43 protein-coding genes and 1 pseudogene (2 of these 44 cut by a window edge) are annotated in these 57,671 nt (G+C 47.6%); 14 read left to right on the top strand and 30 right to left on the bottom strand.

What is annotated here, in order from left to right:
* Positions 1 to 916: the 5' portion of a nitrate/nitrite transporter NarU gene (gene narU / locus A1WG_RS01960; RefSeq protein WP_001207879.1), read on the bottom strand. Its footprint begins 473 nt before the window's first position; only the first 916 of its 1,389 coding nucleotides appear in the window; it begins with the start codon at positions 914 to 916; its stop codon lies beyond the left edge, outside the window.
* A 280-nt stretch (positions 917 to 1,196) separates the two neighbouring features.
* Entirely contained in the window at positions 1,197 to 2,078 is an 882-nt protein-coding gene (gene yddG, locus A1WG_RS01965; protein ID WP_000166096.1) for an aromatic amino acid efflux DMT transporter YddG, read from the bottom strand.
* 231 nt (positions 2,079 to 2,309) lie between these two features.
* Here yddG and fdnG point away from each other — a divergent pair, with 231 nt between their 5' ends.
* Genes fdnG through fdnI form a run of 3 tightly spaced genes read left to right on the top strand, consistent with a single transcriptional unit; the run spans position 2,310 to position 6,900 of the window.
* Positions 2,310 to 5,357: a formate dehydrogenase-N subunit alpha gene (gene fdnG, locus A1WG_RS01975; protein WP_077633351.1), complete on the top strand. Its 3,048-nt coding sequence runs from the start codon at positions 2,310 to 2,312 to the stop codon at positions 5,355 to 5,357.
* Positions 5,358 to 5,369: 12 nt separating this feature from the next.
* A complete protein-coding gene (gene fdnH, locus A1WG_RS01980; RefSeq protein WP_001516388.1) occupies positions 5,370 to 6,254 on the top strand; it encodes a formate dehydrogenase N subunit beta in 885 nt (294 codons plus the stop codon).
* Complete coding sequence (gene fdnI / locus A1WG_RS01985; protein ID WP_001516387.1) at positions 6,247 to 6,900, top strand: formate dehydrogenase-N subunit gamma; 654 nt, start codon at positions 6,247 to 6,249, stop codon at positions 6,898 to 6,900. The genes fdnH and fdnI overlap by 8 nt, the downstream gene beginning before the upstream one ends.
* 228 nt (positions 6,901 to 7,128) lie before the next feature.
* Here fdnI and A1WG_RS01990 read toward each other — a convergent pair whose 3' ends face one another.
* The 6 genes from A1WG_RS01990 to bdm form a co-directional block, all read right to left on the bottom strand.
* Entirely contained in the window at positions 7,129 to 7,413 is a 285-nt protein-coding gene (locus tag A1WG_RS01990; protein WP_000781370.1) for a HigA family addiction module antitoxin, read from the bottom strand.
* Complete coding sequence (locus A1WG_RS01995) at positions 7,413 to 7,691, bottom strand: type II toxin-antitoxin system RelE/ParE family toxin (protein ID WP_001516386.1); 279 nt, start codon at positions 7,689 to 7,691, stop codon at positions 7,413 to 7,415. The genes A1WG_RS01990 and A1WG_RS01995 overlap by 1 nt, the downstream gene beginning before the upstream one ends.
* Before the next feature lie 185 nt (positions 7,692 to 7,876).
* The gene (gene adhP / locus A1WG_RS02000) at positions 7,877 to 8,887 is read right to left on the bottom strand and encodes an alcohol dehydrogenase AdhP (RefSeq protein ID WP_001516385.1); all 1,011 of its coding nucleotides are present in this window, start codon (positions 8,885 to 8,887) and stop codon (positions 7,877 to 7,879) included.
* A 133-nt stretch (positions 8,888 to 9,020) separates the two neighbouring features.
* Positions 9,021 to 10,718 (bottom strand): malate dehydrogenase, encoded by a 1,698-nt coding sequence (maeA, locus tag A1WG_RS02005; protein ID WP_001516384.1) that lies wholly within the window; start codon positions 10,716 to 10,718, stop codon positions 9,021 to 9,023.
* A gap of 155 nt (positions 10,719 to 10,873) precedes the next feature.
* Positions 10,874 to 11,011 carry a stationary-phase-induced ribosome-associated protein gene (sra, locus tag A1WG_RS02010; RefSeq protein WP_000841554.1) on the bottom strand — a complete coding sequence of 46 codons (138 nt, stop codon included), beginning with the start codon at positions 11,009 to 11,011 and terminating at the stop codon, positions 10,874 to 10,876.
* Positions 11,012 to 11,101: 90 nt separating this feature from the next.
* Positions 11,102 to 11,317: a biofilm-dependent modulation protein gene (bdm, locus tag A1WG_RS02015; protein WP_000495761.1), complete on the bottom strand. Its 216-nt coding sequence runs from the start codon at positions 11,315 to 11,317 to the stop codon at positions 11,102 to 11,104.
* Between the two features lie 322 nt (positions 11,318 to 11,639).
* Between bdm and osmC the strand changes: the two genes are divergently transcribed.
* The gene (gene osmC, locus A1WG_RS02020) at positions 11,640 to 12,071 is read left to right on the top strand and encodes a peroxiredoxin OsmC (RefSeq protein WP_000152293.1); all 432 of its coding nucleotides are present in this window, start codon (positions 11,640 to 11,642) and stop codon (positions 12,069 to 12,071) included.
* A 320-nt stretch (positions 12,072 to 12,391) separates the two neighbouring features.
* Positions 12,392 to 13,315 carry an omptin family outer membrane protease gene (locus A1WG_RS02025; protein WP_001516383.1) on the top strand — a complete coding sequence of 308 codons (924 nt, stop codon included), beginning with the start codon at positions 12,392 to 12,394 and terminating at the stop codon, positions 13,313 to 13,315.
* 67 nt (positions 13,316 to 13,382) lie between these two features.
* Here the strand turns inward: A1WG_RS02025 and dosP are convergent, their stop codons facing one another.
* From dosP to A1WG_RS02075, 10 genes are all read right to left on the bottom strand, one after another.
* Positions 13,383 to 15,788 carry an oxygen-sensing cyclic-di-GMP phosphodiesterase DosP gene (gene dosP / locus A1WG_RS02030; protein WP_001516382.1) on the bottom strand — a complete coding sequence of 802 codons (2,406 nt, stop codon included), beginning with the start codon at positions 15,786 to 15,788 and terminating at the stop codon, positions 13,383 to 13,385.
* A 24-nt stretch (positions 15,789 to 15,812) separates the two neighbouring features.
* Complete coding sequence (gene dosC, locus A1WG_RS02035; protein ID WP_000426259.1) at positions 15,813 to 17,195, bottom strand: diguanylate cyclase DosC; 1,383 nt, start codon at positions 17,193 to 17,195, stop codon at positions 15,813 to 15,815.
* Between the two features lie 352 nt (positions 17,196 to 17,547).
* The gene (locus A1WG_RS02040; RefSeq protein WP_016242637.1) at positions 17,548 to 18,867 is read right to left on the bottom strand and encodes a family 10 glycosylhydrolase; all 1,320 of its coding nucleotides are present in this window, start codon (positions 18,865 to 18,867) and stop codon (positions 17,548 to 17,550) included.
* 131 nt (positions 18,868 to 18,998) lie between these two features.
* Positions 18,999 to 20,534, bottom strand: coding sequence for an acid resistance gamma-aminobutyrate antiporter GadC (gadC, locus tag A1WG_RS02045; protein ID WP_001516379.1), 1,536 nt, complete (start codon positions 20,532 to 20,534; stop codon positions 18,999 to 19,001).
* A 156-nt stretch (positions 20,535 to 20,690) separates the two neighbouring features.
* On the bottom strand, positions 20,691 to 22,091 hold the full coding sequence (locus A1WG_RS02050; protein ID WP_001516378.1) for a glutamate decarboxylase: 1,401 nt from the start codon (positions 22,089 to 22,091) through the stop codon (positions 20,691 to 20,693).
* A gap of 360 nt (positions 22,092 to 22,451) precedes the next feature.
* On the bottom strand, positions 22,452 to 25,238 hold the full coding sequence (locus tag A1WG_RS02055) for a M16 family metallopeptidase (RefSeq protein WP_001516377.1): 2,787 nt from the start codon (positions 25,236 to 25,238) through the stop codon (positions 22,452 to 22,454).
* 56 nt (positions 25,239 to 25,294) lie between these two features.
* Complete coding sequence (locus tag A1WG_RS02060) at positions 25,295 to 27,679, bottom strand: TonB-dependent receptor plug domain-containing protein (protein ID WP_016242636.1); 2,385 nt, start codon at positions 27,677 to 27,679, stop codon at positions 25,295 to 25,297.
* Between the two features lie 37 nt (positions 27,680 to 27,716).
* Complete coding sequence (locus A1WG_RS02065) at positions 27,717 to 29,402, bottom strand: ABC transporter ATP-binding protein/permease (protein ID WP_024191874.1); 1,686 nt, start codon at positions 29,400 to 29,402, stop codon at positions 27,717 to 27,719.
* Positions 29,403 to 29,678: 276 nt separating this feature from the next.
* Complete coding sequence (locus A1WG_RS02070) at positions 29,679 to 30,839, bottom strand: anaerobic sulfatase maturase (RefSeq protein WP_001516374.1); 1,161 nt, start codon at positions 30,837 to 30,839, stop codon at positions 29,679 to 29,681.
* Positions 30,840 to 30,891: 52 nt separating this feature from the next.
* Positions 30,892 to 32,574: a sulfatase-like hydrolase/transferase gene (locus tag A1WG_RS02075; protein WP_001516373.1), complete on the bottom strand. Its 1,683-nt coding sequence runs from the start codon at positions 32,572 to 32,574 to the stop codon at positions 30,892 to 30,894.
* A 781-nt stretch (positions 32,575 to 33,355) separates the two neighbouring features.
* On the opposite strand from A1WG_RS02075, the gene A1WG_RS02080 reads away from it, so the two are divergent.
* A complete protein-coding gene (locus A1WG_RS02080) occupies positions 33,356 to 38,248 on the top strand; it encodes an invasin domain 3-containing protein (RefSeq protein WP_001516371.1) in 4,893 nt (1,630 codons plus the stop codon).
* 140 nt (positions 38,249 to 38,388) lie between these two features.
* Here the strand turns inward: A1WG_RS02080 and A1WG_RS02085 are convergent, their stop codons facing one another.
* The 4 genes from A1WG_RS02085 to A1WG_RS02100 all read right to left on the bottom strand — a co-directional run bounded on the left by A1WG_RS02085 (position 38,389) and on the right by A1WG_RS02100 (position 42,462).
* On the bottom strand, positions 38,389 to 39,246 hold the full coding sequence (locus A1WG_RS02085) for a helix-turn-helix domain-containing protein (protein ID WP_001516370.1): 858 nt from the start codon (positions 39,244 to 39,246) through the stop codon (positions 38,389 to 38,391).
* A 407-nt stretch (positions 39,247 to 39,653) separates the two neighbouring features.
* Positions 39,654 to 40,976, bottom strand: coding sequence for a type II toxin-antitoxin system serine/threonine protein kinase toxin HipA (gene hipA / locus A1WG_RS02090; protein ID WP_001516369.1), 1,323 nt, complete (start codon positions 40,974 to 40,976; stop codon positions 39,654 to 39,656).
* Positions 40,976 to 41,242, bottom strand: coding sequence for a type II toxin-antitoxin system antitoxin HipB (gene hipB / locus A1WG_RS02095; RefSeq protein WP_001516368.1), 267 nt, complete (start codon positions 41,240 to 41,242; stop codon positions 40,976 to 40,978). The genes hipA and hipB overlap by 1 nt, the downstream gene beginning before the upstream one ends.
* Before the next feature lie 263 nt (positions 41,243 to 41,505).
* Complete coding sequence (locus A1WG_RS02100; RefSeq protein ID WP_000197006.1) at positions 41,506 to 42,462, bottom strand: hypothetical protein; 957 nt, start codon at positions 42,460 to 42,462, stop codon at positions 41,506 to 41,508.
* Between the two features lie 426 nt (positions 42,463 to 42,888).
* On the opposite strand from A1WG_RS02100, the gene tam reads away from it, so the two are divergent.
* Positions 42,889 to 43,647, top strand: a complete 759-nt coding sequence (gene tam, locus A1WG_RS02105; protein WP_001516367.1) for a trans-aconitate 2-methyltransferase — start codon at positions 42,889 to 42,891, stop codon at positions 43,645 to 43,647.
* 3 nt (positions 43,648 to 43,650) lie between these two features.
* Here tam and A1WG_RS02110 read toward each other — a convergent pair whose 3' ends face one another.
* The 6 genes from A1WG_RS02110 to sad all read right to left on the bottom strand — a co-directional run bounded on the left by A1WG_RS02110 (position 43,651) and on the right by sad (position 50,854).
* Positions 43,651 to 44,565: a bestrophin family protein gene (locus A1WG_RS02110; protein ID WP_001516366.1), complete on the bottom strand. Its 915-nt coding sequence runs from the start codon at positions 44,563 to 44,565 to the stop codon at positions 43,651 to 43,653.
* Positions 44,566 to 44,890: 325 nt separating this feature from the next.
* Complete coding sequence (gene uxaB, locus A1WG_RS02115) at positions 44,891 to 46,342, bottom strand: tagaturonate reductase (RefSeq protein ID WP_001516365.1); 1,452 nt, start codon at positions 46,340 to 46,342, stop codon at positions 44,891 to 44,893.
* A gap of 217 nt (positions 46,343 to 46,559) precedes the next feature.
* The gene (locus tag A1WG_RS02120) at positions 46,560 to 47,978 is read right to left on the bottom strand and encodes a sensor domain-containing diguanylate cyclase (RefSeq protein WP_001516364.1); all 1,419 of its coding nucleotides are present in this window, start codon (positions 47,976 to 47,978) and stop codon (positions 46,560 to 46,562) included.
* A 138-nt stretch (positions 47,979 to 48,116) separates the two neighbouring features.
* On the bottom strand, positions 48,117 to 48,476 hold the full coding sequence (locus A1WG_RS02125) for a DUF4186 domain-containing protein (RefSeq protein ID WP_001191034.1): 360 nt from the start codon (positions 48,474 to 48,476) through the stop codon (positions 48,117 to 48,119).
* Positions 48,476 to 49,402, bottom strand: a complete 927-nt coding sequence (gene glsB / locus A1WG_RS02130) for a glutaminase B (RefSeq protein ID WP_000257432.1) — start codon at positions 49,400 to 49,402, stop codon at positions 48,476 to 48,478. The genes A1WG_RS02125 and glsB overlap by 1 nt, the downstream gene beginning before the upstream one ends.
* A 63-nt stretch (positions 49,403 to 49,465) precedes the next feature.
* Entirely contained in the window at positions 49,466 to 50,854 is a 1,389-nt protein-coding gene (gene sad / locus A1WG_RS02135) for a succinate-semialdehyde dehydrogenase (RefSeq protein WP_001516363.1), read from the bottom strand.
* A gap of 100 nt (positions 50,855 to 50,954) precedes the next feature.
* Between sad and ptrR the strand changes: the two genes are divergently transcribed.
* Positions 50,955 to 51,815, top strand: coding sequence for a putrescine utilization regulator PtrR (gene ptrR, locus A1WG_RS02140; RefSeq protein ID WP_001516362.1), 861 nt, complete (start codon positions 50,955 to 50,957; stop codon positions 51,813 to 51,815).
* Between the two features lie 169 nt (positions 51,816 to 51,984).
* A complete protein-coding gene (gene ydeA, locus A1WG_RS02145; RefSeq protein ID WP_000210461.1) occupies positions 51,985 to 53,175 on the top strand; it encodes an L-arabinose MFS transporter in 1,191 nt (396 codons plus the stop codon).
* A gap of 159 nt (positions 53,176 to 53,334) precedes the next feature.
* On the opposite strand, the gene marC is transcribed toward ydeA, so the two are convergent.
* Complete coding sequence (gene marC / locus A1WG_RS02150) at positions 53,335 to 54,000, bottom strand: NAAT family transporter MarC (protein ID WP_000885037.1); 666 nt, start codon at positions 53,998 to 54,000, stop codon at positions 53,335 to 53,337.
* A gap of 211 nt (positions 54,001 to 54,211) precedes the next feature.
* On the opposite strand from marC, the gene marR reads away from it, so the two are divergent.
* The 3 genes from marR to marB are packed head-to-tail and all read left to right on the top strand — an operon-like array spanning position 54,212 to position 55,300.
* On the top strand, positions 54,212 to 54,646 hold the full coding sequence (gene marR / locus A1WG_RS02155; RefSeq protein ID WP_001516361.1) for a multiple antibiotic resistance transcriptional regulator MarR: 435 nt from the start codon (positions 54,212 to 54,214) through the stop codon (positions 54,644 to 54,646).
* Positions 54,647 to 54,666: 20 nt separating this feature from the next.
* A complete protein-coding gene (gene marA / locus A1WG_RS02160) occupies positions 54,667 to 55,050 on the top strand; it encodes an MDR efflux pump AcrAB transcriptional activator MarA (RefSeq protein ID WP_000091195.1) in 384 nt (127 codons plus the stop codon).
* Positions 55,051 to 55,081: 31 nt separating this feature from the next.
* Positions 55,082 to 55,300: a multiple antibiotic resistance protein MarB gene (gene marB / locus A1WG_RS02165; protein WP_000803534.1), complete on the top strand. Its 219-nt coding sequence runs from the start codon at positions 55,082 to 55,084 to the stop codon at positions 55,298 to 55,300.
* A gap of 30 nt (positions 55,301 to 55,330) precedes the next feature.
* On the opposite strand, the gene eamA is transcribed toward marB, so the two are convergent.
* Positions 55,331 to 56,230, bottom strand: coding sequence for an O-acetylserine/cysteine exporter (gene eamA, locus A1WG_RS02170; protein WP_000087186.1), 900 nt, complete (start codon positions 56,228 to 56,230; stop codon positions 55,331 to 55,333).
* A 194-nt stretch (positions 56,231 to 56,424) separates the two neighbouring features.
* Here eamA and ydeE point away from each other — a divergent pair, with 194 nt between their 5' ends.
* Both ydeE and A1WG_RS25435 read left to right on the top strand, forming a co-directional pair.
* Complete coding sequence (gene ydeE, locus A1WG_RS02175; RefSeq protein ID WP_001054142.1) at positions 56,425 to 57,612, top strand: efflux MFS transporter YdeE; 1,188 nt, start codon at positions 56,425 to 56,427, stop codon at positions 57,610 to 57,612.
* A 41-nt stretch (positions 57,613 to 57,653) separates the two neighbouring features.
* A pseudogene (locus tag A1WG_RS25435) lies at positions 57,654 to 57,671 on the top strand (helix-turn-helix domain-containing protein) (its annotated part continues 165 nt past the right edge of the window); the annotation flags it as partial.

Here is a 57,671-nt window from a genome sequence, read left to right as displayed (position 1 = left end):
CAACCGATCGCGCAATGGCACCGATAAACGGGCCAAAAAACGCCAGTTGCAGAATATTCACATCCGGGAACTGCGTTTTTGCCAGCATGGCAAAACCCGCGGAAAAGCCGATGAACGAGCCAAAAGTGGCGAGGTAGAGCAGACTCAACAGCCAGAGATGCAGGCGTTGTAACACAGGTAACTGGTCGGCAATTGATGCACGTGAACTGGCAATATCATTCATCCCTGACCAGGCAGCAATGGTGGCAATGACCAACAATGGCACCCAAATCCAGGCAGCATTAGCCAGTGACATCACAGAGCCATCGGCCTGCGGTACGCCATTAACACCAAGAAAGGCAAATACCGGAACAAAAATCACCAGCGGCGCAACCAGTTGCATCACGCTGACGCCTAAATTACCCAGTCCGCCATTAATGCCAAGTGCGCTACCTTGTTTGGCTTTCGGGAAGAAAAAACTGATATTTCCCATACTTGAAGCAAAGTTTGCGCCCGCAAAACCGCACAGCAGAGCAATTACAATAAATACACCGAAGGGAGTAGCTGTATTTTGCACGGCAAAACCGAGCCAGATGCAGGGAATAATCAGGATAGCGGTACTAAAAACGGTCCAGCGACGTCCACCAAATATTGGCACCATAAAGGAGTAGGGAACACGTAATAATGCGCCCGAAACGGAGGGTAATGCGGTTAATAAAAAAAGTTGATCGGTAGTAAAATTAAAGCCGATTTTGTTGAGATTAACGGCTACAGCGCTAAATAACATCCAGACACAGAACGCAAGAAGTAAACAACTGACTGATATCCAGAGATTTCTTCGTGCTATATGCTTTCCTTTATTTTCCCAGAATGCCGGATTTTCTGGCTTCCAGTCGCGCAAAAGATAACGATTATTTTTCTCATTTTGCAGTGCCATATTCTTCCTCGCATGCACACATTGTTAATGAAAAAAAGAAAAGACAGGACGTTGGGCGCAACCGCCCGTTTTTAGAATTAAGGATGAATAGAGTGAAGTGCTGAATGAAAGAATAGATAAGAAAGCACAGCCGCGCGGTGAGAAAGCGGATTATCTGAAGGCTTATGTGTTACTGAATGTAACAAAAATATATCATTGCCTTCACTAATTTTTAAATCCGCATATCCCTGAACGTGTTTTGTTGCTGTATGAAGCGTTGGCCTCATCTTGTCATCTTTATTTATCGGTGACGTGTCGCCAGCCAGCAGAGCAGAGAACCGCCACAGACCATCAGTGCGCCTTGCCAGAATGAGAGCGACAGCGGTGCGCTGAGCAGCACGGCAGCAAGCGCTGACGAAAGTACGGGGGTAAAATAAGACCCTACTGCCATAATAGTGACATTGCCATGTAAAATACCGACATTCCAGGCGGCATAAGCAAATCCTAAAGTAAAAGCCGCAGAAATGAGTTTGACGATGACAGGGGTGCTAAAAACCATCTCTGGTTGTGGCGACAGAAAATAGTAAACCCATAGGCTTGCACCCGTCAGAAGAACGAAAACGGTAATGCCGTTAAATCCACGGGCATATTTATTGGTTACCGTGCAATAAGCCGCCCAGATAAAGGCACCAATAAACGCCAGAAAATAACTTAATGGGCTGGTAGTGATATTATTGATTATTTCATTATATTTCAGGCCATTCTCACCGCCCAGCACCCAACAAACACCCATCAACGCGAAAAGCAATCCTGGAATAATCAGCCAATTTGTTTTTTGTCCGTTAAAAAGAATGGCAAAAAGAATCGTCAGGCTGGGCCATAGATAGTTCACCATACCGACTTCAATGGCCTGATGGCGGGTGGCCGCGTATCCCAAAGAAAGCGCGAGGCAAATTTCATAGCTGACAAACAATACGCTGCCAGCAAGTAAATAGCCTTTCGGGATCTGCCGAAGACGTGGGAATCCAACAGTGAATATTAATAGTAGTCCGCTTAATGAATAGATCGCCGCCGCTCCTCCTACCGGACCGAGCCCCTCACTGACCCCACGAATCAACCCAACCATCGTGCTCCACAAGATGATCGCAATCAGGCCAATGAGTGTTGCTTTTTGTTTTGTCATATTTGCTCTTTTTTCTCTCTTGCCATTAAAAATCGCGCTGAAATTTATAGCATTTTTTTAACCTGCCTGTCAGGACGTGGTGACTTTTTCTACCGCTATTGAGGTAGGTCAATTTGTAAAGGCGAACTATTTTGTGGCAAACAGGCGTTCTTTTTGATTTGGCGCAAAAAGATTCGGAATTTTACTGTTAGTTTCCTCGCGCAGTTACACCCGTGTAAAAAGAGGAAAGCAATGGACGTCAGTCGCAGACAATTTTTTAAAATCTGCGCGGGCGGTATGGCTGGAACAACAGTAGCAGCATTGGGCTTTGCCCCGAAGCAAGCACTGGCTCAGGCGCGAAACTATAAATTATTACGCGCAAAAGAGATCCGTAACACCTGCACATACTGTTCCGTAGGTTGCGGGCTATTGATGTATAGCCTGGGTGATGGAGCTAAAAACGCCAGAGAAGCGATTTATCACATTGAGGGTGATCCGGATCATCCGGTAAGCCGCGGTGCGCTGTGCCCGAAAGGGGCCGGTTTGCTGGACTACGTGAACAGTGAAAACCGTCTGCGTTACCCGGAATATCGCGCTCCAGGTTCAGATAAATGGCAGCGTATTAGCTGGGATGAAGCATTTTCCCGTATTGCGAAGCTGATGAAAGCTGACCGTGATGCCAACTTTATTGAGAAGAACGAGCAGGGCGTAACGGTTAACCGTTGGCTTTCTACCGGTATGCTGTGTGCTTCCGGTGCCAGCAACGAAACCGGGATGCTGACCCAAAAATTTGCTCGCTCCCTCGGGATGCTGGCGGTAGACAACCAGGCACGCGTCTGACACGGACCAACGGTAGCAAGTCTTGCTCCAACATTTGGTCGCGGTGCGATGACCAACCACTGGGTGGATATCAAAAACGCTAACGTCGTGATGGTGATGGGCGGTAACGCTGCTGAAGCGCATCCCGTCGGTTTCCGCTGGGCGATGGAAGCGAAAAACAACAACGATGCAACCTTGATCGTTGTCGATCCCCGTTTTACGCGTACCGCTTCTGTCGCGGATATCTACGCGCCTATTCGTTCCGGTACGGACATTACGTTCCTGTCTGGCGTTTTGCGCTACCTGATCGAAAACAACAAAATCAACGCTGAATACGTTAAGCATTACACCAACGCCAGCCTGCTGGTGCGTGATGATTTTGCTTTCGAAGACGGCCTGTTCAGCGGCTATGACGCTGAAAAACGCCAGTACGATAAGTCGTCCTGGAACTATCAGTTCGATGAAAATGGCTATGCGAAACGCGATGATACGCTGACTCATCCGCGCTGCGTGTGGAACCTGCTGAAAGAGCACGTTTCCCGCTACACGCCGGATGTTGTAGAAAACATCTGTGGTACGCCAAAAGCCGACTTCCTGAAAGTGTGTGAAGTGCTGGCCTCCACCAGCGCGCCGGATCGCACAACCACCTTCCTGTACGCCCTGGGCTGGACGCAGCACACTGTCGGTGCGCAGAACATTCGTACTATGGCGATGATCCAGTTGCTGCTCGGCAATATGGGTATGGCTGGTGGTGGCGTGAACGCGCTGCGCGGCCACTCCAACATTCAGGGTCTGACCGACTTAGGTCTGCTCTCTACCAGCTTACCGGGTTATCTGACGCTGCCGTCAGAAAAACAGGTTGATCTGCAGTCGTATCTGGAAGCGAATACGCCGAAAGCGACGCTGGCTGATCAGGTGAACTACTGGAGCAATTATCCGAAGTTCTTCGTTAGCCTGATGAAATCTTTCTACGGCGATGCCGCACAGAAAGAAAACAACTGGGGTTACGACTGGCTGCCGAAGTGGGATCAGACCTACGACGTCATCAAGTATTTCAACATGATGGACGAAGGCAAGGTCAGCGGTTATTTCTGCCAGGGCTTTAACCCGGTTGCGTCCTTCCCGGACAAAAACAAAGTGGTTAGCTGCCTGAGTAAGCTGAAATACATGGTGGTTATCGATCCGCTGGTGACTGAAACCTCCACCTTCTGGCAGAACCACGGCGAGTCGAACGATGTCGATCCGGCGTCTATCCAGACCGAGGTATTCCGTCTGCCTTCGACCTGCTTTGCTGAAGAAGATGGCTCTATCGCCAACTCCGGTCGCTGGTTGCAGTGGCACTGGAAAGGTCAGGATGCTCCGGGCGAAGCGCGTAACGACGGTGAAATTCTGGCGGGTATCTACCACCATCTGCGCGAGCTGTATAAAGCCGAAGGTGGTAAAGGCGTAGAACCGCTGATGAAGATGAGCTGGAACTACAAGCAGCCGCACGAGCCGCAATCTGACGAAGTGGCAAAAGAGAACAACGGCTATGCGCTGGAAGATCTCTATGATGCCAATGGCGTGCTGATTGCGAAGAAAGGTCAGTTGCTGAGTAGCTTTGCGCATCTGCGTGATGACGGTACGACTGCATCTTCTTGCTGGATCTACACCGGTAGCTGGACCGAGCAGGGCAACCAGATGGCCAACCGCGATAACTCCGACCCGTCAGGTCTGGGGAATACGCTGGGATGGGCATGGGCGTGGCCGCTCAACCGTCGCGTGCTGTACAACCGTGCTTCAGCGGATATCAACGGTAAACCGTGGGATCCGAAACGGATGCTGATCCAGTGGAACGGCAGCAAGTGGACGGGCAATGATATTCCGGACTTCGGCAATGCCGCACCGGGTACGCCAACCGGGCCGTTTATCATGCAGCCGGAAGGGATGGGACGCTTGTTTGCCATCAACAAAATGGCAGAAGGTCCATTCCCGGAACACTACGAGCCGATTGAAACGCCGCTGGGTACGAACCCGCTGCATCCAAACGTGGTGTCTAACCCGGTCGTGCGTCTGTATGAACAAGATGCGCTGCGGATGGGTAAAAAAGAGCAGTTCCCTTACGTGGGTACGACCTACCGTCTGACCGAGCACTTCCACACCTGGACCAAGCACGCATTGCTCAACGCAATCGCCCAGCCGGAACAGTTTGTGGAAATCAGCGAAACGCTGGCGGCGGCGAAAGGCATTGCCAATGGCGATCGTGTCACTGTCTCCAGTAAGCGTGGCTTTATCCGCGCGGTGGCCGTGGTAACGCGCCGTCTGAAGCCGCTGAACGTTAACGGTCAACAGGTAGAAACGGTGGGTATTCCAATCCACTGGGGCTTTGAGGGTGTCGCGCGTAAAGGCTATATCGCTAACACTCTGACGCCGAATGTCGGTGATGCAAACTCGCAAACGCCGGAATATAAAGCGTTCTTAGTCAACATCGAGAAGGCGTAAGGGGGCGAACAGATGGCTATGGAAACGCAGGACATTATCAAAAGGTCCGCAACTAACTCCATCACGCCGCCTTCGCAGGTGCGTGATTACAAAGCAGAAGTCGCGAAACTTATCGACGTTTCCACCTGTATCGGCTGTAAAGCCTGCCAGGTGGCATGTTCGGAGTGGAACGACATCCGTGATGAAGTGGGGCACTGCGTCGGGGTCTACGATAACCCCGCCGATCTGAGCGCCAAATCCTGGACGGTGATGCGCTTTAGCGAAACCGAACAGAACGGTAAGCTGGAGTGGCTGATCCGTAAAGACGGCTGTATGCACTGTGAAGATCCGGGCTGCCTGAAGGCGTGTCCGTCTGCCGGTGCAATCATTCAGTACGCTAACGGCATTGTCGATTTTCAGTCGGAAAACTGCATCGGCTGTGGTTACTGCATTGCCGGGTGTCCGTTTAATATTCCGCGCCTCAACAAAGAGGATAACCGGGTATATAAATGCACCCTCTGCGTCGATCGCGTCAGCGTCGGCCAGGAACCGGCTTGTGTGAAAACCTGTCCGACCGGGGCGATCCACTTCGGCACCAAGAAGGAGATGCTGGAGCTGGCGGAACAGCGGGTGGCGAAACTGAAAGCGCGTGGCTACGAACATGCTGGCGTCTACAACCCGGAAGGGGTTGGTGGCACGCACGTTATGTATGTGTTGCATCACGCCGATCAGCCGGAGCTGTATCACGGTCTACCGAAGGAGCCGAAGATTGATACTTCGGTGAACTTGTGGAAAGGCGCGTTGAAACCGCTGGCAGCGGCTGGCTTTATCGCCACCTTTGCCGGGTTGATTTTCCACTACATCGGTATTGGCCCGAATAAGGAAGTGGACGATGACGAGGAGGGAAATCATGCGTAAGTCGAAAATGATTGTGCGCACCAAGTTTATTGATCGCGCCTGTCACTGGACCGTGGTGATTTGCTTCTTCCTGGTGGCACTTTCCGGGATTTCGTTCTTCTTCCCGACGCTGCAATGGCTGACGCAAACCTTCGGTACGCCGCAGATGGGACGCATTTTGCACCCATTCTTCGGCATTGCGATTTTTGTCGCGCTGATGTTTATGTTCTTCCGCTTTGTGCATCACAACATCCCGGATAAGAAAGATATTCCGTGGCTGTTGAACATTGTCGAAGTATTGAAAGGCAATGAGCACAAAGTGGCGGATGTCGGTAAGTACAACGCCGGGCAGAAGATGATGTTCTGGTCGATCATGAGCATGATTTTCGTGCTGCTGGTGACCGGGGTGATTATCTGGCGTCCGTACTTTGCGCAGTACTTCCCGATTCAGGTTGTCCGCTACAGTCTGCTGATCCACGCAGCCGCGGGTATCATCCTGATCCACGCCATCCTGATCCATATGTATATGGCATTCTGGGTGAAAGGGTCGATTAAAGGGATGGTCGAAGGAAAGGTGAGCCGTCGTTGGGCGAAGAAACACCATCCGCGCTGGTATCGTGAAATCGAGAAGGCCGAAGCGAAAAAAGAGAGTGAAGAAGGGATATAATCTCTTTTGAGCTTTAAGCTGAAAATGGCGCTGTAAAAGGCGCCATTTTTTATTGTAGTTTGTTCATGCCGGATGCGGCGTGAACGCCTTATCCGGCCTACAAACCGTTCAAATCCAATAGATTGCAGAATAGATTGCAGTGAACGTGTAGGCCTGATAAGCGTAGCGCATCGGGCAATGTTGCGTTTGTCATCAGTTTCAAATGGCGCTTTATAAGGTGCCATTTTTTTATTGCGTAACCAGACGGCGCAGTCGCGACACATCCACCGTTTTTTCAGCCTCTGCCAGGCTCCAGGCGTTTTGCAGATTCAGCCACATTTGCGGCGAACTGCCGATCACCACGGAAAGTTTAATCGCCATTTCTGGTGTCAAAGCTGCTTTTCCGGTCAGCAATCGGCTTGCCGTTGAGGGCGCAATTTCCATTGCTCTGGCAAACTCGCGCAGGCTGACATTAAGTTCGTCCAGTGATTCCTGAATAATGTCCCCCGGGCGGGGATGATTGGCCATTTTCATCAGTGATAGTCCTCGTAATCCAGTATGTATGCATCGCCATTGACGAATTCAAATGTGAGTCGCCAGTTGCCCGAGACAGATATCGTCCAAATTTCATCGCGATCGCCGCTTAACGGGTGTAGTCGGTAACCGGGCATATCGATATCAGCAAGACAGCTTGCTGCATCAATCACAGCGAGTCGGTGGCGTAATCGTTTGACTTGCGTCGGTATAACGCCGGAGGTTTTGCCGAGAAGAAACAAGTCACGCAATCCCTTGTGTCTGAAATTCATTATCATCTCTTCATCCTTGTTCCTTCGAAAGGAACACTATCACTATTGTTCCGTGCAGCGCAACAAATTTCGCTACGTTTTCGCGAATTGTGAGGGGAAAGATCGGGGAGGAAAAGAAGAAGAGTGAAATTGCGGAAAGCGTCTCGCAAAACAGGCTGCGACCCGAACATGGCAGTCGCAGCAAAGGACTCTTAGCGACGGAAATCAATCACCATACGGCCACGGATTTTACCTTCTTCCATCTCGGTAAAGATGGTGTTGATGTCCACTAACGGACGCAGGGCGACTTTTGGCACCACTTTACCTTCGGCGGCAAACTGGAAGGCTTCGGTTAAATCCTGGCGCGTGCCAACCAGCGAACCTACGACTTCAATGCCATCCAGCACCAGCCGTGGAATATCAAGACTCATAGATTCCGGCGGTAGACCTACAGCCACGACACGCCCACCTGCGCGAACGGCGTCGACCGCCGAGTTAAATGCGGCTTTTGCTACCGCCGTCACCACCGCGGCATGAGCGCCACCGGTTTTCTCTTGCACAATTTTGGCAGCATCTTCAGAGCGTGAGTTAATTGCTAAATCAGCGCCCATCTCGGTCGCCAGTTTCAGTTGCTCATCATTGACATCAATGGCGATCACTTTGGCGTTAAAGACATTCTTCGCATATTGCAGGGCGAGGTTGCCCAGACCGCCAAGACCGTAGATAGCAATCCACTGCCCGGGGCGAATTTTTGACAGTTTCACCGCTTTATAGGTGGTGACGCCCGCGCAGGTAATGCTGCTGGCGGCAGCCGAGTCCAGGCCATCCGGCACTTTGACCGCGTAATCAGCGACCACGATGCACTCTTCAGCCATCCCGCCATCAACGCTGTATCCGGCATTTTTAACTGAACGGCAGAGGGTTTCGTTGCCGCTGTTACAGTATTCGCAATGACCGCATCCTTCAAAGAACCATGCTACGCTTGCGCGATCGCCTGGTTTCAATGAAGTTACTCCAGGGCCAACTTCCGCCACCACACCAATGCCTTCGTGCCCCAGAATTACGCCGGTCTTATCACCAAAATCGCCATTCTTAACATGAAGATCGGTATGACATACACCACAACACTCCATTTTTAACAGAGCTTCACCGTGTTTCAGTGAGCGCAGCGTTTTATCCGTAACGTCAACATGATGATCCTTCGTAACAACCGCAGCCTTCATAGTTCCTCCTTTTCGGATGATGTTCTGCATAGCAGGTGAGGCAAATGAGATTTATTCGCCACTACCCAGTATGGATGAGATCTGAAAAAGGGAGAGAAAAATTGCCCGGCAGCGTTCACTACCGGGCAGAGACTTAGATGGAAGTACGACGGTAGTCGCGGTATTCGGCTTGCCAGAAATTATCGTCAATGGCTTGTTGCAAAGCTTCGGCGGAGGTTTTCACCGCCACGCCTTGTTGCTGAGCCATTTTGCCGACCGCAAAAGCTATAGCCCGGGAGACTTTCTGAATATCTTTTAGTTCCGGCAATACCAGACCTTCGCCGTTCAGCACCAGAGGAGAATACTGCGCCAGGGTTTCACTTGCCGACATCAACATCTCATCGGTGATGCGTGACGCGCCGGAAGCAATAACGCCCAGCCCGATCCCCGGGAAGATAAAGGCGTTGTTACACTGGGCGATAGGGTAGATTTTATCTTTCCATACCACGGGATTAAACGGGCTGCCAGTGGCGACCAGCGCATTACCTTCGGTCCAGGCAATAATGTCCTGCGGCGTGGCTTCGACGCGTGATGTCGGGTTAGAGAGAGGCATCACGATTGGGCGTGGGCAATGCTTGTGCATTTCGCGGATGATCTCTTCCGTAAACAGCCCGGCCTGTCCGGAGACGCCAATCAGAATATCCGGTTTGACATTGCGCACCACATCGAGCAGTGACAGCACATCGCTGTCGGTATCCCAGCCGCTGAGATTGTCCCGCTTCTGCACCAGTTTGGTCTGGAAAGGCAGCAGATTTGGCATCTTGTCGGTCAGCAGGCCAAAGCGATCGACCATAAACACTTTCTGCCGCGCCGCTTCCTCGCTTAATCCTTCGCGCTGGGTCTGGGCGATGATCATCTCCGCAATGCCGCATCCCGCAGAGCCAGCGCCGAGGAAGACGATTTTTTTCTCGCTTAACTGACCACCCGCCGCGCGACTGGCTGCTATCAGCGTTCCGACCGTTACCGCGGCGGTCCCCTGAATGTCATCATTAAAGGAACATATTTCATTGCGATAACGGTTCAGCAGCGGCATCGCGTTTTTCTGTGCGAAATCTTCAAACTGCAGCAACACGTCAGGCCAGCGTTGCTTCACGGCCTGGATAAATTCATCAACAAATTCATAGTATTCGTCGTCGGTGATACGCGGGTTCCGCCAGCCCATATACAGCGGGTCGTTAAGCAGTTGCTGATTGTTGGTGCCAACGTCCAATACTACCGGCAGCGTATACGCCGGGCTGATGCCGCCACAGGCGGTATAGAGCGACAGTTTACCGATTGGAATGCCCATCCCGCCGATACCCTGATCACCCAGGCCCAGGATACGTTCGCCATCCGTCACCACAATCACTTTAATGTTGTGATTCGGCACGTTTTGCAGGATGTCGTCCATATTGTGGCGGTTCTGGTAAGAGATAAACACGCCGCGCGAACGACGGTAGATCTCGGAGAAACGTTCACAGGCCGCGCCGACGGTTGGGGTATAAATGACGGGCATCATCTCATCAAGATGATTGTTCACCAGGCGGTAGAAGAGGGTTTCGTTGGTGTCCTGGATGTTACGCAGGTAGATGTGTTTGTCGATTTCGGTTTTGAATCCCTGATACTGGATCCACGCACGTTCCGCTTGTTCTTCGATGGTTTCGACCACTTCCGGCAGTAACCCCAGCAGGTTGAAGTTACGGCGTTCTTCCATGCTGAAGGCACTGCCTTTATTCAACAACGGAAATTCCAGCAGTACAGGGCCAGCGTAAGGAATATAAAGCGAACGCTGTTTTTTTGTTTTTGGTTCCATGTCACTCACTCTTTTTTGAATATCCATCCCTGGGGCGCTTTTATCGTCTTTGCTTTACCGCCAGGGCGTCGGCCCAAGTATAAAGCAGATAAAAACAAAAACACCATTGCGCTGGCAATGGTGTTTAATCGTCATTGAGGACGGATTGTTAAAACTTACTTTTCAGCGGGGCGTTTTCTGCCTGTTGGGTTATTTACCACGCTGGATTTGTCACCTTCGGTAACTATTTTGCGCTGGTTAGATATTTTATGATCCAGTCCAAGAATATGACGGGCCTGACGGTTCGATTTCATTTTAACTCCTCAATCCTGTTACTAGTTTTAAGGACAATTCGCCAAAGCGAAGAAACGTAACCCCTAAGGTTGCGGATCAAGCATAGCAGCTTAAAGTGTAGGGTGCTGGCCACTGACCACATAATTAATAGTTTGCTGGTAGATATCACTGAGGATGTCGTTATCAGAAGCTTCCAGCCATTTGGTCAGCTCCATGAGAATATCATCTTCAGTGACAACACCGTGCTCTGCCCGAAGGCCTTGCTCAATGGCGTTAACCAGAGCGGGTTCTGCTGTGGAATTTGCTGCCTGATAATAAGTAAACATAGTGATCCTCCTTGTCTGTGTATTTATGGTGTCTGCTACGCCTCGCAGATTTATAAAGCACATTCAGCATGGCAAATATTTATTGTCTCGTTACCAGGAATAATCCTGGTTGATGATTTTTATATTTTAAATGCATGATGTTATTGGCTTTTATCTGTTGGGGTATCGTTTTAATCCTATATTTCCAGACATCCGGTGCGGTCATTCCATTTAAATGCGCAGGTGATTTTTTTAGCCGGTTTAATTCGGAATATCCTGCTTATCCTCTTGCTGTTTCTCCCGTAGTCTATAATTTCCTTTTTAAGCCCACAGGAGAGCAACAATGACAATCCATAAGAAAGGTCAGGCACACTGGGAAGGCGATATCAAACGCGGGAAGGGAACAGTATCTACCGAGAGCGGTGTGCTGAACCAACAACCGTATGGGTTTAACACGCGTTTTGAAGGCGCAAAAGGAACCAACCCGGAAGAGCTGATTGGTGCAGCACATGCCGCTTGTTTCTCGATGGCGCTTTCATTAATGCTGGGGGAAGCGGGATTCACACCAACATCGATTGATACCACTGCCGATGTATCACTGGATAAAGTGGATGCTGGTTTTGCGATTACTAAAATTGCACTGAAAAGTGAAGTCGCCGTTCCGGGCATTGATGCTTCCACCTTTGACGGTATTATCCAGAAAGCAAAAGCAGGATGTCCGGTTTCTCAGGTACTGAAAGCGGAAATTACGCTGGATTACCAGTTGAAAGCATAAATTCTCGCCGGATGATGCGTCATCCGGCAAGTTATCTACACAGATACTTTGTCCTTATCCCAATGAGATCTCGTATTTAAACCGCATCTTTATTCTGCTCATTATCCCCTCTGCTCATAAAAAATCATTATTGCATCAGGTTGTGAATTTATACTTCGTTCAGAATATCAGTAAATATTGGGTTATTTATGTTTTCTGTTTGATGGTGCGAATCATATGTGCCATTGTAAGACTTAGTTAATTTTAACCAATTCAAATCTATTTAAATTAATTCATTTCAATTAATTTGCTAATTGATATTGTTCAATAAGGATGAAGCCATGTCGGTGAAAAAGGTCTCTTTTTTTATTGTGTTAATTTATCTAAGCCAGTATGCAAGTGCATCTTCAGAATTTAATTTCTCACCTGACAGTGTTTTTGTTGATGCTTCTCTTTCATTTCTGAATGGTGAGTCAGGTGAGTTTGTCTATAGTAATGGTGGCACACTTAGCCAACTGGACTGGAAAATTCAAAATACGCCCATTGTTAAAATGGGCGTAACCTGGGATGCAGTCTCATGGCTGACTCTTAATGCCAACGGCTGGACGACGCTTGCCTCTGCCGGTGCGCTAATGGATGATTATGACTGGCTGGAACCGGGGCAACAACACTGGAGCGATTGGTCACATCATCCTGCAACACGGTTAAATTTTGCAAATCAGTTTGATCTCAATATGACAGGTTGGTTTTTAAAGGAACAAAACTACCAATTAGGCGCTGTGTTAGGCTATCAGGAGACGCGTTTCAGTTGGTTGGCGAAAGGCGGTTACTATAGTTATGACAACGGTGCCGACATTGGTGATATTCCTCATGGCCAAAAAGTTATTGGTTACCAACAAAAATTCAGCGCTCCCTATTTAGGTCTTTCTGGTAAATATATCTACCATGATTTTGATATTATAACGCAATTTAAATATAGCGCCTGGGGAGAAGGGAAAGGCACAGATCAGCATTACTTGAGCAACATTACATTTAAAGATAAAGTATCTAACCAAAAATATTACTCAGGTCTTATTAACGTGGGGTATAACATTAATCCACAGGCGCGTATTTTTACAGAAATATCATGGAGTAGATTCTCTAATGATGTTGGTAACACAACAATTTATCATAAAGAAAATGGTGAACGTGTAAAAGATAAAGATTCACCTGGGATGCAGAATTATAATTACATTATTGGTGCGGGTATTATGTACAGATTTTAATATAGCGGCGCGCAAATAGCTTAATACGAATACATGAAATCTTGCCCGCCAGTGCGGGCAAGATTTACTAAACGTCGATTTGAAGCGGTAGCGCAGTAGACATCCAGACAGAGATCTCTTCGGCGGGTAAAGGGCGTGAGAAGAAATAGCCCTGAATAACGGGGCAGTGGATCTTGCGTAACATCTCAAACTGTTCTTTTGTTTCTACACCTTCAGCCACTACGGTTAAGTTCAGGCTTTGTCCAATGCCGGTAATAGCTTCTAACAAGGCGCGAATGCGTTTTTCAGTCAGACAACGATCGACAAAACTTTTATCAATTTTGATTTCTGTTACCGGCAGGCTGACTAAGCGTGATAAACCAGAAAAGCCGGTGCCGAAATCATCGACGGATAAACCTACACCCATATCCCGCAGGATCTGGATGCGTTTAAAGATCTCCGTATCGTGTTCCATCATCATGCTTTCGGTGATTTCCACTGTTAGCTGGTGGCCGTCAATCGCCCAGGCTTCCATCGCGTCGGAAACCTGATTGGGTAGTTGATTACTGCGAAAATGCAGCGCAGACAAGTTAACGGATAACGCCGGGATGTGAATATTCTGGCTATGCCATTCTGCTAACTGGCGACAGGCTTCAGCGATGACCCAGCGACCAATGTTTTCAATTTCACCAATCTCTTCCGCGAGGGGAATAAACCGGGAAGGGGGAACATGACCATGCTGCGGATCGTACCAGCGAGCAAGAGCTTCAAGACCGTACAGTTCACCCGTTTCCGCGAAGATCTGCGGCTGGTAAACCAGTTTCAACTGGTTGTTGCTGATCGCTTCTTTCAGCGCCGCACCTAATACCAGCCGCTCTTTAACCATTTCGTTCATTGTCGGACTAAAGAACTGCCAGCCGTTACCGCCATTTTTGCGAATGAAATCCATCGCATTGTGGGCGGTAGAAAGCAGGTAGTCACGGTTTTTGCCAACGTCGTAACTGATACCAATGCTTAAGGTTAAAGGAAAAGGTTGATCGTCAATGATGACCGGCTTTCTAATGATGTTGCGTAGCTCATCAGCGATTTGGGTAATGTTGCTTACTTCATCCTCCAGGCTAATGAGGACAAACTGTGCACCTTCAACGCGGCAGAGATACTGATCGGGTTTGAGTTTTTCGCGAAAACGATTAACGACCTCTAACAATGCCTGATCGGCCCACGCGTAGCCGAGGCTGTCGATCACATCCTGAATATGGTCGACGCCAATAAGATACACCACCGGAGAGACGGCTCTATCGACCAGGTCATCAAGGTAATTGTGCAGATTATTGCGATTTGGCAGACCGGTCATCGGATCAAACTGAATTAGCTGTTCGATGTGCTGGCGGCTTTTCTCCTGTTCCAGCGCCAGTGCGGCCATATGCTGGCTGATATCTGCCACACGTTCGACAAATGCACTGGTTTCTGTTCCTGCCGCGGTCTTGATTTGCAGTATCCCCGCAGGCGCACCATCACGCTGGCGAATGGTGACAGCCCAGCTTTGTGCATTCTTTACATCTGCCTCATGAGAGGACGATGCCCAATGCACTGGCATCCCATTACGCAATGCATACAACGATACGTGTGATTCATGAAGAATGGATTCAATATTACGGCAAATGATTTCACCCATTTCGTGAAACGGTGGGCTACTGCACATGGCAGCGAGGATGTTGCCTTCCAGTTGGCGGATTTGCCGTTCTTCGGTGATATCTGAGAAGGTCATCACCAGGTTTTGTAGATGAGCAAGCACGTCATAGACCGGACTGATAGACGCTTTAATCCAGATATTTTCACCCGTACGCGTCAATAACAGAAATTCATCCTGATCGCGGGAGGTTTTCCACAATAGTTGCTGTAAGCGAATGCGGTTATCTGTCGGGTAATCAGGAATGTTAAGTAGCGTATCGGGTTGCATACCGCTGGCTTCGCTGATGCAGTAGCCAAACATTTCGGTAAATGCGCGATTGCACTGCACGATATGACGCTCAGGATCGAGCACAATCACAGGTCGGTCGAGGTGGTCTACGGCAATGAGCAACTGCCGGGTCTGTTCTTTCTGCGCCATTTCAACGCTGGCATCCCGAACCAGCGCCAGATAATAAATTTTCCCTTCGGCAGTCACTTTTGACAGGGCAAATCGTGTCCATATTTTACTGCCGTCTTTTTTCTCCAGTTGCAATTCCCGGCTCATTCCTTCGACACGCGCTTTACCACCTTCACGGTTATGCCGGATATATTCAGGATGTGCAGGGCGCAAATTATGGGGGATGAGCATATCGATGTTATTGCCAATGACCTCTTCGCGCTTATATCCCCAGAGCTTCTCTGCGGCTGGGTTGAAAAACATCACTTCATCATTTTCGTTAATTAACACCGCCCCCATCATATTTTGTTCAAGGGCGGGAAAAAAAATGCCGTCAGCGGCATTTTCTGCATCGGTTAGCTTCATGATTACCTCTGCATCCGGGCGCATTTAAAGACTGGCTTTCCAGAGTTCAACACGGTTTCTACCTCGTCTTTTAGCGATATACAGAGCTTCGTCGGCTATTTGAATTAAACGTTCATAATCAGGATGCCCATTAAACATGGCGGCACCAATGGACAGAGAGAGGACAATATCTTCGCCGTTTGCAGCTTTTAGTTTGGTTTTTTCTACCCGACTGCGTATACGTTCTGCGGTACGTAAAGTGTCAGTTTCTGAGGCTTCAGTCAGTACAATGATAAATTCATCGCCACCGTAGCGGAAAACATAATCACTGCTGCGAACATTGTCGTAAAACGCCTGCGAGACTTTACGTAAGATCTCGTCACCGGTGTTATGTCCCCATGTGTCGTTGATCTCTTTGAATTTATCAACATCGATGATTAGCACAGACAACGGCGTGCCGGTTCTATTGGCATGGGCAATTTCACGTTTGAAGATAGTCGGCAGGAAACGGCGGTTGAGTAGCTTGGTTAACACATCCATTCCCACTTCATGGCGAGAAACTTCTTCAAACAGTTCTCGTAGTAAAGTGATAATTTGCGATACGGTATTTCGTATCTGTAATAAAAATTTCACTCGCAGGCTTTTGTTACTCAGATTTTTGGCATGGAGTATTGTCTGATTGAAAATTCCGTCGAAATCCTGAACCAGGCGGGAGATATGGCCTACTTCAGCAATACCACTAAAATAATGGCGGCCTTTATGGTTAAACCACAGGCCAAAATCAGCCTGGCTTAACGGTAGGCTACTGCCTAAATCAGAATCCAACAGAACTTTATAAATAATATCTATTTCCCATGAAAGTAATGAGGCTATTTGCCGTTCTTTTTCTTCTTCAGCATTTTCCAGTAATGAGAATATACGATAGTTCTCATCTTCTTTAGCGGCGCTACTGTCGCTAAAGGTAAACGCCCTGGTCATAACTTCCATGGCTATATCGATACTGTTAATCGAAAAATGATAAACCTGAAGTTTTTCCGCAGGCGAATAATCAGAGGAAAATATCACTGGATAGAGGATTTTTTTCAGCACGCGAAACCCCATCTCGACAATTTCCACGGGAATGCCAATACGAGCATGGACTTCAGCCACGGTATGTTGGATTTGTATCAGTCTTTCAACATCGTCCGTTTGCGCAGAGAGTACGTTGATAATCCACTTTTCCATAGCACTTTTGAGCTGTCTTTCAACCTGTTCGTTACTCAAAAACTCTTCGGCGTGCGGGTCAGTGCGTACAATACGATAAAACTCATTGCTCAGGTAATGGGCATGGGTAACGGCAATTTCTGCGGCTTTTGTGCGAATGATGGGAGCGGCCTGGGCAACTAATCCGGTCCACTCATCTTTCATTCTTTTAAAGTACATCTCCATAATTCAGCCCCTTATACGACTGGAAAGGCAAATGAGATCGAAAAAACGAAACGCAACACACTGGACAGGCTTATTGCACCATATTCTCCTGAAATATGAAGATGTAATGAAGAGAAATAAACGAGTTAGACAGTTTTAATCTACGCTACTGTTCTTCTGAAGAGTATAGCCCATCGTGATTATTTTTCGGTGGCGACGAACATCACTTTGTTTTTCATATTAATACTAATTAATCAGGAGATTATGGCCATTTGCTTATACGCAAATAATTTAACATTAAGAGAATGTGACTTTTTTGAAAGGTAACAAGCCGGTGCTTTAATCACCGGCGATGACACAGTAAAAAAGGGGATTAGCTTCCCCAGCGACTTTGCAGATAACTAACGGCTTGCTGGGTCTGTGGTTTATTCAGGTAATCTTCGCGGAACAAAATAGTACCGCTAATTTCTGGAACAGCGTCGTTAAGATCGAGCTGCTTTTTCAGTTCTGGCACGCCGCCGTTAACTGTCCAGTCAGGTTCTATCTTCGAGGGTTCTCCAACTTTATAGAAGGCGACACCGATATAGAGACGAGTTTTGGTCGGTTTGACGACATCTGCCCACCATTTAGCCAATACGTCATAGCGTGCGGCGCTACGAGAGAAAGGCCAGTAAATTTGTGGGGCAATATAATCCAGTAAACCTTGTTCGACCCAACGGCGGGTATCCGCATAGGATTCATCATAGGCAGCAGCTCCACGGGTATCTGAACCGAGTGGATCATGTGAGCGATTACGCCAGACGCCTGCCGGGCTAACACCAAATTCGACCTCAGGCTTCAGGCTTTTTATGGTATGCGATACTTTCGCGATTAACTGCTGGGTATTGTTGCGTCGCCAGTCTGCCTTCGAAGCAAAAGCGCCCCCATATTTGCGGTACGTCTCGTTATCGTTAAGCAGTGAACCTGGTGATTCGGTGTAGAAATAGTCGTCGAACTGCACACCATCAACCGGATAACGGGAAACGACTTCTGCAACTATCGATGTGCTCCAGTCCTGAACTTCAGGGATGCCCGGGTCGAGAACAAAACGGTCGCCCGATGTCCTGATCCAGTCGCGATGCTGCACATAGACGCTGGCAGGTTGCTGCGACAGGGTGTTATTCAATTCCCTGATTGTTCCGGGTTTAGTATTAACCGACACGCGATAGGGGTTAAACCAGGCGTGTACTTTCATCCCACGCTTGTGGGCTTCATCGAGTATAAATTGCAGCGGATCGTAACCGGGGTCTTCACCCATCTTGCCGGTCATAAGATCTGACCACGGCAAAATTTTTGATGGCCAAAGGGCAGTGCCATCGGGCTTTACCTGGAAAAAGACCGTATTTATGCCGAGACGTTGCAGATGATCCAGCTTGTCGATCATCGCCTGTTGTTGCACGCTGGCTCGGGTGGTGGGGTTACTAATGTTAACCGAGGAAACCGGGGGCCAGTCGAGGCGAGACACAGTGGCCAGCCAGATACCACGCATGGGTTGCGACGATTGTTGCGCTGTTGCTGGTGGTTTTAAGCCTGCTGGTGGTGTAACTATTGTGGTTGGCGGTGTTGTCTTACAACTACACAGTAAAAGAGCCAGTGCAACGAGCGCCGCTGGTCTTTTGAGCGCGAATTTCACGTTTCGGGAGCAGATATCCATATATGCTGGTTTCCGGTAAACAGATGTGTTGCTCATTCTCGTACTTATCTGGGGCAAGTCAATACGATAACTGGTACGAAAAAGGGAGCGATTAACTATCGCTCCCTTATACTGTCACCACTCAGATAGGGTTAGTGTTTCTTGTCGTTTATCACAATATAGTGCGGTGAACGTGCACGTGGATGCAGGAAGAAGTGGCCTTTCGGCGCGTTCTGGCTGTTAATTGGCTCCAGTGTTACACCGGTATTCGCTTTGCCTCTACGATCATGGATGGCATAGAGAATAAAGGGCAGGGCGAGTACTACCAGGAAACTCACCACCAGTAATTCAACATACATATCGGTAGAGTCACCCTGGATATTATCCGGCGGCAGGAAGGAGACGATAAACGCCATAATTGAGGTCAGCAGACCGACAATAGCTACCACCAGTTTTACGCCTTTACCGCCAGGGATATTAAATGTGCGTTTTAAATCAGGATGTTTAAGGACTAATACAATGTAGCCAATAAACAGCATGAAATAAGCACACAGATAAATCACCACTGTCAGTGCCAGTGCAATCAGGAAGGACATGTTGTTACCACCACCGGTATTGGTGAGGATAATTAACGCAATTGAAGTGATCACCAATTGGGAAATAACCAGTGTTACCGGCACGCCATTTTTGTTCATTTTGGCGAAGCTGGCGGGCAGCAGGTTTTTCTGTGCAGTGACATACATACCGCGAGAAGGGCCGACAATCCAGGATGCTATTTCTGCCAGTACCCCCAACAGCAGTAGGGCGGAGATCACGCGTACCGTCCACTCAATTTCCGGTGCCACATGGGACATCAGAACGGTAAAGGTTTGCATCACCCCTGCGGAGAGGTTGATTTCATTACCCGGAATGACCATCGCAATGGACAAACCACCAACCGAGCTTAAGCAGATTGCCGCCACCATCAATAGCAGCATGGCTAATGGATAATCGCGCCCTGGATTACTCATTTCATTGACGTGCGTTGCGGATGCTTCCACCCCCATATAACTCAGGATGAAGGCAACAAACACAACCAGCGTGCCAATTTTTGAGAAATCAGGAAAGAAGGTTTTTGCATCCATTTCGATAGCAACCGGCGCACCGGAGTGCAGGTAAATAGCCGCTAATGCGATCAAAATAAATGCAGGCAGCAGGATCCCGGCGAAGAAGCCGACTTTAGCAATTCGCGCCGTATATTTCGTGCCGCCGAACTGCGTTAATGCCAGTGCCCAAAGAATGATGAGTGCTGCAATGGTTTTCGTTACCGGGTCTTCATTCAGTGCAGGCCATTTAAGGATGTAGGAGAGCGCTCCTAACACGAAATAGAGCATTGGAATAAAGCCGATAGCGATTTGCAGATAGCCAAATGAGATAGCTGCAAATCCCCATTTCAACCCCAGGGTATTCGATACCCAGGCGAAAACACCACCTTCCTCCCAGCCGTCCACGGTAGCCATTTCCGCAGCACAGAGGCCCACGGGAATAAACCATAAAATCCCGCCTAATAGCAGGAAGAAGACTAATGAAAAACCAGATGTTGCGAATGTCGGGTATTCATAAACAGCCATTACCATCGACGCCGTAATGGCGAAGAATCCAAGTAATGTTAGCTGCTTAGCTTTACCTGTCTGTACCGATGTAGCCATATTATCCCCCTAAAACGGTATTCCTGTCGGAACCGCACCTGTCTTGTTCTGAAGCGTGTTCAGAGCAATATTTTCCGTTGCTAATGCCAGTGAACAGACTTTGGAATTTGTCCCGAAACAGGAGCGTTCCGGGACAGCATTACCACTTAAACGTTATCAGGTATGTTTAAAGCTGTTCTGCTGGGCAATACCCTGCAGTTTCGGGTGATCGCTGAGGTATTTCAGGGAGGCTTTGTAGTCTTCCAGCAACAGTTCAGCGAAGTCCATTTCGAAGCCACGACGACACATAATACGCATCACCACGATGTCAGTGGCTTCACCGCCAAGGGTGAAGGCTGGAACCTGCCAGCCGCGCAGGCGCAGACGTTCAGAGAGGTCATACAGGGTGTATCCCGGATCTTCCCCGTCTTTCAGTTTGAAGCAAACCGCCGGGATACCTTCGTCCGGGCGACCGGTGCAGATGAACTCATACGGTCCCAGTTTAGCGATTTCATCCGCCAGGTAAGTGGCGACCTGATAAGAGGCGTTCTGCACTTTGGTGTAGCCTTCACGACCGAGGCGCAGGAATTCATAGTACTGGGCAATCACCTGACCCGCCGGACGCGAGAAGTTGATGGCAAAAGTCCCGATTTGCCCGCCGAGATAGTCAACGTTAAACACCAGCTCTTTCGGCAGTGCTTCTTCGTCACGCCAGATAACCCAGCCGCAGCCCAGCGGAGCCAGACCAAATTTATGACCAGAAGCACTGATCGATTTCACGCGTGGCAGGCGGAAGTCCCAGACGATATCCGGGGCGACGAACGGTGCCAGGAAGCCACCGCTGGCAGCGTCGATATGCATATCGATGTCGATACCGGTGTCGGCCTGGAACTTATCCAGCGCATCGTGCAGCGGTTGCGGGAACTCATAGTTACCGGTGTAGGTCACGCCGAAAGTCGGCACCACGCCGATGGTGTTTTCGTCGCAGGCCTCAATCATCCGTTTCGGATCCATAAACAACTGACCGGGGCGCATAGGGATCTCGCGCAATTCCACATCCCAGTAGCGGGCGAATTTATGCCAGCAGATTTGCACCGGACCGCACACCAGGTTTGGTTTATCGGTCGGTTTACCTGCGGCTTCCATACGCTTGCGCCAACGCCATTTCATCGCCATCCCGCCGAGCATACAGGCCTCGGAAGAACCAATGGTGTTGGTGCCAACGGCCTGACCGTTTTTCGGCGCAGGCGCGTGCCACAGATCAGCAACCATGTTTACGCAACGCAGATCAATTGCTGCGGACTGCGGATATTCTTCTTTATCGATCCAGTTTTTATTGATCGACAGATCCATCAGCTTATGAACATTTTCATCGTCCCAGGTCTGACAAAATGTGGCGAGGTTTTGTCGGGCATTGCCATCCAGGTATAATTCATCATTGATAATCTGGAAGGCGATATCATCGCGCATTTCATGCAGCGGAAAACGTTTCGATTCCGCGATAGTGGAAATAGATTTCGCGCCAAAACGTGAATCGAGTAGTTCAGACCTTAAATCCGTTACTTGCTTCTTATCCATTTCAAACTCCTTAAAATGATTGGAACGCATTAAAAAAAGTAGGATTTATTGATAAAGTAAGCAAGCGTAAAGGCCTCGGTTTCAAATAACAAAATCCTAATTTTATTTTGTTGTTTGAAAATGGATTTTTTATTTTGACAAGTAAAAACAATAAGATAGGAAGACAATCAATGATAACATCACTCTTTTTATTGTTATTTTAGTCCGTTCTATTACCCTCCGAAATTATCACATAAAAATTGGCCTTTAAAATATCATTATTAGTTCGCGGTTAATTTTTTGAAAAACTTTCAAAGGTTGTCAAACAAACACGTTAATTATACAGAATACCCCGCCAACAAAGTTGGCGGGGGTAAGTTATTATTTTGGCAGCAATACTCCAGTGTAGGTATTCGCGGGTTTACTCAGATATTCTTTAACTGTAGCATTAACATTTTCCACAGTCATATTCTTTAACACTTTCTCCTGCGTCATCCACACAGCAGGATCATCATATTGAATAATACTATTCACAATAGTGTTCGCTAATTGCTGAACGCTATTTTGCTGAATATCGAGGCTGCGTTGAATATTTTGCTGATATTCGTCCAGCTCTTGCTGACTGATCCCTTTAGTCAGACGTTTAGTCATTACCTTATTCGCCAATGTTAACAGTTCGCTATGACGTTCAGGTTGACAGGTGAAAGCCAGCAAATAGCTGATATCTTTGGCCTTAGGATCAACCGAGAGACGAGAAGAAACGCTGTATGCTCCGGATGCCTGTTCACGAATATTTATCCGCAGATCTTTTGCCAATGCGACGTTGAATGCATCCAGTGCCATGCGTGTCGCCAGGTTAATAGGTGTCCGGGGATCATACCGCGTCCACTGTGAAACTTGTGCTACAGGTTCATTTTGTTCTTTTACAGTAACAGCCGCGTTACCCGTCGCGCGGGTTAATGGTTTACCTGCTGCCAATGCTGAATCAGAACGTTTGATTGATCCTAAGTAACGCGTAATTAACGGCAGGAGTTTGTCTTCTGCCACATTACCGACAATCACAAAAGTGATATCTGCTGGGGAAGAAAACAACTGACGATCGGCAGCCAATGCGTCTGCGGCAGAAAACTGTGCAATCTGTTTTTCTTGCAGTAATTTCGTGCGCTCATCGGCATAGCGTGTTTCGTACATCTGCTGAGCGAATTTCTCTGCCGGGCGTTGATCGAGCGTTCTCAACGCTTGAATTTGAGCATTTTGTAACGATAACCAAATGTTGTCGTTAATTGTGCTGCGGGTGATCCGCTGGTTAATTAACTGAAAACCGGGTTCAGGATTATTAGCCCGTGCGCTAACAGACAGTAGTGTATTCAAGCCACTGACTTTACTGCTCATGGTCACTGAGTTTTCTGCGCTCCAGCGTTTCAGGCTGGAAGAGGAGAGATCGCCAACTCCGCTACCGCTAACGGCTTTATTTGCCAGCGCAATAAGTGATTTTTGTCCCGCAGGGAAACTCAAATCGCCTTTATCAGAGACGGCAATAATTTGCAGCTTTTCTTCTTCGCCCGTAGATTTTGCCAGAATGACGTTTGCGCCATTAGAAAGGGTCAGTGACGTCAGATTTTCAGCCAGTCTTTTTTGGCTGGTTATTTTTGCTTGCGGATCAGCGTTTACCGTTAAAGATAAATTTCTGCCAGGGAAGACATAAGCCGCCAGTTTTTTGTTGGCATATTCATTTTCCAGCGCCGTAATGGCTGCAGGAGATAATGCATTTTGGGCTGCAGTATCATTGTTGACCATTTGTTCCCAAAATGTGTCCTGGTTCTTTCTTAATTGCTGCCATTTTTTCGCCAGGCTTTGCACGGTAATTTGTGGCCACAGGCGTTTAGAAAGCTGGTATGTCTCTTCCGGTGAAAGGAATGGCGTATTATTTAACGAGCTGGATGCCAGGCGGCTGGTCAGCATCCGCAGATCGCGTTCAGCCTGTTGCTCAGCCGCATTTTTCAGCCAGGTCAGACGGGTGGCTTTTACATCATCAAGCTCTGCAACGGAAAAACCATGTTGGTCGATAGTTGCCAGTTCTGCCATTAATGCATTCGCAGCATCCTGCATATTATCGTCCCGTGCATTTACACGGAAAAACAGCGACTGATAATCAGGCGCAATTTTAATACTGCGCGCGGTGCCACCGGAAATAGTCTTCAACTCACCGGACTGGATCCGTTCCAGCAATCGCTGATTAAACAACTGAACCAACATGCTCCATTCTGCCTGTTCGACAAAGCTTTGTTCATCGGTCACCTGAACCATTGGCATGCGATAATAGAGTGCGATACCGTTCACCCGATTTTCTTTATCATTAATGATATTAAAGCGCCGGCGGTTTTCTGCTTCCGTTGGCCATACGCGATTTTCAGCCGCTTTGTTTGCCGGAAGTTTACCTAAATTTTCCTTTATCAACGCCAGCGCTTCTTTACTGTCGATATCACCAACGACGATAAAGGTCATATTATTCGGCTGATACCAGCGTTGATAAAATTGGCGCAGTTGTTCCGGCGCGACCGTTGCGACAATATCCATCAAACCGATCGGTTCACGGTCTAAATTGCGTGTATTTGCCAACAGGAAAGGGCGACGCGCCTGAGATGTGCGCCATTTAACATCCTGATGCGCGCGCCATTCCTCGGTAATTACGCCACGTTCAGCGTCTACTTCGTGTTTTTCAAAGGTGGCGGCATTGCTCCATTCACTGAAGATTGCCATCACTTTTTGCAAATTTTTTTTCTGCGTTGTTGGCAAACTTACCTGATACACCGTTTCGTCATAGCTGGTATAGGCATTAACATCGCGGCCAAAACGCAGCCCCATCGATTCAAAAGTTTCGATGACTTTATTACCAGGCCAGCTTTTTGTACCGTTAAATATCATATGCTCAACAAAATGCGCCACGCCGCGCTCGTTGTCCTCTTCCTGCAATGAACCGGTATGAATTTGCAGCCACAAATTCACTTGATCCTTAGGGTGTGAATGTGGATAGATCATATATCGCAAGCCATTTTCCAGTTGCCCGGTAATTAACTTGTCATCCTGTGGTAATGCCGCGGCAATAAGTCGTCCAGGAAGCAACAACAGTGTTGCCACTAAAGTCAGTAAGAAACAGAGGTTTCTCATAATCATCTCCATGCGAAAACCAGGTGAATTTACCCGGTAAAGTAAAATCCGAAGTTTTAAAATTTCATGCTGACATCAAGCCAGAAAGTACGACCGCTGGCGTAAGTCGCCACACCGGCGGTTGTTGTATCAACAGCGGTTTTTCTATCCAGCACATTCAGAATGTCGGCGCTAATCGTCAGGTTTTGCTGCTTAAGAAATTGGGGTGTCCAGGATAAACGGGTATCCCAGGTCAGGCTGTTATCCAGTTTCTCGTCAACGTACTGCTTGTAATCTGAATATTCGCTGATGTATTGCGCGTTCGTCTTACTCAGAATGATGCGAGCTTTGCGTGCTTCTTGCCAGGCCAGTGTATTCGCCCACACCAGTCCGCTTGGTTGATGAGTGAAATCCATATTTAAGGAAATCTTTAACGGGTTATTAAAATCCGCCACCGGGACGCTGTCATAAGAGACAAGTTTACCGTTGTAAACTACCTTGTTATCATCGGTATTGCTCTCTTCATAACCATTATTCAATGACAAATTGCCTTTGCTCTTGATATAGCTGAAGACAATTTGCGGATTAATAGCCACCTGGCTGACATGCAGAGGTTCTGTCAGTTCAAAACTCACGTTGAACGAATGGGTTTTAGTTTTACCGTCATTGTTATACTCAGTAATCGTTGTTTTCGTTGCGCTGTCGGTACGACTACTTTTACTGATTTGATCATGCGCCTCACGGTAAACATAGTTTGCCCGCGCAATAACGTTATTACCGATCTTTTGCTGCAAACCTATTGCCAGTTCGTCATTATAGGGTGTTTTCAAATCCTGATAACGGGTGAGCGTTTTATTGCCTGAAATTGATTCTGTCCAACTATTACGGATGTCTCGTAACCCCATATCGAGAATATTTCCGCCATAATAGCGGTTATATCCGGCGGTAATTATTGAGGTTTGATCAGCGAAAATATCCCATTCCGTCATAAAGCGGGGAGAGATATTGTGGTTTGACAGATAGTTGTCATAGTCATAACGCACGCCAGGCATCAGCGACACATTGCGCCAGCTAATACGATCCGCGATGTACAGCGTGTAGTTGTCAATTCCAAGGCTACCTTTACCTTTATGGTAAATGGTATGGTTAGTTTTCTTTCCTGCGGCATTAATTACATAAGATTCAGACTGATTATGACGTTCCGTCCATGCATCGGAATAGATGTATTCCGCACCGAAGTAAGGCTGATGCGAGAAATTGCCCACTTCAACTTTTTGCCAGTCAAGTCGTGTTTTGAAGGTGTAATTATCAACAGCCTGCGAAATATGCCCCAGCCCGCCACGGGTGCAACGTCCTGTAATATCACCATATGTGCATGAGAGTTCGGTGTACCAAATGTCATGGTCGTGACGGGTATAGTCACTGATATGATCCCAGCCGACAGTGGTATGCAGTTTGGCCCATACGAGTTGTGTGTCCATATCCCATGCCAGGCCATAAGATTTGTTGCCCATTTCGCGGTCAGACTCGGGGAAGGTGCTGGTATTATAATCCCGGCGAGAACCGGTATATTTAAAGGTTAAATCGTGGGTAAAACGCTCACTGGCAAACCAGGTAAATTTACTTAATGCTGTATCGATAACGTTTTTATACTGCGCCCGACCTGCAACAATACCGTCATTCGAAACATAATCTGCGCGGATAATGTCAGACTGGCGGCGGGAGAAACCAGCAGTCACGCCAAAGTTATCAGTGAGTTCCTGATTAAATGACAAGGTGTAAAAGTTCTTTTTAAAGTCGGGAGAATAATAAGTACTTCCTGAAGACCCCTGGTTAAATGCATTCTTGTTATTCTCATCGATATGAGACGTTAACCAGTCCGAACGCGTTGTGCGATAACTCAGCTTTACGCTGTCATCATCAGCATTAAAGCGTTTGATCTTTGCATCTATCACCCCACCATTAAAGTGACCAAATTCAACCGGAACAAAACTGTCATAAAGCGTGACATTGTCCAGTAAGCTGACATCAAGATAATAACCCTGTGACATCCCGCTAATATTGGTTGCACTGCTGGCATCCGATTCATTCGCCGGGTTCAGGTTATTGGTGGCGCTAATACCATCAATCAAATAGGCATTCTGGTAGGGCGATGCACCGTGAATGGATATTTTCTCCGGGCGGATCTCCCCCTGATTCAACGAGGTGCTTTGCGTTGAATCCATACGCACCGCTGGGTTTGTTTTTAATAAATCGCTGATATTGCCATTACCTGTCGGTAAACGCTCGATGCTTTCACTGGTGTAATGCGTGTTACCGTTTACGGGCACAGGGACAGGGGCATAGACTGTCATCTCTTCAAAAACAGGCATATACTTGTCTTTGTCGTCGACGGCCTGCGCCATATCAGCGCCAGCGCCAGCGCCACATAAAATGACGCCAGAAATAAGAACTCGCTTCATTTATTTTTATCTCCGTATAGCAGGGCATTTATCGTTTTTATAAAACCGCGCTAATGTCACAAATATCATCCGCCAGATCCCAAACACCAGGCTGATGGGTCACCATAATCACACCGCTTTCAGGTAATTTTTCGCGCACTAAACGCAGTAAACGGATAGCCTCTTGCTCCTCCAGATGTGACGTTGTTTCGTCGAGAAATATCCATTTTGGACGTCGTAAAATTAACCGAGCCAGCGCAATACGTTGTTTTTCGCCGCTGGAAAGAATATCTCCCCAACGATCGTGGTTATTAATGCGCGTAGCCAATTTACCCAGCCCAACCTGATGCAACACCTCGCTCAACGGCTCATCGTCTATAGGGTGCGGAAGTGCTTTACAAATGTTCTCTTTCAGTAAGCCGGTTTTGATTAACGGCGTTTGTGACACATACCAACTGTCTGCAGGAGAAGAAATATCACCTTTAAACCACGGCCAGCAGTGGGATAATGTTTTAAGCAGCGTTGTTTTTCCCGCACCAGAGTATCCTTTCAGCAGTAGCCATTTACCTGGAGAAACATGAAAGTTCAGGTTTTCTAATATGACTTTATTATCGGGGGTACGGATACTGGCATCAGCAACCAGAACGGCATGATCGCAATTTTTGGGTTTATTTGTCGGGCGCTGTTCAGTAAGTTGATGAAATTCATACAACCGATCGATAACCGCTGCCAGCTCTGCAAGTTCATCGTATTTATAAATAAACCAACTCAGATTGTTGGATACCAACATAAATGCCTGACGTGATTTCATCAGCCCACCTAAATTGATCTGCCCGCTGATAAACTGCGGTAGCAATAGAAAGTAGGGGAGAACACTAAGCGAGTGTGAATAAACATTCTGCCAATAGTCAAGCCAACGCTGACGATTCATTAAACGGTGCCAGTTGTCTTTTATTGTATGAAAATTGTCGCTCAACTCCTGACGTTGCAGCGTTTCAGCATTGCTTAATGCAATTAACTCCGCTTGCTTATTATGCTGCACAAGGTTAGTTCGAAAAGTCGCTTCGCTACGTTGCTTCTCCACATTAAGCGGGCGGATACGTTTACCCACTTTATGGGTAAACAACGTGCCACCAATAACAATGAGCACGACGGTATAAACCATATAACCCTGGATATTCCACTCCGTTCCACCAACCGTGAATGAGAGTGTCCCCGCGCTTTGCCACAGAATAACGGTGAAGGTAATCAGCATACTCAGTGACTGAATGAATCCGAATGAAAGGCTAAGTGTTTTGCTGATCAATAGAAGGATATCTTCAGCGATACGTTGGTCAGGATTATCGGTATTCTTATCCTCGCCGTAGATCTGTGTGAAGTAGTAGTTTTTATCTGTAAACCAACGATTGAGGTAGTAATCTGTTAACCATTCGCGCCAGCGAATAGTCAGTAGTTTAATTAACCATGTTTTGTTAACGGATATTAATACGAAGATCCCCAGCAGAGCAGGAAACCACAGGACAAGCTGCCAAAGTTTATCGGTTTCTTTCTGGCTTAGCGCATTGAAAAAATCATTGTTCCAGTCATTCAACCAGACCTGAATTTTAACCACGCCAAGGATCATGGCGAGGATAATAATGATTAATAATACTGAAGTTTTATTATTCTTACGTAGCCAAAAAGGCTTCAGCAAGCAGAGGTACTTTGCAATTAGCATACAAATGGTAATGGGAACAATTATCATTAACGAAATTTGATTGTGCCACCCAATGATTGGCTTTAGCAATGATTTACTGATGAAATTTACTTAAGCGCCTGTAACTATATGATATATATTGATAATTATTGTTGTGCTGGTTACTTTCATGCCCTTGATTATCAAGAGTATTGCAAAAGCATGTCTGAAGACGCTCCTCCAGAACAACAGATAATGATGGCTGAACCCCCCGGCCTGAGTCTGTGCCGGGTGTTCTGCTGAAGTCGTAAGAAGGATGATATGACCGGAGTGAATGCAGGAGTATTATTTATTACTCTCCATTCGTTTTGCGACATCCATAATGTGATAAAGGGGGACTTTATTTTTAGCGAGTTCAACCATTGCATTCATATATGGCACCATAGTTGTAAATAGGATTTTATAACCTTCACAGAAGTACGATACTACCTCATTATTCACTTTTGTGATGCGATGTTTAGGACAACCACCATTACAAATTGGCTTGTAAACACATTGCTGGCATTTTTTTGATATCAACTTTTTTTGTGCAGTCAACTGCACGCTTTTCATCGTTTTTAGTGCAGCGTTATTGATGTTGCCAATTTTATATTGCGGGTAGACAAAATGATCGCATTCATAAATATCACCATTACTTTCCACTACCAGATTGTCTTTACATGACTCCTGGAAAATACAGCTAGTATGCCCATTTCCCAGAAAACGGCTGACAAAACTTTCAAACTGGCGAATGAATATTTCACCAACATCATTTTTAACCCACTGCATAAAAATAGCTGACATAAACTTGCCATAGGCGGTGGGTGGAACAGAAAAATCGATGATACTGAACGTATTCTCACCATTGCCCGTAAAATCTACATTCGGTGTCCCCGTCTCCAGTAGTTCTATAAACTGCATATGCTTACTACCGATAGATTTTAAAAAGTTATAAACCTCAAGAGGATGTTGGACGTTAATATTGTTAATGACAGTTAGCGTATTAAACTCAACCTTATACTTCTTCAGACGATCAATTGCCGTCATGACTTTTTCAAATGTCCTATTACCCGAATTACTGCGTCTGTAACGATCATGTAATTCTTGCGGGCCATCAATTGAAATACCGACCAGAAACTTATGCTCTTTGAGAAAGGCGCACCATTCATTATTCAATAAAATACCATTGGTTTGTAACGCATTATGAATACCTTTTCCCCCAGCATAGCGTTGTTGGTAGTGAATAACCTTACGAAAAAAATCAAGACCCGCGAGAGTAGGTTCGCCGCCTTGCCAGGTAAAATAGACCTGATCACCTGAGGCAGCAATGTATTGTTTAATGAACTCTTTCAGAGTGCTGTCATCCATCCATTTTTCATGACTAAATTGCGACTCTTTTTCAAGATAAAAACAGTAATCACATTTGAGATTACATTGAAAACTGGAGGGCTTGGCTGTCACGTGCATTGCTATCTCACTCAATAAGGCGGCGGAAAATCTCCGCCGCATAAGGGGTTAGTTATTTGGCATCGCTAAGTGCTTTCTTAATATTGTTAAACTTCTCCTGATTCACCTGACTAAGCGGCGGTTGGCTGCTGTTGATAAACTCGCTTACCACACCTTGCATCTCTTTAACAACTTGTGGTTTAGCAGCAGCGAGATTCTCTTTTTGTTGTAGATCGGTGAGTTTGTACAAACCTAACTGGTTATTTTCCACGGTATAGACAAGAGAGTAATCATTATTTCTCACCGTATAAGAGAACTGGCTTAAGTCCTCGGTATTCGGATTGTGAGGATAATCATCTGACTCATGGCGGACAAATTTATGGTAATTATCCCAGAATGGAATATTTTCCTCATCAAACCAGTGAGAGTAGGACGTTACCCAGGTCAGGTTTTTATGGGGTTCGCCTTGCTTCTTATCTTGCAACCACGGGAGTAATGAAACGCCGTCCAGTTTAAGATCTTTTGGAATGTTGATATCGGCAGCATCCAGAGCAGTAGGGTAGAAATCCATAGCAGAAATTAACTTGTCATAATTTCCTGGCTGAAGTTTTCCTTTCCACCACATGAACATCGGCGTATGCGTTCCGCCAGGATAAGTCTGACTCTTATAGCCTTTTTGCGCACCATTTAGCGGTAGTGGGCCATCGATGACCGCACCATTATCAGACGTAAAGAGAATAATGGTGTTGTCGTACTGACCATTTTTCTTCAACTGTTCGAGAATCCGTTTTACACCTTGATCGACGGAGTAAACCGATGCGTAGTAATTATCTGCAGTTTGGCTACCGGTATTGAATTGCTTCTGATATTGCTCCGGTGCTGGATTGTCATTCGGCAGATGCGGCGCGTTATAAGCCAGATAAAGCATAAATGGTTGGTCGAGTGCTTTAGCCCGGTCAACAACACCAATTGCTTCGTCCGTTAACTGATCGCTGATATAACCCTTTGCAGGTACGCGTTCACGATTTTTGAACAGCGAAGGTGAGTTGTAATAGGCTGTTCCCGCTGCATGGAACCCCATAAAGTAATCGAAGCCGCGGTTTTGTGGTTGCCATTCTTCCGCGGAGAATGTTGTGAAGTTGTCATGATAGTCACGGGTTTGTTTATCTTCCGGAACCGGGACATTACTGATTTTAGACAGATGCCATTTACCCACAGCCGCGGTGTAATAGCCATGATTCTGGAATAATTCGGGCAGGAAAGTTTCGGTCAGGGGAATACCATCCTGAGCATCGGTATTGGAGTAAACACCAAAACGGGCAGGCGCTCGGCCCGTCATAATTGCAGCACGGGATGGACCAGAAACACCGTGAGCGACATAACCATTAGTAAAACGTACACCTTCATCCATTAAAGAAAGAAGAGTTGGCGTTGATTTTTGAGCCGCTTCGATGGCTTTATCAATACCTATTTTGTAGGTATTGACAACTTCCCTGTTTTCCATTGTTTTTGGATCAAAAGACCCTTTATCAAACGGTAGTTGCCCATACCCAAGATCATCCATGGTCAGTACGATAATATTCGGCTTTCCTTCGGTACTGTATTCAGTCGGCGTAAAATCCGAAAAAGCCACGTTAGTTTTTGTTGCTTTCAGTTTTACATCTTCTGCTGCATGAGCCGCGAATCCGGCCATACCTGATGCCAGTATTAAGGATATGGATGTGCTCACAACACTTTTTTTTAGTGCAGACGTCATAAAATTTCCTCTTTTTATTGTACTTAATTCCAAAGTAATTTTACGAAGAAAAATAAGTGAATGTAAGTGAAGTAAGTCACATTAAGGGACAGTAGATTTGACTAAAAATAAGCAAACTAAAGGCCATAATTGGTTGACAAATGAAAGATGTTAACTAAGTAAATTCTGATCACCAAATAACTATCATCTTGAAAAGATTAGATATTTTTTGTGTTGAGCGCAATGCAAACATTATTGCTTCATATTTTTTATTGCAACTTTCCACTCCGGTGCATAAAGTTGTGATGTTCATCACAATATAAACTGATGCGTCGGGAAGGTAAAAAGGGGTGCGCTTATAGATACTTTATTAATTAAGCGTTCTAATGCATGCTTTTATTTTTTAATTTAAATGTTCTTGCTATTTTATCTCCTTATCACTGTGAAATATGTTTCTATCAATAAAAGCCAAATTAGCTCTACCACAAAAATATTTCATCTCACGCTGTTTAAATAATGAAGTTGCTGCGATTTTTTAGCAAAAAATAGAACGTAAGAATATATTTTACGGCTTGCACAAAAAGCTAAATTTGCACTCACAAACAAAAATATAATCCCGGCCCTGTCATCCGGCGAGTAGTCGCAACCACTGAATATCCAGGGTGACGATGCGCTTTCTTTCATAAAGGTATTTCCTTTTCTGCGGAAAAGGAAACCGGGAAATACTCGGTTTTTCTGACAAGCAAACGTTTTATTTGCGTTTGCTTATGTTCGTTAATTCGTTCATCAGGAAATTATCTCAATGTCACGTTTAAAAAAGGCTTATAAACAACCACGTTTTCGTTATTCAGCCCTGGCCCACTGCGTGGCGTGGGCAAACATCTCTATTCAGGTTCTTTTCCCACTGGCTGTTACCTTTACACCGACAATGACGGCGCGAGCGCATAATGCGGCTCTGCCACGTCTAAGTACGGAAAATACTGCGGTTGCTACTGACAATAATGCAGACAAAAACATCGCGTCGTTTGCCGCGAATGCCGGTAAATTTTTAAGCAGTCAGCCGGATAGCGATGCGACACGCAATTTTGTTACCGGAATGGCCACAGCGAAGGCTACTCAGGAAATCCAGGAGTGGCTTGGCAAATATGGTACGGCTCGAGTCAAATTGAATGCCGATAAAGATTTCTCGCTGAAGGACTCTTCGCTGGAAATGCTTTATCCAATTTATGATACCCCGACAGATATGCTGTTCACTCAGGGGGCAATACATCGTACCGACGATCGTACTCAGTCAAATATTGGTTTCGGCTGGCGTCATTTTTCAGGCAATGACTGGATGGCGGGGCTGAACACATTTATCGATCATGATTTATCCCGTAGCCATACCCGCATTGGTGTTGGTGCGGAATACTGGCGCGATTATCTGAAACTGAGCGCCAACGGTTATATCCGGGCATCTGGCTGGAAAAAATCGCCGGATATTGAGGATTATCAGGAGCGTCCGGCTAATGGTTGGGATATCCGCGCCGAGGGCTATTTACCGGCCTGGCCGCAGCTTGGCGCAAGCCTGATGTATGAACAGTATTATGGCGATGAGGTAGGTCTGTTTGGTAAAGATAAACGCCAGAAAGATCCACATGCCATTTCTGCCGAGGTGAACTATACGCCAGTGCCTCTTCTGACACTGAGTGCAGAGCACAAACAGGGCAAGAGCGGTCAGAATGACACTCGCTTTGGCCTGGAAGTTAACTACCGGATTGGCGAACCTCTGGAGAAACAACTCGATACGGATAGCATTCGCGAGCGTCGGGTACTGGCAGGCAGCCGCTATGATCTGGTTGAACGTAATAACAATATCGTTCTTGAGTATCGCAAAGCTGAGGTGATCCGTATTGCCTTGCCAGACCGTATTGAAGGTAAGGGCGGGCAGACGGTGTCTCTTGGCCTCGTGGTCAGCAAAGCAACTCACGGCCTGAAAAATGTGCAATGGGAAGCGCCGTCTTTGCTGGCCGCAGGCGGTAAAATTACCGGTCAGGGTAACCAGTGGCAAGTGACGCTCCCGGCTTATCGTGCAGGCAAAGACAATTATTACGCGATCTCTGCGGTCGCATACGATAACAAAGGCAATGCCTCGAAACGCGTGCAGACAGCGGTGGTCATTACCGGAGCGGGTATGAGCGCCGATCGTACTACGTTAACGCTTGATGGCCAGAGCCGTATCCAAATGCTTGCTAACGGGAGTACGCAAAAGCCGCTGGTTCTGTCTCTGCGAGACGCCGAGGGACAGCCAATCACGGGCATGAAAGATCAGATCAAAACTGAACTGACGTTTAAACCTGCCGGAAACATCGTAACGCGGGCCCTTAAGTCCGCTAAATCACAGGCACAGCCAACACTGGGTGAGATCACCGAAACAGAAGCCGGGGTGTACAAGTCTGTCTTCACCACCGGTACGCAATCAGGTGAAGCAACCATTACTGTGAGCGTTGATGGCATGAGCAAAACCGTCACGGCTGAACTGCGTGCCACTATGATGGATGTGACAAAATCGACTCTGAGTGTGAATGAGACGTCAGGTGATGTGATTGCCGATGGTCAGAAATCTTACACGTTGACGCTTACTGCGGTGGATACCGATGGCAACCCGGTGGAGGGAGAAGCCAGCCGTTTGCGCTTTGTTCCACAGGACAACAGCGGTGTTACCATTGGCACCATTTCGGAGATAAAGCCGGGGGTCTACAGCGCCACGGTTTCTTCGACCCGTGCCGGAAACATTGTTGTGCGTGCCTTTAGCGAGCAGTATCAGTTGGGCACGTTACAACAAACGCTGAAGTTTGTTGCCGGACCGCTTGATGCAGCGCGCTCAACCATCACTCTCAACCCGGATAAACCGGTGGTTGGCGGCACGCTTACGGTAACCTGGGCGGCAAAAGATGCCTATGACAACCCAGTGACCGGCCTTACTCCAGATACACCGTCATTAACGGGTGCAGCCGCTGCGGGTTCTTCAGTCTCAGGTTGGACGGATAATGGCGACGGGACGTGGATCGCGCAAATTTCTCTGGGTACTACGGCGGGTGAATTAATTGTTATGCCGAAGATCAACGGTCAGGATGCAGCAGCTAATGCGGCTAAAGTGACTGTGGTAGCTGATGCTTTATCTTCAGGCCAGTCGAAAGTATCCGTTGCAGCGGATCGCATTAAAGCAGGGGAAAGCACGACAGTGACGCTTGTGGCAAAAGATGCGCATGGTAACGCTATCAGCGGTCTTTCCCTGTCAGCAAGTCTGACGGGTGCCGCGTCTGAAGGAGCGACCGTTTCCAGTTGGACTGAGAAAGGCGACGGTTCCTATGTTGCTACGCTGACTACCGGCGGAAAGACGGGTGATCTTCACATCATGCCGCTATTCAACGGCCAGCCAGCAGCCACCGACGCTGCGCAGTTGACCGTTGTTGCGGGGGATCAGGCGGTTTCTAACTCAACGTTGACGGTAAAAGATAGCGTTCTTGCTGTTGAAAGCGCAACGGAACTGACTTTCTCCGCCAGAGATCAGTTTGGAAATGCGCTTACCGATATCGACACTGCTAAACTTGGCGTATCGCTTTCCGGTGATGCCGCGTCTGGTAGTTCGGTTACAGGCTGGAGCCATAAAGGCAACGGCGAATACACGGCTATTCTGCGTTCGGGAACACGGGCAGGCGCGTTGAACATTATGCCGCAGATTGATGGCAAAAACGCTACAGCAAAGGCAACTCCGATTAATGTTAAAGCGGGTACTGTTTCGGTTGACCACGCGGAAATGACGGTATCGAAAACGTCGATTACCGTTGGTGAAAGCGTCACACTGACGCTGACGATGACGGATAAATACGGCAACGCAATCACCGGCATTACGCCTGAAACACCACAATTTGGTGGTGATGCATACAACATCAACCAGCAGCGTCCATCCGTCAGTCAGTGGACGGATAAGGGCAATGGAACCTATACGGCGGTGCTGACTGCTGGCGCAACGGGAGTTGGTGAGCTGACTATCATGCCGCGAGTTGATGGCTCTGACGCTCTGAAACAGGCGGTTTCTGTCACCATTGCCGCCGGGGAGATGTCATTAGTGAACTCCACGTTCGTAGCTGATAACGATGCCCCGATGATCAAAACAACGACACAACTGATCTTCACGGCGAAGGATGCGAACGGTAACCCAGTCAGAGGTCTGAAACCTGATGCTCCAGAAATTAGTGGCGCAGCCAGCACAGGGACGGAGCAACCTTCGGCAGGAGCCTGGACGGAACAAAGTGATGGCACTTATGTTACGACGTTAACTATAGGCTCTGCAGCCGGCCAACTGGTTATCTGGCCGCGGGTGAATGGCAAAGATGCTGCTTCGCAACCGCTACTGCTGAACGTTGTGGGTAACGCATCTGAGGCTAACATTCACGATATTTCAGTGAATGTTGATAACCAACTGGCTGATGGACAGTCTGCCAACAAGGTTACTCTGACCGTAACGGATTCCTATGGTAACCCGTTGCAGGATCAAACTGTAACGCTGACTCTGCCGGAGGGAGTGAGCAGCAAGACGGGGAATAAGGTAACAACGAATGCTGCAGGTAAAGCCGATATTGAGCTGATATCAACCGTTGCCGGGGAACACAAAATCACGGCTTCGGTGAAAAACTCCCAGAAGACTGCCACGGTGAAGTTCAAAGCGGATGCCAAAACTGGCCAGGCAAGCCTTCAGGTTGATACCGCCCAAAAAGCAGCAAACGGCAATGATGCCTTTACGCTGACGGCAACTGTTGAGGATAAACACGGCAACCCTGTTCCCGGAACTATGGTCGCCTTTAATCTTCCCCGGGGCGTCACACCGCTTAATGACGAGAGTACCTGGGTGAAGACTAACGATGAAGGTAAAGCCGAGCTGCGTGTTGTTTCTGTGGTTGCAGGAACGTATGCAATCACAGCCACGGCAGGAAATGACCAGACTTCGGATGCGCAGAGCATCACGTTTGTGGCCGACAAGGCTACGGCAACCATCTCGAACATTGAGGTGATTGGCAACCGCGCACTGGCAGATGGTAAAGCCAAACAGACTTATAAAGTCACGGTTACTGATGCCAATAACAATATCGTGAAAGATAGTGAAGTGACGCTGAGCGCCGAGCCAGCAACGTTAGACCTGGAGCCGAACGGGACTGCAACAACCAATGAGCAGGGGCAGGCTGTATTCACCGCCTCTACCACTAAAGCGGCGATATATACGCTAACCGCGAAAGTGAATCGGACTGACGGTCAGGTATCGACGAAAACAGCCGAATCCAGATTCGTCGCGGATGATAAAAATGCGGTACTTGCGGTCTCTCCTGAACGAGTAGAGTCTCTGGTGGCAGACGGGGTGGCGACCGCAACACTGGAGATCACTCTGATGTCGGCAGGCAACCCTGTTGGGGGGAGTATGTGGGTCGACATTCAGGCTCCGGAAGGGGTGACGGAGGATGATTACCAGTTCCTGCCATCGAAAGCTGATCATTTTGTGAGCGGAAAAATCACGCGTAAATTCAGTACTACTAAGCCAGGGGTATATACATTCACATTCAACACTCTGACGTATGGTGGGTACGAAATGCAGCCAGTGACGGTGACAATTAACGCAGTGGAGGCTGCTACTGAAGAAGGTGAGGAGGCAATAAAATAATTTCTCCAGGTATGAAAAATTCGCTGTAATAAAGAATAATGGCGTTGACACACGCAACGCCATTATTTACTGAACACCTACCCTGATACTGATTAGACAGTAGCAGGGTAGGGTAATCCTCAATGAGATATAGATACAGGCTAAGCCGGGCGAACGGGGATAAAAATTTCGCAAACAACATAGTTGTTATTCTTTTCTACAAAAGTTTCATTGCAGTAAAAACGTTCGATATCACAACCGTTTACTCTGACTAACCCCCTGGCAGGCAGTTCTATCAGATAGAGGTTCCGCACCCAGTTCGCATAATACTCCCAATCTCCTTCATAGCGGAAAGAGGCATAAAGCCCTCCAGCCGTTATCCATTCCTTTGGCATCTCCGTATCCGCATGGTCGCATACTGTACCGGCGAAGGTTTCAACTGTGAGCAAGTCTACCGATTTTGTAGATGGTGTATATGTTGAGACGTAATAGATATCCGTCTTCAAATTCTGAAGACATCTGGATAAATGATTACGCCGCAGTTTTACTTCTTCATCTGGTGGTTTGTTAGAGATTTCAATGTCATATTTAAATGAATTACCCCAAATACGTGTCTCAGGTAAATTGATTAATCTGCAATCAGTCTTTTGGTACTGACGCGTTAATAAAGGAGGCAAGATGTTGGTGAGATCCCAAAAGTCACGGAGCCGATATTCTCTGGGAGAACATCCAAACAACTTTTTAAATTCGCGGCTGAATGACTGCTGTGAATCAAAATGCAAAGATAGTGCAATATCAAGCATTGATTTAGCTGTAAGTCTGACAAGAATGGCTGCCCGACAAAGTCTTCGTTTGCGGATGTATGATCCCAGGGGCATGTGCATGAAGTTTCTGAACAGAAGTTGAATATTGCGTCTACTGTAGCCAGATTTCTGTGCGATATCTTCGATTGAGATAGGGTGATCGAGATTGCACTCAATCCACTCCAGGAGCTGCTGTAAAATCTTCTGCCTGATCATAACATTCTCCATTTATCTTTAGTCACTTTGCACATTTTCCTTGCGACAATGACTTTGAGTATATCAAAAACAGAAATGCCCGAGGCTAAACAAACAATTGATAGTGCATCTTCATTTTGCCGGGTAATCGTGAATGCCATAAAAGTGGTTTTGGCCAATAACATGGGGGAGGTGTCATGAACATCACGCTATGAGGTGGCCACAGTGGCTGAGTGCATTCTGATACTATTCATTTAACATAATATACATTATGCGCACCAAGGTTATAACTGCAATATTCTAATGTTGCGCGGCTAGGTTTCCCTGGGCTGTTATGTTGTAATCCCAGGATGCTACCGGTACTTCACCGGACTCATTTTTCGCGGTCGAGATTGTCTTGCTCGCTAAAACCGGCCAAACCCCATATCTCACTTAATTCCATATTCTCGGCTTAACCGACCGTGCAACCTCAACACATTGGTTTCAATTGCCGTCAACACGTTCTCCGGAAAATCTGCCGGTAATGAAGCCTTCACGTTATCCAATGCTGCGGGAATCATTCTGGCAAAGTCTCTCAGGATTTCATGCATCTGCACTTCCGGGAATTTCAGTGCCTTTGCTGTCGCCAAAAAATGTCGCGGATATATTTTATCGATTTCCGTTTTTCTGCCTTTGGATGCGTTAAGCCCCATTGCCAGTTTGAGATCGCTGATATGTATTCCCGCGCCACCCAATACCGGAAATGCTGAAATGATGTCGTAAAATGGCGTGAGTCGATAACTGCCACCGGCCTGGATAAACACTGAGAAATTTTTCGCATGGCCGTCTGTCGAGCCAATCAACCACTGGAATACCTGGAATTTCATAAAATCATAACGATCGCGAAGCGCCTCGCTGGACCCCATCAAAAAAGCCATGATCCGCGCGATGCCTGGGCCTCCGTCAGATTCATATTTCACCGATGAAGGTAAACCGAATGTCTGACACATATCCTCCTGCGGCAAGCGAAGTAAAACCGTTCGTTCAGTATTCCAGCGTCTGTCAAAGCGTTCGACCGCTAACGCGCGCACCCTTCCCGCTTTAATGATTTCTGCGTCGGGAACATTCAACCCGAATTCTTTTGCCAGCAGCAGACAGTAATACTCATTATCAACACTCTGACTGAGATCGAGCGTCGCATTGGGCTGTCTGATTTCACCAATCGGCAATTTAATGATATGCGTCGTCGGCGTTATTCCTTTCGGAATGCACCAGTCATTGCCCATTCTGAGCAGCGCAGTCTTCTCCTGCGCGCCAGCAACCGAGATGCGAAAGTCATTTTCCTCCCTAATCATGCCTAGCGGGATATCTGCTTTATAAGCCGTTAATACTTCTTCAAGTCTGGCTTCAGTAAGCTTTTCCCATACCATTATTGGGCGCGTCACGGTTTCGTCTTCTGGTAATAACGTCACGGCGCCAACGCTATCTCGCCCTATTTCTGACAATAAATCAAACGGTTGCCTGGATTTAGCATGATAACGTTTAACGATGCGGTCGCGTACAATCGGGCTATCGGGTAACAGGTTATCGAAGAAGTTAAATACAGCATCAGAGGTGATATTCCCCCTCTGCAATGGCAGCGAAAGCGACAATGGCCTGGCATAACGGTTGGCCAACCACTCCGGCGCATACTTAAAGGTATGGGCACCGTTGGTCAGCTTCGTCAACTCGCCTACCCGCTGGTTGTTCATCCACGTGACAAGTTTTGGCATTACCACTCCAGATCTTGCTGATCGGTTGATTCTGGCGAGTCATTTTTCGTGTCGCATAGCGTCATCGAGAGATTAAGTGACTGTAATATCTTAAAAAATGTTGTTAGTGTGGTGTTGTCAGGGTTATTTTCGAAATTGGAAATAGTCGCCTGTTTTATGCCGATTTTTTTCGCCAGCTCGCTCTGCGTCCAGCCATTTTGCTGACGAACCAGTTTCATTGCATTTGCTAATTGCGTTGGGCTATAGATCATCGGAAAGCTCATCATGCCATACATCCACAAGAATTTTATCCGCTTTAGGGGATATTTTCAGTTTTATCCTTTAGTGAGGATAAAGTCAATCTGTAAACGCATTTTATCCGCTCTACGGGATAAACACTGCGATATCCCCGATCGCGGATAAAATGGAGGATTTAAAAAACGGCGCTGACGTGCCATTTGAGGTTGCTGATTTAAGCTGCATTACAAGCCTCATCACAGCGATCTCACCATTCTTGATGTACACTCGCGGCAAGTCTGGTACTTCGGGATCAGGCACCTTTTCCCATGATTATATTTCTTTTCAATTTAATGGCATTCCTCAGTTCGATATTGAATTTAGCCTCGTCACTGAGGTTGTCCTTAAGATCAAGCGCAATGCGTTTTAATTCCGTAAATGCAAGCGGTCTTTGCCCATGTAAAAATTGAACGCCAGAACGTTCATAATACTTATCAATATGCTTTAACCTGTATTTTGCTAATTTTCTTATTTCACCTATAGACCCCTGCTGCCCATTGTCTATTAGGCGGTTGATTGTATACTCAACAAACTCTTTTTTATCTTCTCCGAAATAACTTAAAACTAACGGAAGTAAGAATCTTTGCATGCAGATATCATATGAAAAAACCATAGAAAAATCGGAACCTAAAAGATCACAAGCCCCATCGAAATCGTTATATATAAAGATATAACGGTAAAAATCCTTAAACCTACTAATTATGCTTGCGTCGGTAACTTTATTTGCGCCAATATAGCAGCCATAAGGACTTCCTTTTGCAAAGTCAATGTTTTCTGTTGATTTGAAACTATCACATCCAGCGACTATAGCGAGTAGATTATTCATTGTATGTTTGTTTATCATTAAAAATAGATCATTCATCTCACTCCAGGATATATACTTTTTAATGCCAGGGAAAAACATTCCCTCATCGGGTGAGCCATGACACTCAAAATGCACTATCGGAATTAAACCTTTTTTTATGACTCCTTTTTCCAGCTCCTTAAAGAAAGATATTAGCATGGGGATATTATGGATCTTAACAAACACAATGGGGATGGGGACTTTCAAGCTTGAGATCGATTTAAATAGTTTTGAAGCGGTATTGCTTTTAAGTGTTATATCATCTGGTCTATTGGTGTTAATTTTGATGTCACTCGAGGAGTCAAGATCTTCATCACCTAAAACATCGATGATATATATAATGTTGAATGCAAATTTTCTCGTCATATTTTATATCGCTATATCCAATAGAGTTAGCGTCCAAATGCCAGGAGTTTCACACAAAAAACTTCAAACCTGGTTCCTGTCCTAAGGATATCAAAAAAAAGTCACTTTGTGATTATTCACTATCCACAGATAGATATTAATTTTGAATATATTGCATGTTAATATATTTATATGAAATGAATAAAAACAACAAGAAGGAGGCTTTATTTGTTTTAAATTGATTTTATGCGAAATTTACTCTTCCCTACCCCGTTAGGCTCTAATATTTTATTGATTAATAAATATCTCTGATGAATCTTGAGCAGCACGTAGTCAATCACTTTTAGGTATCCTTGATTTAATGCGCGTGTTCGGTGGATTGATGACGTGAGGCGAATTCATCAATTTTATCTACACTTGGGTTAACGCGCTGACGGGAGTAAAAAAATGGCTGACTGGAACCCCTCTTTATATTTGCACTTCACCGCCGAACGGTCGCGACCAGCGGTAGAACTGCTTGCCAGAGTTCCTCTGGAAAACGTCCGGCAAATAGCCGATCTCGGCTGCGGCCCAGGCAACAGCACCGCCCTGCTACATCAACGTTGGCCAATGGTAAAAATTACTGGCATTGATTCGTCTCCGGCGATGATTGCTGAAGCGCGTGCAGTGTTGCCAGAATGTCAGTTTGTTGAAGCAGATATCCGCAATTGGCAACCGGATCAAGCATTCGATCTGATTTTCGCCAACGCCTCGTTGCAATGGTTGCCTGATCATTACGAACTGTTTCCACATCTTGTGTCGTTACTCAATCCGCATGGCGTACTGGCGGTACAAATGCCGGACAACTGGCTGGAGCCGACACATGTATTAATGCGCGAAGTCGCCTGGGAGCAGCATTATCCGGATCGTGGACGCGAACCACTGGCAGGCGTTCATGCTTACTACGATATTCTGAGCGAAACCGCATGTGAGGTTGATATCTGGCGAACCACCTACTATCACCAGATGCCATCTCACCAGGCGATTATTGACTGGGTGACCGCCACCGGATTACGCCCGTGGTTGCAGGATCTGACTGAGAGTGAACAGCAGCATTTTCTTACGCGCTACCATCAGATGCTGGAAGAGCAGTATCCACTGCAGGAGGATGGTCAAATACTGCTAGCATTTCCGCGCTTGTTCATTGTTGCCCGGCGAACAGAGTAATTGTTACGTCAACTGGTAATGGCGGTCGGGAAGAATCTTCGGCGGGATCTCCGTTTCATCGTTCATCTGCAACAGGTCAATTTCAATAGCGTTGCAGATGGCATCCAGCGGTAAATCATTGTTTTCTGTACCGAACGGGTCTTCTAACTCTTCCGCCAGACAATCAAGCGAAATGAAGGTGTAGGAAATCAGTACTGAGATAAAAGGCGTCATGTAATGCAGATCCACGACCAGCGCGAACGGTAGCATGATGCAAAACAGGTAAACGGTACGATGCAAAATGAGTGTGTAAGCAAAAGGAATTGGTGTATATGCGATGCGCTCACATCCTGCCAGCACCGCAGAAATATCATTGAGCCGATCGTTCAGACTAATAAATAGAATGTCAGAAAGTTGCCCATTCCGGCGCTGAACTGCTAACCACTTCCCCATCATCAGCAAAATATGATTAGCTGGGGAGTTTGTAGCCTGCACCCGCTGAAGATCTTCTTCATTGAGGTAATGTGCCAGCACTTTTGCCTGTGGCAGTTTGCGTAATGTCATGCGTAAACAGTGAGCAAAGGCAATTTGTAGCCGGACAAACTCCTTTACGCTTGCTGAATCGGGCAACGTCGTTTTTACTTCACGCAATAATGACCGTGAGGCAATCATCAACTGTCCCCACAGTTTGCGCGCTTCAACATAACGAGCGTACCCCGCGTTATTACGAAACCCCAGAAAAATGGCGATAGCAACACCGAGAATGCTGAACGGCGCGAGGGTAAATTTGATGCCCAGATGCGTATACCAGGGCAGCATGAAAATAACCGCGATAGAAAAAAGAAAGTTGAGTAGCAAGCGCGAGGATATTTTGGATAATACTGAACCGTGCCAGACAAAAATACGGCGCAACCAGTGTTGTTGTGGGCGAACAATCATGATTATCTTCAAACATGGAAAAGTCGCCCTATTAAACGTGATTGCGATCACGTTCTCAAGTGTCAATTTACAAATTACCTACAAGACTACAACAATCACAGATGCGACATGTGGCACCTGGTTATGATAAGGGTATATAGGATGTTGTAACTAATAATGCATAATAACAAACCCGGCCGAAACCGGGTTCAGAGATTGCGCCGTTAATTGCCTGATGCGCTGCGCTTATCAGCGCCTCCAACTAGCTATGTGATTTCAGTTAGTTGGAAAAGTGCGGCTGGATGCAGCATAAATGCCTTATCCGGCTTACAAAATAATGCAATTATTAGCACAACGGACGTACAGCTTCGCGCATCCCTTTTTCCAGAATCGCATCCAGGTCATTGGCCACCTGCTCTACCAGACCAGGCACTTGCGTCAGATCCTGCTCCCAGTGGTCTTTTTCTGCCAACACAATAGCAACCAGCGCCTGGGTGTCGATGACACGATCACGATGCTGACTCCACAATTGCTGATAACACTCCAGCCAGTGAGCATCATCCTGCACCGGATAGGTTTCACCGTTACGCTCACCGCGATAGAATGCAATCAGTGCCGCTAACGCGAAAGTGAGACGAGCCGGGAGTTTACCATTCGCCTTCTGCCCTGCCAGCAACTGCGGCAGGATGCGGGTACGGAACTTGGTCATACCGTTGAGCGCAATGGACAGCAACTGATGCTTAATGTACGGGTTATGGAAACGCCCGGTGACTGCACTGGCGAAAGATTCCAGCTCATCTCGCGGCAGATCCAGTACCGGAATAATCTCTTCATAAATGGCTTTTTCAACGAATGCACAGATTTCTGCATCGTTCATCGCTTCGCCTACAGTATCCAACCCAGCCTGGAACGCCACCGGCACCAGCGCGGTGTGAGCGCCATTAAGGATTGCTACTTTGCGCTCTTTATACGGTTTAATATCGTCAACAATCAGTACGTTGAGCGGATATTTATCCAGACGCAATTCAGACGCTAAGGATTTCGGTCCCTGAATCACAAACAGGTAAAAGTGTTCAGCGGTATCGAGGAAACCATCGTGATAACCGAGTTCTTCTTCCAGTTTCGCTACTTCATCACGCGGATAACCGGTAACGATACGGTCCACCAGCGTAGAACAGAAGCTGTTAGCTTTATCCAGCCATTGAACAAACGCTTCCGGTAGCTGCCACTCTTGCGCATAACGCAGCACCAGTTCACGCAGCGCATCACCATTATAATCAATCAGTTCACACGGAATGATGATCCAACCTTTATCCAGCGCACCGTTGAAATGGCTAAAACGTTCGAACAGCAAACGCGTCAGTTTTGCCGGATAGCTTACCGCTGGCGCATCATCAAATTTGTCGCCCGCATGATAGCTGATGCCCGCTTCGGTGGTGTTAGAGAAGACGAAACGCATTTCCGGATTGTGCGCCAGCTTCAGGAATTCATCGTAGTCACCGTAGACGCTAATTTCACGGTTTACAGAACGAATCAAACGCGCATCGCTGACTGCTTCGCCCTTCTCATTCAGGCCACGAATAATGGTGGTGTACAAACCATCCTGAGTGCTAAGTGACGGCGGGAATGAAGTTTCAATCGGACGAACAACGACCACACCAGAATTCAGATCGGTGTGCTCATTCAGGAGATCAATTTGCCAGTCAACAAAGGCGCGCAGAAAGTTACCTTCACCAAACTGAATGATACGTTCTGGATACTGTGCACCGGGAAAATCGCGACGATTTAGTGTTTTCACAATGGGTTCCCTTTTGATTAGTCATACAACCTGCTTGAATTGGTATAACATATTAACAAACTTTAATACGCTGAACCCCTGTTTTGATCAACTCGTGGTGATTAATTAGCAGGTTTAAGAGAAAAATGTGGCGCAGATCATGGTTCTGACGGTATTTATTCAACCGCCAGAGTGGTAGAACACATTATTCTGAAACAGCGGAAAAATAATAAAGCTGTCAGACAACTTCCTCGCCATAACGCATGGTGCTGGTGCGGTTACGCCCATCTTTTTTCGAGCGATAGAGACACGTATCAGCTTCAACCATCAATTTATTGAAGTCATCAGTTAGTGTGCTGTATGAAGCACATCCACTACCGACACCGATGCTGACCGTAAGATAGAGCGTCTTTTGTTGCCAGGTAAAAGGTTGAAGTTCGACAGCTTTGCGGATTTTCTCCGCCATCAATAGACCATCGACGGGATTCACTGAAGGTACAGCAACGGCAAACTCTTCTCCTCCCATCCGCGCCACCAGCCCTTTATCGCCCACAATTTTCTGAATATGCTGAGCAAATACGCTTAAGACTTTATCGCCACATTCATGACCATAGTTGTCGTTAATGCTTTTGAAATAGTCGATATCAAGCAGCATGACGGTCAGATGTTGTGTCTGTTGCAGCGATGGACTTTTCAGCGCCTCATAAAGACCGGATCGTGAGTACACCTGTGTCAGAAAATCAAAGTCGGCACGCAGAGAAACTTGCTTCATCAGTGAATTAATCGCCGCCACGCTAAAGGAAACCATAATTGGGCAAATGGCCATCGTGGCAATGCCCAGACGAGCGGAAAACATTTGCGGAATCGAGAACGGCGAACCGACAGCGATATCAATCACCGAATTAGCCACCAGCACGATTTCTACCGCTCCGGTGATAAAGGTCAACAGACACGTAGCCTGTGGCGTATAGCGCACCGCACACCAGATTAATGCCGGCAGCGGAAATGCCAGACTCCCTGCACCGCCAATCGCCACTGAGGCAATGACCGACACGATCAGCGCAATGACAGGCATCATCTGCTCTGCTTTAAAACGCGGTAATACTCCCGGAATTGCCAGCGTCAGCATACAAGGAACAATCAACACGCCTGTTGAGAATTGTTCACTAAACCAGTCAGCAAGCAAAGGCCAGAAATCAAGACTATCAATACTGACCGAACCAATCGCGCCGACGATGGCACATAATAAAGCGGCAATCAGACAGTAATTAAATAACCGTAAGGCACTTACTGGTTCATATTTATTTTTCCCCAGACGCTTATCCCGTACCACCAACAGAGCAACGGTCACAATAAACATCATATTGGATAAATTAATAACCAGCGAGACCAGCCCCCATTCGGTGGTCATGGCATCATAAGCCAGCATTGCCACGTAACAGATAGCATAGTAATGCAGACGATTAAGCCAGACATAGCGGGCAAATACCCCCGCCATTACACCATTGAGCGGCCAGAAAAGAGAGAGTTCATGAACCAGGCGTAGCTCTGCACCAATAAAATAGAACAGCGTCGTTAGCGCAAAAATTGCAATGCTATTACGTAGCAGATGACCTTCCTGGAACAAACGGAAAGTGGATATGGGGTGTACATACATTAATTATCTGTCCATACAATTGCGGATGGCAATTATCTCAACGCAATAAGTAAATTCTCATAAAGGATAGCATGTTCGCTGACAGCGGCGACAAGGAAAGATATCAGTCAGATGATCTTTTGGCTTTTACCACCATTCTTATGGCTGATTCATCTGTATAACCAGCCAGTGGTAGATAACCGTCACGATATAACGTTGTTGTTCCTCACTTAACGAAACACCCTGCGGAATGTTATGCCACTTAGCCAGACAACCACGGCAACAGGTCGCGGTGGCGTGCTGAGCGATAAACACCGGATGCCCACGCATGGGGGTTTGCTTACCATCGTTCGCCGGTAATGCCGGAGCAAGACGCTTAGCGACAAAATCCGCCGCATGTTGTTCTATAACCGGCGCGCCCTTCTCCAGACAATACTGACGCTCTTTCACACCCAAACGAAAGCGGGAGCGAAATTTTGAACGGGATAAACGCGCGAAGAGTGGATCAAGTGACTGCATTAATAAACCGAGCGTCCTAATTGTTTCGTCAATTGTTCAAGTACTGCGATACCGGCAAGAGAGTTGCCCGCATCATCCAGTTCCGGGCTCCATACCGCGATAGCCATTTCATGCGGGACGATCGCAACAATACCGCCGCCAACGCCAGATTTCGCCGGAAGCCCCACTCGCCAGGCGAATTCACCCGCGTTCTGGTACATTCCGCTCGTTGCCATCAGCGCATTAATTTGCCGTGCCTGCATCGGCGTCACTACTGGCTCATCGATATGAAAAGCTTTCCCCTGATTCGCCAGAAAGACAAACGTCCGCGCCAGCTCAACACAACTCATTTTCAGTGCACAGTAATGAAAGTAGTTTTGCAGAACGGTAGTTACATCATGATGGAAATTACCAAACGACTTCATCAGCCAGGCGATCGCCGCATTTCTCGCAGAATGTTCAAACTCGGAACGCGCCACCACCGTATCGTAGGCAATATCAGACACGCCGCTTAAGCCGCGCACCACTTCCAGCATACGCTGCCGCGGGGCGCTTAACCGCCCTTGCAGCATATCGCAGACGACCAACGCACCGGCATTAATAAACGGATTGCGTGGAATGCCCTGCTCCATTTCCAGTTGCACCAGGGAATTGAACGGCGATCCAGACGGATCTTTGCCGACGCGTTGCCAGATCTCCTCTTCGGAGTAATGACGCATAGCGACAACGAGACTGAGCACTTTGGAAATAGATTGAATGGAAAAACGTTCTTGCGCGTCTCCGGCCTGAAAAAGCTGCCCATCAACGGTACAAATGGCAATTCCCAGGCGGGAGCCATCGACGGTTGCCAGTGCCGGAATATAATCTGCGACTTTACCCTGACCAATTAGCGGCCGCACTTGCCGCAAGATGTTTTCTAAAATTACATTATCCATGGCGACAGCCACACTCTGCTCCTTGCTCGCAGGTCTGAAAAGACCTGCGAGTATAACAGAGCTAAATATGTGACGTCAGATCCGGTCTTTCCACACCGTCTGGATATTACAGAACTCATGTAAACCGAAATGGGAAAGCTCACGACCAAAACCACTCTTCTTCACACCACCAAAGGCGACTCGCGCATCGCTGGCGCAAAAACCATTGATAAACACGCCACCGCATTCCAGACGTGCTGCCATCTGTCTGGCTCGTGTTTCGTCAGCGGTAAAGATCGTCGCAGAAAGACCGAACTCGCTGTCATTAGCCAGTTTCAGCGCATGTTCCGCATTTTTTGCTATGGTGATTGCGGCAACGGGGCCAAAAAGCTCTTCACGAAACGCCGTCATTTCGGGGGTGACATTAGCCAGAACCGTTGGCGGATAGTAGTTACCTTCCCCTGCCATCTTTTCTCCGCCCAGTAACAAACGCGCCCCCTGCGCCAGTGTTTTTTCCACCTGATGATGTAGCTCATCACGCAAATCAAAACGTGCCATCGGGCCGAGATCGTTCTCTTCGTCACGTGGATCGCCCATTTTTAACGCCGCTGCAGCCGCTACGAAACGTTCGGTAAATGCCGAAGCAATTCCCTCTTCGATGATAAAGCGTTTTGCCGCCGCACATACCTGCCCGGTATTCTGATAACGTCCGATAACCGCAGCTTTCACGGCCAGCTCCAGATCGGCATCGTTAAGCACAATAAACGGATCCGAACCACCCAGTTCCAGTACGCATTTTTTTAGCGCTGCGCCGGCCTGTGCGCCAATAGCCGCTCCCGCACGGACACTGCCGGTCACCGTGACCGCTGCAATACGCGGGTCTTTAATCATCCGGCTGACACCATCGTTGTCAGCATTCAGCCAACCATATACGCCTTGTGGGATACCGGCATCTTGAAATACCTGGGCAATTAACTGTGCACAACCTGACACATTCGGCGCATGTTTAAGTAAGTAACTGTTACCCGCAAGAATGATAGGAACAGCACCGCGCATGACCTGCCATAACGGGAAGTTCCACGGCATAACCGCAAGGATTGTCCCCATTGGGCGATATTCAATGACCGCTTGCTGGTTCTCAACCAGTGTAGGTTCAGCTTTCAGCATTGCCGGGCCATGCTCTGCATACCAGTCGCACAAATTCGCTGATTTCACCACTTCGGCACGCGCCTGTTTGATGGGCTTACCCATTTCACGAGTGATCATTTGCGCCATCTCTTCGCTACGCGTACGCAGAGCCTTAGCGATATCACGCAGTTTCTTCGCCCGGTAATCTATGCTCGTCTCGCGCCAGTCGCGATAGCCTGTCGCCGCAAGCTGAAGAGCGTTTTCAATATCGTCAGCACCAGCCCACGGCAGTGAAGAAAGTTGTTCACCATTGGCTGGATTTATCGAAATGGCATGGGTCGCCGGAGTGATGGTCATTGGGGTATCTCCTTCATGAGTCAGGGTAAAAAGATACGCAGATTTACTCTTACTTTAAAATGAATAATATTAAGCCACTTATTCACGAATTGAGAATACTATGGATCTAACCCAACTGGAGATGTTTAACGCCGTTGCTGAGGCAGGCAGCATTACCCAGGCTGCGGCAAAAGTGCATCGTGTACCTTCTAATCTCACGACCCGTATACGCCAACTGGAAACAGAACTCGGCGTTGAACTGTTTATTCGCGAGAATCAGCGGTTACGGCTTTCTCCCGCCGGGCATAATTTTTTACGCTATAGCCAACAAATTCTCGCGCTGGTGGATGAGGCGCGGAACGTTGTAGCTGGCGATGAGCCGCAAGGTCTGTTTTCTCTCGGGTCGCTGGAAAGCACCGCCGCTGTGCGTATTCCGGCAACGCTGGCTGAATTTAACCGTCGCTACCCTAAAATTCAGTTTTCACTCTCTACCGGCCCATCCGGCACCATGCTGGACGGTGTACTGGAGGGGAAACTGAATGCGGCATTTATCGATGGGCCAATCAGCCATACTGCCATCGACGGGATACCGGTTTACCGCGAGGAGTTGATGATCGTCACGCCACAAGGGCATATGCCAGTAACCCGCGCCAGTCAGGTTAATGGCTGTAACATTTATGCCTTCCGTGCCAATTGCTCGTATCGCCGCCATTTTGAGCGCTGGTTTCATGCTGACGGCGCAGCTCCGGGGACTATTCATGAGATGGAGTCATATCACGGCATGCTGGCTTGTGTTATCGCGGGTGCAGGCATTGCGCTTATCCCTCGCTCTATGCTGGAAAGTATGCCAGGGCATCATCAGGTTGAAGCCTGGCCGTTAGGTGAGCAATGGCGTTGGTTAACAACCTGGCTGGCCTGGCGTCGCGGTGCGAAAACACGTCCGCTTGAGGCATTTATTGAGCTGCTGGATGTGCCAGACTAAGCATGATGAAAAAATTTTCTGCTCTGTATGCTGTACCTGCCACTCACGCAGTAGTTGGCACAACATGAAGCGGCAAAACGCGACACAGGTCACAAAGTCATTGTATTCAGATCATTAACCGTTTTAAGATCATTTCATTACCTTTTCGCAACTCACCCGATAATCTGTTATGACAACGAATATTGTTTCCCGCAAAGTGGCGTGGCTACGGGTAGTTACGCTGGCAGTCGCCGCCTTTATCTTCAATACCACTGAATTTGTTCCTGTTGGTCTGCTTTCTGACATTGCGCAAAGCTTCCATATGCAAACCGCACAAGTCGGTATCATGTTGACCATTTATGCGTGGGTAGTGGCGCTAATGTCACTGCCTTTTATGCTAATGACCAGTCAGGTCGAACGCCGCAAGTTGCTGATCTGCCTGTTTGTGGTGTTTATCGCCAGCCACATCCTGTCGTTTTTATCGTGGAGTTTTACTGTTCTGGTGATCAGCCGTATTGGCGTAGCTTTCGCTCATGCTATTTTCTGGTCGATTACGGCGTCACTGGCGATCCGTATGGCACCCGCCGGAAAGCGAGCGCAGGCATTGAGTTTAATTGCCACCGGCACAGCACTGGCAATGGTATTAGGTTTACCTATCGGGCGCATTGTGGGGCAATATTTCGGCTGGCGAACGACATTCCTCGCGATCGGTATCGGGGCGCTTCTTACCCTTCTGTGCCTCATCAAGCTACTGCCATTACTGCCCAGCGAACATTCCGGCTCATTAAAAAGCCTTCCGCAACTGTTCCGCCGCCCGGCATTGATAAGCATTTATTTGCTGACTGTGGTGGTCGTTACCGCCCATTACACGGCATACAGCTATATCGAACCTTTTGTGCAAAATGTTGCGGGATTCAGCGCCAACTTTGCCACGGCATTGCTGTTGATGCTCGGTGGCGCGGGCATTATTGGTAGCCTGATTTTCGGTAAGCTTGGTAACCAGTATGCATCTATTCTGGTCAGTGCTGCGATTGCGCTGTTGCTGGTGTGCCTGGCGTTACTGTTACCTTCGGCAAGTAGCGAGATACACCTCGGCGTACTGAGCATTTTCTGGGGGATCGCGATGATGATCATCGGGCTTGGGATGCAGGTTAAAGTGCTGGCGCTGGCACCGGATGCCACCGACGTTGCGATGGCGCTATTCTCCGGGATATTTAATATTGGCATTGGTGCCGGGGCGCTGGTGGGTAATCAGGTCAGTCTGCACTGGTCAATGTCGATGATTGGTTATGTGGGCGCAGTTCCGGCACTCGCCGCATTGATATGGTCGATCATAATATTCCGCCGCTGGCCTGTGGCACTCGAAGAACAGACACGATAATTGGAAGGCCCGAACGCGGTGCCGGATTCGGCGGGAACGCCTTATCCGGCCTACAAAACCACGCAAATTCAATACATTGCAGAGATCAGGCCTGATAAGCGTAGCGCATCAGGCAATTTTGCTTTTGTTATCAGTCTCAAAGGCCCATTCGGGCCTTTTTTAATGGTAAGTTTTAATAATTTCCAGGATGCCGTTAATAATAAACTGCACACCCATACAAACCAGTAAGAACCCCATCAGGCGGGAGATCGCTTCAATTCCTCCCTTGCCCACCAGCCGCATAATGGCACCAGAGCTACGCAGACTTCCCCATAAAATGACCGCCACCAGGAAAAAGATCAGCGGCGGCGCAACCATCAGTACCCAGTCCGCGAAAGTTGAGCTCTGACGCACAGTGGACGCCGAGCTAATGATCATCGCAATGGTTCCCGGCCCGGCGGTACTTGGCATTGCCAGCGGCACAAAAGCAATATTGGTGCTGGGTTCATCTTCCAGTTCTTCCGATTTACTTTTTGCCTCCGGAGAGTCCGTTGCCTTTTGCTGTGGAAAGAGCATACGAAAACCGATAAACGCAACGATTAGTCCGCCTGCAATCCGCAGACCGGGAATCGAAATGCCGAAGGTATCCATCACCAGTTGCCCGGCGTAATACGCCACCATCATGATGGCAAATACATACACTGAGGCCATCAACGACTGGCGATTACGTTCGGCACTGTTCATGTTGCCCGCCAGACCGAGAAACAACGCTACGGTAGTAAGCGGGTTAGCTAACGGCAGTAACACCACCAGCCCCAGACCAATCGCTTTAAACAAATCTAACATTGGTGATTGTTATCCTGTGTCTCTTAGTTATCAGCGAAAAGTATAAAGGGTAAACAAGGAGAAAGTTTCACTCTTTAACTTTCCTTGCATTGCGCTGACCAAAACTTGAACCGATTTAGCAAAACGTGGCATCTGCCAACCCATTCATTTGACTTATACTTGCCTGGGCAATATTATCCCCCGCAACTAATTACTTGCCAGGGCAACTAATGTGAAAAGTACCAGCGACCTGTTCAATGAAATCATCCCATTGGGTCGCTTAATCTATATGGTTAATCAGAAGAAAGACCGTCTGCTTAACGATTATCTGTCACCGCTGGATATCACTGCGGCACAGTTTAAGGTGCTCTGCTCTATCCGCTGCGCAGCGTGCATTACACCGGTCGAGCTGAAAAAAGTGTTGTCGGTCGACCTGGGAGCACTGACCCGTATGCTGGATCGCCTGGTCTGTAAAGGTTGGGTGGAACGGTTGCCTAACCCGAATGACAAGCGCGGCGTGCTGGTAAAGCTCACCGCCAGCGGCGCGGCAATATGTGAACAATGCCATCAATTAGTTGGCCAGGACCTGCATCAAGAATTAACAAAAAACCTGACGGCGGACGAAGTGGCAACGCTTGAGCGTTTGCTTAAGAAAGTCCTGCCGTAAACAAAAAAAGAGGTATGACGATGTCCAGACGCAATACTGACGCTATTACTATTCATAGCATTTTGGACTGGATCGAGGACAACCTGGAATCACCACTGTCACTGGAAAAAGTGTCAGAGCGTTCAGGTTACTCCAAATGGCACCTGCAACGGATGTTTAAAAAAGAAACTGGCCATTCATTAGGTCAATACATCCGCAGCCGTAAAATGACGGAAATCGCGCAAAAGCTGAAAGAAAGTAACGAGCCAATACTCTATCTGGCAGAACGTTATGGTTTCGAGTCCCAGCAAACCCTGACCCGCACCTTCAAAAACTATTTTGATGTTCCGCCGCATAAATATCGGATGGCGAATATACAGGGCGAATCGCGCTTTTTACATCCGTTGAATCATTACAATAGTTAGTTAAAACGTGACAACGTCACTTGAGGCAATCATGAAACCACTTTTATCCGCAATAGCAACCGCGCTTATTCTCTTTTCCGCGCAGGGATTTGCGGAACAAACTACGCAGCCGGTCGTTACTCCCTGCGGCGATGAAGTGATTGTTCCTCCATCGCAGGAACAACCCCCTTTCGATTTAAATCACATGGGGACAGGCAGTGATAAGTCGGATGCGCTGGGCGTGCCTTATTATAATCAACACACCATGTAATTAATTCTGGCCCCGGGATATCGGGGCTTATTAGCCTCTCACCTTCACCGCTTTACGCCAGCGCAAACCAAACACATTGATATACAGCCCACCCATTATCAGCACCGCACCGAAAAATTGCAGACCCGTTAATCGTTCATCCAGCAATAATGCCGCACTTGCCAGACCAACTACCGGCACCAGTAACGATAACGGTGCAACACGCCAGGTTTCATAGCGACCCAGCAGCGTCCCCCAGATCCCATAACCGACAATTGTCGCCACAAACGCCAGATACATCAGAGATAAAATGGTGATCATGTCGATAGTGACCAGGCTGTGAATCATGGTTGCAGAACCATCGAGAATGAGTGAAGCGACAAAGAACGGAATAATGGGAATTAATGCACTCCATATCACCAGCGACATCACCGCCGGACGCGATGAATGCGACATGATCTTTTTATTGAAGATGTTGCCACACGCCCAGCTAAATGCTGCCGCCAGGGTCAACATAAAGCCGAGCATCGCTACATGCTGACCGTTCAGGCTATCTTCGATTAACACCAGTACACCAAAAATCGCTAAGGCGATCCCCGCCAGTTGTTTGCCATGCAGTCGCTCACCGAAAGTAAACGCGCCAAGCACGATAGTAAAAAACGCCTGAGCCTGTAATACCAGCGAGGCCAGTCCAGCCGGCATACCGAAGTTAATGGCGCAGAAGAGAAAGGCAAACTGCGCAAAACTGATGGTTAAACCATACCCCAGCAGTAAATTCAGCGGTACTTTCGGCCGTGCGACAAAAAAGATAGCCGGGAAAGCGACCAGCATAAAGCGCATACCGGCCAGCATCAGCGGTGGCATGTTGTGAAGTCCCACTTTGATGACCACAAAATTAAGCCCCCACACCACCACAACCAGTAGCGCCAATAACCCATCTTTTCGCGACATTCTACCGCCTCTGAATTTTCATCTTTTGTAAGCAATCAACTTAGCTGAATTTACTTTTCTTTAACAGTTGATTCGTTAGCCATCGTTTCCGACGGCATTAATGGCAAATAAGTCGCTATACTTCGGATTTTTGCCATGCTATTTCTTTACATCTCGAAAACAAAACATAACAAAACGCACCGCCGGACAGCCAAATGAACTTATCCCTGAGACGCTCTACCTGCGCCCTTCTCGCCTCATCGTTGTTATTAACCATCGGACGGGGTGCCACGCTACCGTTTATGACCATTTATTTGAGTCGCCAGTACGGTCTGGGAGTCGATCTGATCGGTTATGCGATGACAATTGCACTAACCATCGGCGTGGTTTTTAGCCTTGGATTTGGCATTCTGGCGGATAAGTTCGACAAGAAACGTTATATGTTACTGGCAATTACCGCCTTCGCCAGCGGTTTTATCGCCATTCCCCTGGTGGACAGCGTAACGCTGGTGGTGCTGTTCTTTGCTCTCATCAACTGCGCCTATTCCGTTTTTGCTACCGTGTTGAAAGCCTGGTTTGCCGATAATCTTTCATCCACCAGCAAAACGAAGATCTTCTCGATCAACTACACCATGCTCAACATTGGCTGGACCATCGGCCCACCGCTCGGCACGCTATTGGTGATGCAAAGCATCAATCTGCCCTTTTGGCTGGCCGCCATCTGTTCCGCGTTCCCCATGCTTTTCATTCAAATTTGGGTAAAGCGCAGCGAGAAAATCATCGCCACAGAGGCGGGTAGCGTCTGGTCGCCAAAAGTTTTGTTACAGGATAAAGCTCTGCTGTGGTTCACCTGCTCTGCCTTTCTTGCTTCTTTCGTGAGCGGTGCTTTTGCCTCGTGCATTTCACAATATGTGATGGTGATTGCTGATGGCGATTTTGCCGAAAAGGTGGTCGCGGTTGTTCTTCCGGTTAATGCTGCGATGGTGGTTACGTTGCAATATTCCGTGGGTCGTCGCATTAATCCGACCAACATTCGCGCATTAATGACGGTGGGCACCCTCTGTTTTGTCGTCGGTCTGATCGGGTTTATCTTTTCCGGCAACAGCCTGCTACTTTGGGGAATTTCAGCCGCGGTATTTACCCTCGGTGAGATCATTTATGCCCCTGGTGAGTACATGTTGATTGACCATATTGCGCCGCCGGGGATGAAAGCCAGTTATTTTTCCGCCCAGTCATTAGGCTGGCTTGGCGCAGCGATAAATCCACTGGTGAGTGGTATCGTGCTCACTACCATGCCGCCTTCCTCGCTGTTTGTCATCTTAGCGTTGGTGATCATTGCGGCGTGGATGCTGATGTTAAAAGGTATTCGCACCAGAACGTGGGGGCAGCCGGTGCTTTGTTGACGGACGAGCCGTGCCAGTGTGGTACGGCGCTGCGGATTATTTTCCTGCGACAACGGCGA

This window comes from Escherichia sp. KTE96 (assembly GCF_000408525.1).
Lineage (GTDB): Bacteria > Pseudomonadota > Gammaproteobacteria > Enterobacterales > Enterobacteriaceae > Escherichia > Escherichia marmotae.
Note: the sequence above shows the minus strand (reverse complement) of the source record. Positions and strands in the feature narration are given on the sequence as shown.

Bases quoted from the DNA above. Each gene is read 5' to 3' on its own strand.
- ydeA (WP_000210461.1), top strand. From the start codon at position 51,985: ATGACAACGAATATTGTTTCCCGCAAAGTGGCGTGGCTACGGGTAGTT.
- bdm (WP_000495761.1), bottom strand. From the start codon at position 11,317: ATGTTTACTTATTATCAGGCAGCAAATTCCACAGCAGAACCCGCTCTG.
- osmC (WP_000152293.1), top strand. From the start codon at position 11,640: ATGACAATCCATAAGAAAGGTCAGGCACACTGGGAAGGCGATATCAAA.
- eamA (WP_000087186.1), bottom strand. From the start codon at position 56,230: ATGTCGCGAAAAGATGGGTTATTGGCGCTACTGGTTGTGGTGGTGTGG.
- dosP (WP_001516382.1), bottom strand. From the start codon at position 15,788: ATGAAGCTAACCGATGCAGAAAATGCCGCTGACGGCATTTTTTTTCCC.
- A1WG_RS02070 (WP_001516374.1), bottom strand. From the start codon at position 30,839: ATGCACGTGACAGCCAAGCCCTCCAGTTTTCAATGTAATCTCAAATGT.
- fdnH (WP_001516388.1), top strand. From the start codon at position 5,370: ATGGCTATGGAAACGCAGGACATTATCAAAAGGTCCGCAACTAACTCC.
- A1WG_RS02075 (WP_001516373.1), bottom strand. From the start codon at position 32,574: ATGACGTCTGCACTAAAAAAAAGTGTTGTGAGCACATCCATATCCTTA.
- A1WG_RS02040 (WP_016242637.1), bottom strand. From the start codon at position 18,867: ATGGATATCTGCTCCCGAAACGTGAAATTCGCGCTCAAAAGACCAGCG.
- A1WG_RS02100 (WP_000197006.1), bottom strand. From the start codon at position 42,462: ATGACGAGAAAATTTGCATTCAACATTATATATATCATCGATGTTTTA.
- A1WG_RS02080 (WP_001516371.1), top strand. From the start codon at position 33,356: ATGTCACGTTTAAAAAAGGCTTATAAACAACCACGTTTTCGTTATTCA.
- sra (WP_000841554.1), bottom strand. From the start codon at position 11,011: ATGAAATCGAACCGTCAGGCCCGTCATATTCTTGGACTGGATCATAAA.
- A1WG_RS02050 (WP_001516378.1), bottom strand. From the start codon at position 22,091: ATGGATAAGAAGCAAGTAACGGATTTAAGGTCTGAACTACTCGATTCA.
- ydeE (WP_001054142.1), top strand. From the start codon at position 56,425: ATGAACTTATCCCTGAGACGCTCTACCTGCGCCCTTCTCGCCTCATCG.
- hipB (WP_001516368.1), bottom strand. From the start codon at position 41,242: ATGATGAGCTTTCCGATGATCTATAGCCCAACGCAATTAGCAAATGCA.
- tam (WP_001516367.1), top strand. From the start codon at position 42,889: ATGGCTGACTGGAACCCCTCTTTATATTTGCACTTCACCGCCGAACGG.
- marA (WP_000091195.1), top strand. From the start codon at position 54,667: ATGTCCAGACGCAATACTGACGCTATTACTATTCATAGCATTTTGGAC.
- A1WG_RS02120 (WP_001516364.1), bottom strand. From the start codon at position 47,978: ATGTATGTACACCCCATATCCACTTTCCGTTTGTTCCAGGAAGGTCAT.
- dosC (WP_000426259.1), bottom strand. From the start codon at position 17,195: ATGGAGATGTACTTTAAAAGAATGAAAGATGAGTGGACCGGATTAGTT.
- A1WG_RS01995 (WP_001516386.1), bottom strand. From the start codon at position 7,691: ATGATAATGAATTTCAGACACAAGGGATTGCGTGACTTGTTTCTTCTC.
- yddG (WP_000166096.1), bottom strand. From the start codon at position 2,078: ATGACAAAACAAAAAGCAACACTCATTGGCCTGATTGCGATCATCTTG.
- adhP (WP_001516385.1), bottom strand. From the start codon at position 8,887: ATGAAGGCTGCGGTTGTTACGAAGGATCATCATGTTGACGTTACGGAT.
- marC (WP_000885037.1), bottom strand. From the start codon at position 54,000: ATGTTAGATTTGTTTAAAGCGATTGGTCTGGGGCTGGTGGTGTTACTG.
- A1WG_RS01990 (WP_000781370.1), bottom strand. From the start codon at position 7,413: ATGAAAATGGCCAATCATCCCCGCCCGGGGGACATTATTCAGGAATCA.
- sad (WP_001516363.1), bottom strand. From the start codon at position 50,854: ATGACCATCACTCCGGCGACCCATGCCATTTCGATAAATCCAGCCAAT.
- A1WG_RS02110 (WP_001516366.1), bottom strand. From the start codon at position 44,565: ATGATTGTTCGCCCACAACAACACTGGTTGCGCCGTATTTTTGTCTGG.
- fdnI (WP_001516387.1), top strand. From the start codon at position 6,247: ATGCGTAAGTCGAAAATGATTGTGCGCACCAAGTTTATTGATCGCGCC.
- A1WG_RS02060 (WP_016242636.1), bottom strand. From the start codon at position 27,679: ATGAAGCGAGTTCTTATTTCTGGCGTCATTTTATGTGGCGCTGGCGCT.
- A1WG_RS02055 (WP_001516377.1), bottom strand. From the start codon at position 25,238: ATGAGAAACCTCTGTTTCTTACTGACTTTAGTGGCAACACTGTTGTTG.
- A1WG_RS02085 (WP_001516370.1), bottom strand. From the start codon at position 39,246: ATGATCAGGCAGAAGATTTTACAGCAGCTCCTGGAGTGGATTGAGTGC.
- ptrR (WP_001516362.1), top strand. From the start codon at position 50,955: ATGGATCTAACCCAACTGGAGATGTTTAACGCCGTTGCTGAGGCAGGC.
- A1WG_RS02025 (WP_001516383.1), top strand. From the start codon at position 12,392: ATGTCGGTGAAAAAGGTCTCTTTTTTTATTGTGTTAATTTATCTAAGC.
- maeA (WP_001516384.1), bottom strand. From the start codon at position 10,718: ATGGAACCAAAAACAAAAAAACAGCGTTCGCTTTATATTCCTTACGCT.
- marB (WP_000803534.1), top strand. From the start codon at position 55,082: ATGAAACCACTTTTATCCGCAATAGCAACCGCGCTTATTCTCTTTTCC.
- A1WG_RS02125 (WP_001191034.1), bottom strand. From the start codon at position 48,476: ATGCAGTCACTTGATCCACTCTTCGCGCGTTTATCCCGTTCAAAATTT.
- A1WG_RS02065 (WP_024191874.1), bottom strand. From the start codon at position 29,402: ATGATAATTGTTCCCATTACCATTTGTATGCTAATTGCAAAGTACCTC.
- gadC (WP_001516379.1), bottom strand. From the start codon at position 20,534: ATGGCTACATCGGTACAGACAGGTAAAGCTAAGCAGCTAACATTACTT.
- hipA (WP_001516369.1), bottom strand. From the start codon at position 40,976: ATGCCAAAACTTGTCACGTGGATGAACAACCAGCGGGTAGGCGAGTTG.